59 protein-coding genes and 1 pseudogene (1 of these 60 cut by a window edge) are annotated in these 55,797 nt (G+C 63.6%); 51 read left to right on the forward strand and 9 right to left on the reverse strand.

The features are described from left to right. From GFK26_RS18960 to GFK26_RS19005, 10 genes are all read left to right on the forward strand, one after another. Window positions 1–708, forward strand: coding sequence for a DUF2848 domain-containing protein (locus GFK26_RS18960; RefSeq protein WP_228121692.1), 708 nt, complete (start codon window positions 1–3; stop codon window positions 706–708). A gap of 12 nt (window positions 709–720) precedes the next feature. Next, complete coding sequence (locus GFK26_RS18965) at window positions 721–1,113, forward strand: cupin domain-containing protein (protein WP_153283330.1); 393 nt, start codon at window positions 721–723, stop codon at window positions 1,111–1,113. A 10-nt stretch (window positions 1,114–1,123) separates the two neighbouring features. Next, window positions 1,124–2,053 (forward strand): ABC transporter substrate-binding protein, encoded by a 930-nt coding sequence (locus GFK26_RS18970; RefSeq protein WP_153283331.1) that lies wholly within the window; start codon window positions 1,124–1,126, stop codon window positions 2,051–2,053. Between the two features lie 14 nt (window positions 2,054–2,067). Further along, complete coding sequence (locus GFK26_RS18975) at window positions 2,068–2,598, forward strand: flavin reductase family protein (RefSeq protein WP_153283332.1); 531 nt, start codon at window positions 2,068–2,070, stop codon at window positions 2,596–2,598. A gap of 97 nt (window positions 2,599–2,695) precedes the next feature. Continuing rightward, window positions 2,696–2,959 carry a hypothetical protein gene (locus GFK26_RS18980; RefSeq protein ID WP_153283334.1) on the forward strand — a complete coding sequence of 88 codons (264 nt, stop codon included), beginning with the start codon at window positions 2,696–2,698 and terminating at the stop codon, window positions 2,957–2,959. A 135-nt stretch (window positions 2,960–3,094) separates the two neighbouring features. Next, window positions 3,095–4,396, forward strand: a complete 1,302-nt coding sequence (locus tag GFK26_RS18985) for an amidase (RefSeq protein ID WP_153283335.1) — start codon at window positions 3,095–3,097, stop codon at window positions 4,394–4,396. A gap of 32 nt (window positions 4,397–4,428) precedes the next feature. Beyond that, on the forward strand, window positions 4,429–5,358 hold the full coding sequence (gene dctP, locus GFK26_RS18990; RefSeq protein WP_153283336.1) for a TRAP transporter substrate-binding protein DctP: 930 nt from the start codon (window positions 4,429–4,431) through the stop codon (window positions 5,356–5,358). A 95-nt stretch (window positions 5,359–5,453) separates the two neighbouring features. Then, window positions 5,454–5,657 (forward strand): hypothetical protein, encoded by a 204-nt coding sequence (locus GFK26_RS18995; RefSeq protein ID WP_153283337.1) that lies wholly within the window; start codon window positions 5,454–5,456, stop codon window positions 5,655–5,657. Continuing rightward, complete coding sequence (locus GFK26_RS19000; RefSeq protein WP_153283338.1) at window positions 5,632–5,988, forward strand: MmcQ/YjbR family DNA-binding protein; 357 nt, start codon at window positions 5,632–5,634, stop codon at window positions 5,986–5,988. The genes GFK26_RS18995 and GFK26_RS19000 overlap by 26 nt, the downstream gene beginning before the upstream one ends. A gap of 84 nt (window positions 5,989–6,072) precedes the next feature. Continuing rightward, window positions 6,073–7,062, forward strand: a complete 990-nt coding sequence (locus GFK26_RS19005) for a zinc-binding dehydrogenase (protein ID WP_228121693.1) — start codon at window positions 6,073–6,075, stop codon at window positions 7,060–7,062. 99 nt (window positions 7,063–7,161) lie between these two features. Here the strand turns inward: GFK26_RS19005 and GFK26_RS19010 are convergent, their stop codons facing one another. Further along, window positions 7,162–8,055: a LysR family transcriptional regulator gene (locus tag GFK26_RS19010; protein WP_153283339.1), complete on the reverse strand. Its 894-nt coding sequence runs from the start codon at window positions 8,053–8,055 to the stop codon at window positions 7,162–7,164. 140 nt (window positions 8,056–8,195) lie between these two features. Here GFK26_RS19010 and GFK26_RS19015 point away from each other — a divergent pair, with 140 nt between their 5' ends. The 3 genes from GFK26_RS19015 (at window position 8,196) to GFK26_RS19025 (ending at window position 10,127) form a co-directional block, all read left to right on the forward strand. Further along, the gene (locus tag GFK26_RS19015) at window positions 8,196–8,948 is read left to right on the forward strand and encodes an SDR family oxidoreductase (protein WP_153283340.1); all 753 of its coding nucleotides are present in this window, start codon (window positions 8,196–8,198) and stop codon (window positions 8,946–8,948) included. A gap of 48 nt (window positions 8,949–8,996) precedes the next feature. After that, on the forward strand, window positions 8,997–9,305 hold the full coding sequence (locus tag GFK26_RS19020; RefSeq protein WP_228121694.1) for an isochorismatase family cysteine hydrolase: 309 nt from the start codon (window positions 8,997–8,999) through the stop codon (window positions 9,303–9,305). Window positions 9,306–9,443: 138 nt separating this feature from the next. After that, on the forward strand, window positions 9,444–10,127 hold the full coding sequence (locus tag GFK26_RS19025; protein WP_153283341.1) for a glutathione S-transferase family protein: 684 nt from the start codon (window positions 9,444–9,446) through the stop codon (window positions 10,125–10,127). Here the strand turns inward: GFK26_RS19025 and GFK26_RS34705 are convergent. Both GFK26_RS34705 and GFK26_RS19030 read right to left on the reverse strand, forming a co-directional pair. After that, on the reverse strand, window positions 10,067–10,282 hold the full coding sequence (locus tag GFK26_RS34705; protein ID WP_416222499.1) for a hypothetical protein: 216 nt from the start codon (window positions 10,280–10,282) through the stop codon (window positions 10,067–10,069). The two genes, GFK26_RS19025 and GFK26_RS34705, sit on opposite strands and share 61 nt — an antisense overlap. 164 nt (window positions 10,283–10,446) lie before the next feature. Further along, on the reverse strand, window positions 10,447–11,121 hold the full coding sequence (locus GFK26_RS19030) for a glutathione S-transferase family protein (protein ID WP_153283342.1): 675 nt from the start codon (window positions 11,119–11,121) through the stop codon (window positions 10,447–10,449). On the opposite strand from GFK26_RS19030, the pseudogene GFK26_RS34710 reads away from it, so the two are divergent. Beyond that, window positions 11,120–11,416 (forward strand): annotated as a pseudogene (locus tag GFK26_RS34710) (AraC family transcriptional regulator ligand-binding domain-containing protein); the annotation flags it as partial. The gene GFK26_RS19030 and the pseudogene GFK26_RS34710 overlap by 2 nt on opposite strands. A gap of 16 nt (window positions 11,417–11,432) precedes the next feature. Continuing rightward, on the forward strand, window positions 11,433–11,618 hold the full coding sequence (locus tag GFK26_RS34315) for a hypothetical protein (RefSeq protein WP_228121695.1): 186 nt from the start codon (window positions 11,433–11,435) through the stop codon (window positions 11,616–11,618). Window positions 11,619–11,711: 93 nt separating this feature from the next. Here the strand turns inward: GFK26_RS34315 and GFK26_RS19040 are convergent, their stop codons facing one another. Continuing rightward, complete coding sequence (locus GFK26_RS19040) at window positions 11,712–12,497, reverse strand: IclR family transcriptional regulator (protein WP_153283344.1); 786 nt, start codon at window positions 12,495–12,497, stop codon at window positions 11,712–11,714. A 186-nt stretch (window positions 12,498–12,683) separates the two neighbouring features. Here GFK26_RS19040 and GFK26_RS19045 point away from each other — a divergent pair, with 186 nt between their 5' ends. From GFK26_RS19045 to GFK26_RS34320, 18 genes are all read left to right on the forward strand, one after another. Then, on the forward strand, window positions 12,684–13,481 hold the full coding sequence (locus tag GFK26_RS19045; RefSeq protein ID WP_228121696.1) for a citryl-CoA lyase: 798 nt from the start codon (window positions 12,684–12,686) through the stop codon (window positions 13,479–13,481). A 75-nt stretch (window positions 13,482–13,556) separates the two neighbouring features. Further along, on the forward strand, window positions 13,557–14,735 hold the full coding sequence (locus tag GFK26_RS19050; protein WP_153283345.1) for a thiolase family protein: 1,179 nt from the start codon (window positions 13,557–13,559) through the stop codon (window positions 14,733–14,735). Window positions 14,736–14,787: 52 nt separating this feature from the next. Then, window positions 14,788–15,702 (forward strand): SDR family NAD(P)-dependent oxidoreductase, encoded by a 915-nt coding sequence (locus tag GFK26_RS19055; protein ID WP_153283346.1) that lies wholly within the window; start codon window positions 14,788–14,790, stop codon window positions 15,700–15,702. Window positions 15,703–15,732: 30 nt separating this feature from the next. Next, window positions 15,733–16,815 (forward strand): acyl-CoA dehydrogenase family protein, encoded by a 1,083-nt coding sequence (locus GFK26_RS19060; protein ID WP_153283347.1) that lies wholly within the window; start codon window positions 15,733–15,735, stop codon window positions 16,813–16,815. Continuing rightward, window positions 16,812–17,951 (forward strand): acyl-CoA dehydrogenase family protein, encoded by a 1,140-nt coding sequence (locus GFK26_RS19065; RefSeq protein ID WP_153283348.1) that lies wholly within the window; start codon window positions 16,812–16,814, stop codon window positions 17,949–17,951. The genes GFK26_RS19060 and GFK26_RS19065 overlap by 4 nt, the downstream gene beginning before the upstream one ends. A gap of 43 nt (window positions 17,952–17,994) precedes the next feature. Then, window positions 17,995–18,786, forward strand: coding sequence for an enoyl-CoA hydratase/isomerase family protein (locus GFK26_RS19070; protein WP_153283349.1), 792 nt, complete (start codon window positions 17,995–17,997; stop codon window positions 18,784–18,786). A gap of 100 nt (window positions 18,787–18,886) precedes the next feature. Then, a complete protein-coding gene (locus GFK26_RS19075; protein WP_153283350.1) occupies window positions 18,887–20,086 on the forward strand; it encodes a CaiB/BaiF CoA transferase family protein in 1,200 nt (399 codons plus the stop codon). A 27-nt stretch (window positions 20,087–20,113) separates the two neighbouring features. Further along, a complete protein-coding gene (locus GFK26_RS19080; RefSeq protein WP_153283351.1) occupies window positions 20,114–20,839 on the forward strand; it encodes a nitroreductase in 726 nt (241 codons plus the stop codon). Between the two features lie 95 nt (window positions 20,840–20,934). Further along, window positions 20,935–21,903: a Bug family tripartite tricarboxylate transporter substrate binding protein gene (locus GFK26_RS19085; RefSeq protein ID WP_153283352.1), complete on the forward strand. Its 969-nt coding sequence runs from the start codon at window positions 20,935–20,937 to the stop codon at window positions 21,901–21,903. 89 nt (window positions 21,904–21,992) lie between these two features. Beyond that, complete coding sequence (locus tag GFK26_RS19090) at window positions 21,993–23,051, forward strand: dipeptidase (RefSeq protein WP_228121697.1); 1,059 nt, start codon at window positions 21,993–21,995, stop codon at window positions 23,049–23,051. A gap of 25 nt (window positions 23,052–23,076) precedes the next feature. Further along, on the forward strand, window positions 23,077–23,643 hold the full coding sequence (locus GFK26_RS19095; protein ID WP_153283353.1) for a DUF2889 domain-containing protein: 567 nt from the start codon (window positions 23,077–23,079) through the stop codon (window positions 23,641–23,643). Between the two features lie 32 nt (window positions 23,644–23,675). Next, window positions 23,676–24,509: an enoyl-CoA hydratase/isomerase family protein gene (locus tag GFK26_RS19100; protein ID WP_153283354.1), complete on the forward strand. Its 834-nt coding sequence runs from the start codon at window positions 23,676–23,678 to the stop codon at window positions 24,507–24,509. 48 nt (window positions 24,510–24,557) lie between these two features. Further along, window positions 24,558–25,493 carry an NAD(P)H-dependent flavin oxidoreductase gene (locus GFK26_RS19105; RefSeq protein WP_153283355.1) on the forward strand — a complete coding sequence of 312 codons (936 nt, stop codon included), beginning with the start codon at window positions 24,558–24,560 and terminating at the stop codon, window positions 25,491–25,493. Between the two features lie 26 nt (window positions 25,494–25,519). Then, on the forward strand, window positions 25,520–26,206 hold the full coding sequence (locus GFK26_RS19110) for a nitroreductase (RefSeq protein ID WP_153283356.1): 687 nt from the start codon (window positions 25,520–25,522) through the stop codon (window positions 26,204–26,206). After that, complete coding sequence (locus GFK26_RS19115) at window positions 26,203–27,207, forward strand: aldo/keto reductase (protein ID WP_153283357.1); 1,005 nt, start codon at window positions 26,203–26,205, stop codon at window positions 27,205–27,207. The genes GFK26_RS19110 and GFK26_RS19115 overlap by 4 nt, the downstream gene beginning before the upstream one ends. 147 nt (window positions 27,208–27,354) lie before the next feature. Continuing rightward, window positions 27,355–28,785 carry a carboxylesterase family protein gene (locus tag GFK26_RS19120; protein WP_153283358.1) on the forward strand — a complete coding sequence of 477 codons (1,431 nt, stop codon included), beginning with the start codon at window positions 27,355–27,357 and terminating at the stop codon, window positions 28,783–28,785. 127 nt (window positions 28,786–28,912) lie between these two features. Further along, window positions 28,913–29,695, forward strand: coding sequence for an enoyl-CoA hydratase/isomerase family protein (locus GFK26_RS19125; RefSeq protein WP_153283359.1), 783 nt, complete (start codon window positions 28,913–28,915; stop codon window positions 29,693–29,695). Window positions 29,696–29,899: 204 nt separating this feature from the next. Further along, entirely contained in the window at window positions 29,900–30,067 is a 168-nt protein-coding gene (locus GFK26_RS34320; RefSeq protein ID WP_416222500.1) for a hypothetical protein, read from the forward strand. 395 nt (window positions 30,068–30,462) lie between these two features. On the opposite strand, the gene GFK26_RS19135 is transcribed toward GFK26_RS34320, so the two are convergent. The 5 genes from GFK26_RS19135 to GFK26_RS19155 are packed head-to-tail and all read right to left on the reverse strand — an operon-like array spanning window position 30,463 to window position 35,567. Then, the gene (locus GFK26_RS19135; protein WP_153283360.1) at window positions 30,463–31,962 is read right to left on the reverse strand and encodes a tripartite tricarboxylate transporter permease; all 1,500 of its coding nucleotides are present in this window, start codon (window positions 31,960–31,962) and stop codon (window positions 30,463–30,465) included. 9 nt (window positions 31,963–31,971) lie between these two features. Continuing rightward, window positions 31,972–32,481 (reverse strand): tripartite tricarboxylate transporter TctB family protein, encoded by a 510-nt coding sequence (locus tag GFK26_RS19140; RefSeq protein WP_153283361.1) that lies wholly within the window; start codon window positions 32,479–32,481, stop codon window positions 31,972–31,974. Continuing rightward, a complete protein-coding gene (locus GFK26_RS19145; protein ID WP_153283362.1) occupies window positions 32,478–33,458 on the reverse strand; it encodes a Bug family tripartite tricarboxylate transporter substrate binding protein in 981 nt (326 codons plus the stop codon). The genes GFK26_RS19140 and GFK26_RS19145 overlap by 4 nt, the downstream gene beginning before the upstream one ends. Before the next feature lie 28 nt (window positions 33,459–33,486). Further along, window positions 33,487–34,470, reverse strand: coding sequence for a Bug family tripartite tricarboxylate transporter substrate binding protein (locus GFK26_RS19150; protein WP_153283363.1), 984 nt, complete (start codon window positions 34,468–34,470; stop codon window positions 33,487–33,489). 44 nt (window positions 34,471–34,514) lie between these two features. After that, window positions 34,515–35,567: a lactonase family protein gene (locus GFK26_RS19155; RefSeq protein WP_153283364.1), complete on the reverse strand. Its 1,053-nt coding sequence runs from the start codon at window positions 35,565–35,567 to the stop codon at window positions 34,515–34,517. 81 nt (window positions 35,568–35,648) lie between these two features. Here GFK26_RS19155 and acnA point away from each other — a divergent pair, with 81 nt between their 5' ends. From acnA to GFK26_RS19245, 18 genes are all read left to right on the forward strand, one after another. After that, window positions 35,649–38,288 (forward strand): aconitate hydratase AcnA, encoded by a 2,640-nt coding sequence (acnA, locus tag GFK26_RS19160; RefSeq protein WP_153283365.1) that lies wholly within the window; start codon window positions 35,649–35,651, stop codon window positions 38,286–38,288. 31 nt (window positions 38,289–38,319) lie between these two features. Beyond that, a complete protein-coding gene (locus tag GFK26_RS19165; RefSeq protein ID WP_153286016.1) occupies window positions 38,320–39,216 on the forward strand; it encodes a GntR family transcriptional regulator in 897 nt (298 codons plus the stop codon). A 4-nt stretch (window positions 39,217–39,220) separates the two neighbouring features. Beyond that, window positions 39,221–39,964, forward strand: coding sequence for an ABC transporter substrate-binding protein (locus tag GFK26_RS19170; RefSeq protein ID WP_153283366.1), 744 nt, complete (start codon window positions 39,221–39,223; stop codon window positions 39,962–39,964). Between the two features lie 112 nt (window positions 39,965–40,076). Next, entirely contained in the window at window positions 40,077–40,802 is a 726-nt protein-coding gene (locus GFK26_RS19175; protein ID WP_194273908.1) for a Crp/Fnr family transcriptional regulator, read from the forward strand. A gap of 124 nt (window positions 40,803–40,926) precedes the next feature. Then, complete coding sequence (locus tag GFK26_RS19180) at window positions 40,927–42,591, forward strand: tannase/feruloyl esterase family alpha/beta hydrolase (protein ID WP_153283368.1); 1,665 nt, start codon at window positions 40,927–40,929, stop codon at window positions 42,589–42,591. A 219-nt stretch (window positions 42,592–42,810) separates the two neighbouring features. After that, window positions 42,811–43,698, forward strand: a complete 888-nt coding sequence (locus GFK26_RS19185) for a LysR family transcriptional regulator (RefSeq protein ID WP_153283369.1) — start codon at window positions 42,811–42,813, stop codon at window positions 43,696–43,698. 244 nt (window positions 43,699–43,942) lie between these two features. Beyond that, on the forward strand, window positions 43,943–45,943 hold the full coding sequence (locus GFK26_RS19190) for a conjugal transfer protein TraG (protein WP_153283370.1): 2,001 nt from the start codon (window positions 43,943–43,945) through the stop codon (window positions 45,941–45,943). Then, window positions 45,940–46,410: a CopG family transcriptional regulator gene (locus tag GFK26_RS19195; RefSeq protein WP_153283371.1), complete on the forward strand. Its 471-nt coding sequence runs from the start codon at window positions 45,940–45,942 to the stop codon at window positions 46,408–46,410. The genes GFK26_RS19190 and GFK26_RS19195 overlap by 4 nt, the downstream gene beginning before the upstream one ends. Then, a complete protein-coding gene (gene trbB / locus GFK26_RS19200) occupies window positions 46,394–47,449 on the forward strand; it encodes a P-type conjugative transfer ATPase TrbB (RefSeq protein ID WP_153283372.1) in 1,056 nt (351 codons plus the stop codon). Before GFK26_RS19195 ends, trbB begins: the two co-directional genes overlap by 17 nt. After that, window positions 47,446–47,778 carry a TrbC/VirB2 family protein gene (locus GFK26_RS19205; RefSeq protein WP_130422622.1) on the forward strand — a complete coding sequence of 111 codons (333 nt, stop codon included), beginning with the start codon at window positions 47,446–47,448 and terminating at the stop codon, window positions 47,776–47,778. The genes trbB and GFK26_RS19205 overlap by 4 nt, the downstream gene beginning before the upstream one ends. 139 nt (window positions 47,779–47,917) lie before the next feature. Then, a complete protein-coding gene (locus tag GFK26_RS19210) occupies window positions 47,918–48,190 on the forward strand; it encodes a VirB3 family type IV secretion system protein (protein ID WP_153283373.1) in 273 nt (90 codons plus the stop codon). Window positions 48,191–48,209: 19 nt separating this feature from the next. Continuing rightward, window positions 48,210–50,708 (forward strand): conjugal transfer protein TrbE, encoded by a 2,499-nt coding sequence (trbE, locus tag GFK26_RS19215; protein WP_153283374.1) that lies wholly within the window; start codon window positions 48,210–48,212, stop codon window positions 50,706–50,708. Then, on the forward strand, window positions 50,705–51,469 hold the full coding sequence (gene trbJ / locus GFK26_RS19220; RefSeq protein WP_153283375.1) for a P-type conjugative transfer protein TrbJ: 765 nt from the start codon (window positions 50,705–50,707) through the stop codon (window positions 51,467–51,469). The genes trbE and trbJ overlap by 4 nt, the downstream gene beginning before the upstream one ends. A 10-nt stretch (window positions 51,470–51,479) precedes the next feature. Beyond that, the gene (locus tag GFK26_RS19225; RefSeq protein ID WP_153283376.1) at window positions 51,480–51,788 is read left to right on the forward strand and encodes an EexN family lipoprotein; all 309 of its coding nucleotides are present in this window, start codon (window positions 51,480–51,482) and stop codon (window positions 51,786–51,788) included. A 4-nt stretch (window positions 51,789–51,792) separates the two neighbouring features. Then, a complete protein-coding gene (gene trbL / locus GFK26_RS19230) occupies window positions 51,793–53,166 on the forward strand; it encodes a P-type conjugative transfer protein TrbL (RefSeq protein WP_153283377.1) in 1,374 nt (457 codons plus the stop codon). A gap of 27 nt (window positions 53,167–53,193) precedes the next feature. Next, on the forward strand, window positions 53,194–53,907 hold the full coding sequence (gene trbF / locus GFK26_RS19235; RefSeq protein ID WP_153283378.1) for a conjugal transfer protein TrbF: 714 nt from the start codon (window positions 53,194–53,196) through the stop codon (window positions 53,905–53,907). Continuing rightward, window positions 53,904–54,944: a P-type conjugative transfer protein TrbG gene (gene trbG / locus GFK26_RS19240; RefSeq protein ID WP_153283379.1), complete on the forward strand. Its 1,041-nt coding sequence runs from the start codon at window positions 53,904–53,906 to the stop codon at window positions 54,942–54,944. Before trbF ends, trbG begins: the two co-directional genes overlap by 4 nt. Then, a protein-coding gene (locus GFK26_RS19245) for a TrbI/VirB10 family protein (RefSeq protein WP_153283380.1) crosses the window boundary here: on the forward strand, window positions 54,941–55,797 show its 5' portion. The gene runs 454 nt beyond the window's last position; the window shows 857 of its 1,311 coding nt (coding positions 1–857); it begins with the start codon at window positions 54,941–54,943; its stop codon lies off the right edge, out of view. Before trbG ends, GFK26_RS19245 begins: the two co-directional genes overlap by 4 nt.

The following is a 55,797-nucleotide window of genomic DNA, read 5'->3' on the forward strand; positions in this document are numbered from 1 at the left end:
ATGGAAATGAGCCCTGTTCGAACAACGCTGCATTTCGAGACGACCGACTCTCTGGGCGGACATACCTTCGAAGTGCCTGTCACTGATCTGGTGATTGCGGGCTGGACCGGCAGCGACGCTGCGGCCATCGAAGCCCACATCTTGGAATTGGAGGCGTTGGGTGTACGACGCCCGAAGAAGACGCCGATCTTTTACCGGGGTGCTGCCACGCTGCTGACCCAGCGCGAATCTATCGAGGTGGTGGGAAGCACCGCAAGCGGTGAGGTGGAACCCGTGATCTTCAGCACCGAGCGCGGCTTGTGGTTGGGCATAGGCTCCGACCACACCGATCGCGAAGTGGAGACCGTGGGCATCACCATCTCCAAGCAGATGTGCGCCAAGCCCGTATCAACAAAAGTCTGGGCCTTTGAGGAGGTGGCCGGCCACTGGAACGAACTCATCGTTCGTTCATGGATGACCAAGGGCGGTGAACGTCGCCTTTACCAAGAGGGGCCGCTCGCCAAGATTCGCCATCCCTCCGAACTTCTCAGACTCTATGGCGGCGATGGCTACGTTCCCGCGCCCGGGCTGGTCATGTTCTGTGGAACGCTGGCTGTGCACGGCAACTTGGAGCCCGCAGAGAAGTTCGAAATGGAGTTGGAAGACCCTGTGCTCCAGCGCCGCCTGAATCATTCCTATCGTGTGACTGAACTGCCCATCGAGGGCTAAAAGGAGAGCGCTATGCCGATGAACAAACCCCACCTTGAATTTCACCCATTGGACATGGTCAACGGATGGCAGAGCCCTCCCGGGTATCCGCCGGGCGCGGCCGTGCAAGAGAAGATTCTGGCCAGTGACATCGACGAAGTGAACAAGTCCGGCAGCCGGACGCGACTGCTTCGGTTCGAAGCGGGCGCCTTCTCCACCAAGCCTTTCGTTCATGACCACTGGGAAGAGGTCTATCTGGTGTCGGGAAACCTGACGGTGGGCAACGACGAGAACGGCGTGGGAGGTGAAGAGTTCGCCGCACCAACCTATGCATGCCGTCCGCCGGGTGTTTGGCACGGTCCGTTCAAGTCCGAGACTGGATGTCTCCTGTACGAGATTCACTATTACGACGAGAGCAAGAAGTAAGAGGCGCCCCATGACTTTGAAGATTGCCGTCCCCGACCTGATCTCGAACTCCTACTTTCCGGTCGAAGCTGCCGTGGAACTCGGCTTCTTCAAAGCCGCGGGCCTGGACGTTTCACTTGAGTTGATCTTCCCCGTTGATAAGGCCTACGCGGCGCTGAAAGAAGGGCGAGTCGATTTTGTGGGGGGATCGGCACATTCCGCCTTGGCCGCCTTCCCGCAGTGGAAAGGCGTGAAGCTGTTGGCCGCCCAGGCGCAAGGCATGTACTGGTTCCTTGTCATGCGGTCCGATCTGGTCCACCAAAAGGGCGACCTCAGCGTGGTCAAGGGCCGCAAGATTGGCGCGGCCCCATGGGTCGAAATGGGCCTGCGGCAGCTACTGACCGCGGGCGGCATCGATATCGAGGCTGACGGCGTTCAAATTGCGCCTGTGCCTGGAGTTCAGGCGGGTAACGTGAACTTTGGCGTGACAGCTGCGAAAGCGCTCGAAGACGGGAAGATCGACGGCTTCTGGGCCAACGGCATGGGCACCGAAGTGGCTGTCCGCAATGGCGTCGGTACCGTCGTCCTGGATGTGCGCCGGGGAGACGGCCCTGCGGGTTGCTTCGACTACACGTTCGCGTCGATTGCCGCTTCGGACAAATTCATCGAGAAGTCTCCCGATCTGGTAGCGGCCGCGGTGAGTGCCCTGGTCAGCACCCAGAAGGCACTGATCGAGAACCCGGGTATCGCGGCTAAGGTTGGCGAAAAGCTGTTTCCTCCCACGGAAGCGTCGCTGATTGCCACGCTAATTGAGCGGGACTTGCCGTATTACGACGCGTCGATCTCGACGCGAGCCGTGGATGGCATGAATGCCTTTGCCCGATCTCTGGGCATTCTCCACGAGCATCCCGTCTATTCCGACGTGGTTGCCGAGCAGTTCAAGCCGCTCTGGAACGCATAAGCAGGAGCTCTGCCATGTCCGTCGACCAGAAAGAATTTCGCAACGCGTTGGGCCAGTTCGCAACCGGCGTCGCCATCGTGACCGCGACGGTGGACGGCAACCGCTTGGGCGCCACCATCAGTTCGTTCAACTCCGTGTCGCTGGACCCGCCGCTTGTGCTGTTCAGCATGATCCGTGGTTCTCTCGGCATTGCCCAGTGGAAGGCCGCGAAATCCTATTGCATCGCCATTCTCGGTGAGTCGCAGCGGGATTTGTCCAACCGATTCGCAAAAGCGGGAACCGATAAATGGATCGGCATCGACCCTGCGTTTGCTGCCAACGGCGCGCCGATGCTCCCGGGTGCGAACGCCTATTTCGAATGCGAGCCCTGGAGCGTATGTGATGGAGGGGACCATGAGATCTTCATCTGTCGGGTCAGTGCATTTCGCGTGATCCCTCAAGCCGAGCCGTCGCTGATCTTTTGTGGTGGCAGGTACAGGCACCTGAGCGCCCTTGACGCCGCAACCAAGCCGCCTCCCGAAAACCTGTACTTGCACGGTTGGTGAGCGCGGCCGCTTCAGACTCGCACAAGGCACGGCTGACAACATTCGCCACGATCGCTCTGCCCCATCCTGGTACCCGGCACTGGAAGTTGTTGTAGTTATGAATACCGCACACATCAAAGCCCCGGAAGGAAGCGACCGCTTCCTAAATTTGGTCGACTTCAAATGGCTGATGGCTGGCATCGGCTGGTGGGTCAATCTGTCGCGCCTGCAGAGCGACAAGGCCTACCTCGACGAGTGCTTGCAACGCGCTATGACGAGTGACTCAGAGTTGCTACGGAAGCGCAGCGTCGAAATGCTTGGCTTGTCGGATGCCCCGTGCGACAAGGCTATGTCGTCCACATCTATCGGCTTGGCATTGTGATGGGCGCTGAATGGTCCCATCCATTCGGAGGTCTCATTCGTCGGTCCACGTAAGTCTGGTGCGGGTCAAACAGGAGCGGATAAGTACATCGCTGCTTGGCGCGCCACATTGGTACTCTTTTTCCTTAGGGACGTCATGGGAACATTCTCCAAGCTTGAAATCGTCGATGCAATGCTGTCGAGGATCGACGATCCGACGGGGCAAGGGTCCGTTGTGTTCACGCAGGTGTACCGCGAACAAGCGCGTGCATCCGCCGCCAGCGCGGACGCATTGAAAAAGGTGGGCATCGAGCAGCATCCTCTGGCGGGGGTGGCGATATCGGTCAAGGACCTGTTCGATGTGAAGGGTGCGCAGACGCTGGCCGGTTCGCGCGTGCTGAAAGATGCCCAGCCTGCAGCGCACGACGCGGCCGTTATTGCCCGACTGCGCCAATGCGGCGCCTCGATTATCGGCAAGACCAACATGAGCGAGTTCGCATTCAGCGGATTGGGCATCAATCCTCACTATGGAACGCCGGTGAGCGTATGGGACCGGCCAGCTCGCCGTATCCCCGGGGGGTCATCGTCCGGCGCAGCTGTCTCCGTCGCCGAAGGAATGGCCTGGGCTGCCATCGGCACAGACACCGGAGGATCGTGCCGCATTCCCGCCGCATTGAACGGCATCGTCGGAATGAAACCGACGGCCTCCACCGTCCCGCGGGATGGAGTGCTGCCCCTTTCGTTCAGCTACGATTCCATTGGGCCGCTCGCGTCGACAGTGGCAGACTGCGCACGGGTTTACTCGGTTATCAGCGCCTCCGCCGCAGCACTCGTCGAACGCGAATGCTCCACGCTCCGTTTGGGCGTCATTCGGAATTACGTCATGGAAGGGCTAGACGATTCCGTGGGGTACACATACGAAGCCGCTTTGAGAAAACTTGCGGCGGCCGGCGCTATCCTGCACGAACTGACGTTGCCGGTGCTGATCGACATCCCGGATGTCCTTCATGGCGGCGGGCTCGTCGCCGCGGAAGCCTTCCAGTGGCACCGTGAGCTCCTGTCCAGCCAAGAGCGAGAGTACGACCCTCGTGTCTCGGTCCGGATCCAGCGCGGAAAGAGCATTAGCGCTGCCGACTACATCTCATTGCTGGGCCTACGTGAACGGATGATTCAACGCTGGTCTGCGCAGATAGCGGCCTTCGACTCTGTCCTGATGCCGACGGTGCCCACAGTGGCGCCCACGTTGGAAGCACTTGAAGATGACGGCGAGTATGGGCGTGCCAATCTGTTGATGCTGCGCAACCCCACCATCGTGAACGTCTTGGACGGCTGCGCAGTGTCGCTGCCGTGTCACGAACGCGGTGCGGCCCCCGTAGGTCTGTCGATCGTGGGTGACCGCCAGCGCGATTGGCAGGTGCTGAGCATCGCGCATGCCATCGAGCAGGTGCTCTCCGCCTAGCGCCTCAACACGGATCGCCGAAGGAGAACGCCATGCAAAGCGCAATCCATTTGAATGCGGCCTCCGCATATCCTGAAGGCACCTTGCCAGGGATCGGGCTGTCCCGATTCGCCAAGGGGCTTCGCGAGCTTTCTTGCTCCAAGGCGACCGTCGAGTGTCGTCACGACCTGCCACTGCGGGCGACTGCGATACTGGATGCGGTGCGTCGTGGGGAATTTCAGATCGGCGAACTTTACTGTGGTGCGCTGAGCACGGTGGATCGACTATTCCAGATCGGCTCAATGCCGTTTCAATCGTCGACCCGTGCGTCCGCGATGCAGCTTCTGGCGGTGGCGCGACCGCACTACGAGCAAACGTTTGACACGCTGGGAGTCCGTCTGCTGTACGTTTCGCCTTGGCCTCCAACTGGACTGTGGACGCGGGAGCCGGTCCATTCAAAGGCGGAATTCAAAAGGTTGCGAATCAGCACGTACGACGACATGTCCGCTGACGTGGTACGTAGCGCGGGCGGACAGGCAGTGCAAATGCCAATCGGAGAAGCCCTCAGCCGTCTGCACGACGGGCAGTTGGACGGCGTGCTTTCGTCGGGTGACGGCGCGGCAGGTCGTCGCCTCGGCAAGTACCTCCGATGCTTCTATGACATCAAGTACGCAACACCTATCTCATATGCTGTCATGAACGCCGAGCTGTACCGCGGTCTCGCAGTCGACCAGCGACGGCTTGTTGATCAAGCGGCCCAGGCGGTCGAGCGTTCGCTCTGGTGCGACTTGGATGGGCGTATCCGTCAGAACCATAGCCACATGATGGCAGCCGGCGTCCAGGTGTTCTCGGAACTTGACGCGAAGTTGACGCAAGCTCTGTGGGAAGGCGGACACAAGGCGATCAATCAGTGGGAGCAGGGCGCGTGTGACCAGACTGCCTCGATCCTCGGAGAGTATTTCCCATCGCCTCAGGGTAGGTAGACTGCTCCCGTAGCAGTACCCTCTTTGTGGTGGGCGCGGTCACCGAACCGGCGAAATGCGTATCCTGTTCGGGGTAGCGCGCAAGGTAAGGCTTCGTGGACCTGCTGATTCTGGTGTTGAAGGGGCTGAGCCCGATCTTGCAGGCGCTGCGTGCGGCCGGCTTCTCGCGCGTCCGAAAGGGATCAGCTGATACGGATAAAGCAGATGAGCAAGACTTTGGCTGTCTGGTTCTCCTTTCCACGACGGTCGGATTTACACCTCTGGAGATCGATCATGATCAAACGTTCCGAAATCTTTGACTACGCCAAAAAGAAGTACGACGCCAAGCCCGATTACCCCTTCGAAAAGTACCGCAGTTATGCAGTCCTCCGCCATTCGGATGATGACAAATGGTTCGGGCTGGTGATGAACGTCCCTAGAGAAAAGTTGGGCCTGAAAGGCGAAGGCGAGGTCGATGTCCTTGACATCAAATGCCACCCGGCGAATGTCGATGACCTCAAGACCAAACCCGGCTTTCGGCCAGCCTATCACATGAACAAAGAACACTGGCTCACCGCCATTCTCGACGGCTCGGTATCGAAGGACGAGATCTTTTCCCTTCTCGATGAGAGCTACGACCTCACGAAATAGCTCGCTGACGCAGGGCCATCCGGGCAGCGTCGCCCTTTGGGGGCCGGCACGTCGGTCCACGTCCCATCCAGCCAGGAGCTCATCATGAAAACGATGCGAGCAATCGTCCTGTCCAAAGCCGGTCCACTCGAAAACCTCATTCTGGAGGAGCGTCCTGTCCCGGAAATCAAACCCGGCTGGGTGCGGATCCGGATCCGGGCCTTCGGGGTAAATGAATCCGAAGTCACCACCCGCAAGGGTCTGTCCTCCCCCGATGTAACCTTGCCGCGCATTCCCGGAATCGAGTGCGTCGGCGAGGTTGATGAAGCGCCCGCTGACAGCGATCTGAAGCCGAGACAAAAGGTCGCCACTATGATGGGCGGTATGGGGCGTTCGTTTGATGGCTCCTATGCCGAGTATGTAGTGGTGCCGGTCGGCCAGGTCATTCCGTTCGAAACGGGTCTGCCATGGGATGTCCTCGGCGCCTTGCCGGAAATGTTCCAGACTGCCTATGGATCGCTGACCACGGGGCTTGATCTGAAGGCGGGCCAAACGCTGCTGATCCGGGGCGGCACCTCCACGGTGGGATTGTCGGCCGCGACCATTGCAGAGGCCATGGGCGCCACCGTGATTGCCACGACACGCAATCCTGAACGGACCGAAATGCTACGCAAGGTCGGCGTCCGTCATGTGGTCGTCGATGGCGGGAACATCGCTGAGACCGTGCGTAAGATCGTTCCCGAGGGCGTCGATGCGGCACTAGAGCTTGTCGGCTGTGGCGTTCTGGCCGACACACTGAAGGCGGTCCGCGTTCATGGAACCACCTGCTTTACCGGGGCTCTGGGCGACCAATGGACGCTCCCCGAGTTTGACCCGTTCTCCCTCATTCCGTTCGGCGTCCGGCTGACGTGCTATGGCGGTGAGGCGACTGATCTTCCTGCCGACGTGTTCAACAGCCAGCTTGAAGCCATCGCTGCGGGACGGATGAAAGTTAGCGTCGCCAAAGTCTATCAAGGGCTGGAAGGCGTGCGCGATGCGCAATCTGATCTGGAGGCCGGTAACACACCAGGCAAGCATGTCGTCGTGCTCGACTAACAACAGCGTATCAGTTCATCTTTCCCCAGTGGTCCAGTCGATGGGGTTCAATCCCATCTGGGGTCAGAGATCGGTGGAGTCCAATACATTTGAGGCAACTCATTCGCGGACGTTGAGTGCTGGAACCTTTGAAAATGCTTCGGCGATGAAATCCATAAATACGACGGCCCGCTTCGGAAGAAGTCTGTTCGCCACATAAACGATTTGTATAGGCACGGGCGGCGTGGCATATGCCGTCAGCAGCAATTGCAAATTTCCGCTCTTCAGCCCTTCCTCGAACAGCCATTCCGGCCCGTACCCGACTCCTAGCCCCGCATTGACAGATTCGCGTGCGGCCTCAGGTGCGCTGACCCGAAGTCTGCCGGTTACCGGAACATCGGCATCCCGGAAACGCCAGGTGGCACCGGACGACAACAGGGTGTAGATCACGCAATCGTGCCCGCGCAGGTCCTCGGGAGTACTGGGGACCCCGCGTTGAGCCAGATATTTCTTACTGGCAACGCACACGCGCTCGAACAAACCAATGCGGCGCGCGCGCAGTGCGCTGTCTGCCAAATGTCCGATCCGAATCGCCAGTTCGGCCCCTTCATCGACCAGATTGACATATCGGTCATTGGTCTGGAGATCCAGCGTCAATCCTGGATAGCGCTCCAGGAACGCGGGCACATGCGGCAACACAAATGCATAGCTCAGCGCAGTCGGACAGGCAACGCGCAGCAATCCGGACGGATCAACGTTCTCCTTGAACGACGACTCTGATTCGTGCACGGCGTCAAGAATCCGCCGGACTTCCGCGTAGTAGCGCTCCCCTTCCGGCGTGAGGGCAAGCTTGCGCGTTGATCGATGCAGCAGCCGAGTTTGCAAATGATCTTCCAGTGCCGCCACGTACCGGCTGACGTTCGGCTGTCCCAAACCCAGGTCGCGACCCGCGGCGGAAAAGCTGCCCGTCTCCACGGCGCGAGCGAAGCAAGTCATCAACAGGAATCGATCCAAAGCGAACTCCTATTCATGCATATGAAGCATGAATAATATACAAAAATGCTATCTTATAAAGATTTTGACATGAGCGCATAGTTCTTCACACGGCAGGTCAGCCAACGTTGGTTGACCACGGATCACCTAAGGAGAATTTCATGTCCCGCTTGCAAGGCAAACGTACTCTCATCACCGGCGGCACCAGCGGCATTGGCCTTGAAACTGCCAAGCAGTTCCTCGCCGAAGGCGCGCGCGTCATCGTCACCGGCGTGAATCCGGATTCCCTCGCCAAGGCCCAGGCGGAGTTGGGTCGCGAAGTTCTGGTGCTGCGCGCCGATTCAGCCAGCGTGGCTGCGCAGAAGGAGTTGGCGCAAGCCGTCCAGGCTCACTATGGTCAGCTCGACATCGCCTTCCTCAACGCTGGCGTATCCGTTTGGATGCCGATCGAAGAGTGGACGGAAGAAATGTTCGATCGCTCGTTCGATATCAACGTCAAGGGGCCGTACTTCCTGATCCAGGCCTTGCTGCCTGTCTTCGCGAGCCCCGCATCGGTGGTGCTCAATACATCGATCAATGCGCACGTCGGCGCGCAGCGTTCGTCGGTTTATGCCGCGACCAAGGCTGCGTTTCTGAACATGTCGAAGACGCTTTCGAGCGAACTGCTCGGACGCGGCATTCGCGTCAACGCCGTCAGCCCCGGCCCGGTCGAAACGCCGCTGTACGACAAGCTCGGCATTCCCGATGCCTACCGCACGCAGGTCAACAAGGAGATCGCCGCAACCATTCCGTTTGGCCGTTTCGGCACGCCGGAAGAAGTCGCCAAGGCAGTGCTGTACCTGGCTTCGGACGAGTCCCGATGGACGGTCGGTTCCGAAATCATCGTCGATGGCGGCCGCACGCTCAACGGTTGATCGCAATCCACGCTCAAAAGGAACTCCTGCGAACACGCTTCCCACTTCGTGCAGACCAGCGAATCTCGCAAAAAGTGCGTTGATCCTCATCTCCTTCCTCGGCGAGCAGACGGAGTTCTTCCGGGGCTTCGAGCCACGGCCGGCGAGTATGTGATCACCGAGCGCACCGGGGGCAGCAGTGCCTTTGCCGCCACGACGCTGGACAGCTACTTGCGCAACAACAAGATCGAAGATATCTACCTGATGGGCTTTGCCTTGCGCCAGTGCGTGGAATCGACGCTACGCAATGCGTACGACCTTGGCTACCACACCAACGTCATCTACGACGCGTCTGCAGCTTTCACGCAGGAGCAGTAGACCTCGTTCCTGACGGATATCTTGCCCTTCTACGGCAATGCGGTTTCGACTCAAGATTTTTTGAAGTCATAAAACCAAACGACCTGCCACACGAGTGCCCCATCCGTGGGGGGCTTTATTTTTACAGGGTATCTTCCAATGTCACAAACACGGTTGACACTTATCAGTCATCCTCTATGCCCCTTCGTTCAGCGGGTTGCCATCGTGTTGCACGAAAAGGGGATTGCCTTCGAGCGGGTCAATGTCGATCTTCACGACAAACCGGACTGGTTCCTTGCCATTTCTCCAACGGGCAAGGTTCCGCTGCTCAAAGTTCTACACGCCGACGGATGTGAGTCCGTTCTATTCGAAAGCGTCGCAATCTGCGAATACTTCGAGGATCTGCAACCCAAGCCAGCATTGCATCCGCAGGATGCGCTGCTTCGTGCGCAACATCGCGCGTGGATTGAATTCACTTCCGTCGCGTTGTCGGATGCATGGGGCCTTCTGAACGCTACCGACCACGAGACAGCCCGAGCCAAAGCTGCTGCTTTCAGGAAGAAACTGGAACAGTTTGAGGCCGAAATGTCGGACGGCCCTTACTTCGCTGGAAAAAGCTTCAGTATGGTGGACGCTGTCATGGCCCCGATCTTTCGCTACTTCGACATCCTCGACTTCGACTTCGAGCCCACCCATCATGTATTTGACGGGCTGAGACGGGTAGCAAATTGGCGTCTCGCCTTGGCTCGGCGTTCGAGCATCCAGGCAGCCGTCACGCAAGACTATGCCACCTGGTTGCGCGAGCACTTGCGGGAAAAGGAAGCACTTTTGGCGACTGTATAGAGGGGTGCGCCGCTGATATCAAGGGGCGGATTGAGCCCTGGTCTGGATGTCGAATCGATCGCGTTCTTCAGATGTCGGGCAATTGCGTGGTTGTATTCGGCGAAAAAATCAAACAGACCGTGACACGCTGCGATCGCCTTGTCCAGGGCCCGCACCGATGGCGGCGGCGATGCCGGAGCGAAGCAGTGCGGCGCTTCCCGGAGCCAGCAACGCCTCTTGTCCGGCCTGAGTCAACCCAGCGCTCGGAAGGTGCCGCGCGCGAAAAGCCGTTGGCCTGAGGCCAGAAATTATGGGGCGGCGGTCGGCATGCTGTCCTGTCTCAGGAGGCCGCCAACGTATCAGGAGCAGGCACTGTGGAAATGCCTTGCTCCAAAGCAGCCTGATGTTGCACCGCCATGGCCCGGATGTAGCTTGGCCGCAGCTTCAGGCGATGCCAATAGGCCTGCACGGCAGGAGGAAAGTCGTTCGCAAGTCCCAGATGCTCTGCCAGGAGCATCGCATAACCAACCGAGATGTCCGCGGCCGTGAAACGATCAGCGCACAGGTATTCGTGCACTCCAAGGCGCGGCTCCAGCGTTCGAAGCCGTGCAAGAAACCACTTCGAATAGTCCCGCGCAACCTGCGGTTGTCGCCGCTCCTCGGGCTCGAACCGACCGTAGCGAAGGACCAGGGTCTGCGGGAAAGTCAACGTTGCTTCTCCGAAGTGAAGGAAGTTGAGATAGGCGCCGTACTCACCCTCCAAAGCTTTCACTTCGAGCGGTGTCGGAGCTGCGTGGGCACACAGGTACTGGCAGATCGCCGCCGATTCCGTCATGCGAGTTCCGCCGTCAACGAGCAGAGGAACCGTTCCGAGCGGATTGATGTCGAGATAGGTACGACTCACGACCCTGGGCGGAAACGGGAGCATCTTCAGTTCGTAAGGCAGCCCAAGTTCCTCAAGGGTCCATAGCGGCCGGAACGAACGCGCACTGATGCAGTGGTAAAGAGTGAGCATGTACCGAGGCTACCGAAAATGGGGATCGGATCTCGCCAACTCAGTTGCAAAATCTGCCAACCTGGCCAGATACTCCCTGAATGAAGAGTTCCCCGGCGGAGACACCCACAGCATTCATACGGGCCATGCTCCGGGCTTACGCGCGTCATGGCGAAACCCGGAACCTGCGTTGCAGCATGCGAACCTCCATCGCTCGCAAATTGAAGCCCCTGACGCACGCATATCAGCCCGACAGATGGAACGCTTCTCCGACCGGGCCATGCGGGAGCTCGACGACGAAGCGCTCGGCTGGTTTTCACGTCGTCTTCCCTTTGGAACAGCAGGCATGCTTTGCCGAGCGTGCCGTCAGTTCGAACAACCTCGAGCACGCCCCGCGACGCAGCCTCAGGTTCCTTCGATCAACTCTGGACGATTTTCGTGGCGAGTTGATCCGTACGGAAAGCGAAGCTCGCGTGATCCTGCACGACGGCGGTGCGCTGCGCCGGCTGATCGGCTAACCATCCGGCCGAATCTGACACGACGGGGTGTGGCAAAAATCTTGGACCGACTTGCGGCGTGCCCAAGACGTGCATCATCTGCTCCGTCATGGCTCAGAGAATGTCTAGCGAAGACTGGATGCGTGCAATGTGCTTCGCTATGGATGCGGCGGCAATCTGTTGGTCATGCCTGGACATCCGACTGTCGATCGAAGCCGTAGTGATCGCGCCCATGACAGTGCCGGTCGCATTGCGCATCGCCATTCCGATCCCGATGACACCTGGCACGCTGTAGTGTCCGATGATGGCGTGTCCGCGGCCTTGGGTTGCACGAACGAGCGCGCGCAGCGTCGACTCCGTCAGTGAACCATAGCTGCCCAGGCGTTTCGCGTTCGCCCGGATGCATTCGTTTCGCTCCGCTTCCGACAGCGTCGACAGGATGGACAGGCCTCCTGCGCCCGTTCCCAGTGGCTGCCTGCTACCGACGTTGACGGTGAGCACCTGAACGGGGTAGGAGCCAATCACACGGGCAAGACAGATTGACTCGAACCCTATTCGGCCAATGAGGAAGGCGCTGTTTCCGGTCTCGTCCGAAACACCTCTCAGCGCCGGTTCGCACACCGTTCTCAGGTCCGCACGGTCCGCGAAAGCGGCCGCCATCTGGCGGCAGTAATCACCCAGCACATAGCGCTTCGAGCCGGCGGGTCGCTTCAACAACCCCTGTCTCTCCAGAGCCTGGACTATGCGATGCATGGTAGGGCGTTCAAGCCCGCTAAGCGCCACAAGGTCGGCCACCGTCAGCCCGTGCGAACCGTTGGCAACCACGTGCTTCAACACACCGACTGTGCGATCGATGCTTTGCGTACCGCGTGATTCCGTTGAGTTCATCATTTTGATCATATTGTGGACACAAACTCACAATCAAGATCCGTATAAACCCTATGGATTCGCGTTTCGCTAGGTTACGACATCCACATTGTGGACATGCCTCTACTGAGATTTCTGGTTCGAAAACTACGATTCGTCCCACTGATTCGCCACCGACCGCGAATGCTTTCACCCCCCTCGTCCAGACTGGAGCACTGAATGACAACGACCCCTGATCGAAAGTATTGGCGAACCGCTATCGCTGACCCCACTCCACATGAAGGTACTCTGGTGAGGGGCTACGACGTCCTCACTGATCTCGTCGGCAAGATCGACTTCGGCGCCATGGTGTACCTGCTCTACAAGGGAGAGCTTCCCAAGGGGAACGAGGCGAAGATCATCAATGCGATGTTCATCTCGGTCGCCGACCATGGCATTTCTCCGTCCTCGACAGTCACCCGTTTTGTGCAGGCAGCCGGTGTACCGATCCAGTGTTCGGTCGCTGCCGGCGCCATGATGTTTGGCGACGTACATGGGGGTGCCGGCGAAGAGTTCGCACGCTACATCCAGGAGCTGGTGTCCGAGGCAGCCTCGAGCGGGCGCAGCTATGAGGACGTGGCGACAGAGTACGTCGGCAAGCACAAGCGGCTGGATGGCTTCGGGCATCCGCAGCATCCCGAAGGCGATCCGCGCGGGAAGAGGCTGTTCGCGCTTGCCGAGGAGTATGGGCTTGCAGGCGACCACATCCGGATGACGCGCGAGTTGGAAAAGGCGCTGATCAAGAAGAAAAACCGCCCCCTCCTGGCAAACATCGATGCTGCGGTCGGCGCAATCATCTCGGATCTGGGAATCGACTGGAGGCTGTCTCGCGCGTTCATCGTCATTCCGCGCACGGCGGGTTTGTTCGCCCACGCATTCGAAGAGTCGGTGCGCGAGCCCGGCTGGCGCCAGATCACGCTGGACCAGGTCGAGTACGACGGCCCCGCCCGCCGCACCAACGATAACCCTGCCATCTGACGGATCAATCGATTCAAAGCCGCCGCGATCTGGCTGCGGCGTCCTTTCTTAAATGCTCACGAATTGGAGAGACTGATGACCGCTCGCGTCGCAATCGCTGGAATTGGAATGACCTCATTTGGAAAATTTCTCGACCGCTCGGTCAGAAGTCTTTCCGAAGAGGCTGTACGGATCGCATTCGAAGACGCCGGCATCACGGCCGATCGTGTTGACCGGGTTTACTTCGGTAATGCGGCTGCCGGTCTCGTCACCGGGCAGGAAATGGTCCGCGCCCAAGCTGCGTTGAGATTCACCGGTCTGCTGGGCAAGCCGATGATCAACACCGAGAACGCATGCGCCACGGGCAGCACCGCGTTCCATCTGGCTTGGCAGTGCGTGCAAGCCGGGCAGGCCGACATCGTCCTGGTAGTCGGCGCTGAAAAGCTGACCCATGCCGACAAGGCGGTGTCCTTCGGTGCATTCGGGGCCGCGGTGGACATGGAAGAGAAGCTGCCCGACCACATTGGATCGGGCAGCGGCTCCATCTTCATGGACATCTACGCCGAAAGAACGCGCCGCTACATGGAAGCGACGGGTGTGACGGCGGCTGACATTGCCCAGATCGTGGTCAAGAGCCGGCATGCAGCGTCCCTCAATCCCTTTGCCCAGTTCCGCAAGCCGACGACGGTTGAAGAAGTGCTGGCGGCCCGCATGATCAGCAACCCGCTGACGCTCCCGATGTGCTCTTCGATCGGGGACGGCGCCGCCGCGATCGTCCTCGTCTCGAGCCGCGTCGCTGCGCAACTGACAGGCGCCAGGCCGGTATGGGTGGCCACGTCTACATTGGTTTCCGGCTCGGGAGATACGACAGGCCCCAACGCTTCGGCACGGGCATCCAAGACTGCCTATGAAGAGGCGTCCATCGATCCGCGCGACGTCCACGTCGTCGAGGTGCACGATGGGGCCGCGCCCAGCGAGCTGATCAATGCCGAGATCCTGCAGCTTTGCGCGCCGGGAGAAGCCGTCCACATGCTTCGAAGCGGTGCGACAGACCTTGGCGGAAAGGTCTCCATCAATCCAAGCGGCGGATTGATCAGCCGGGGCCACCCCATCGGGGCCACAGGCACGGCTCAGATTTTCGAGCTGGCGCAACAACTGCGCGGTGAGGCCGGTGAACGGCAGCGCCCGGCTGCCAAGGTTGGATTGGCACAGAACTCCGGCGGCCAGGTCGGCGGTGACTCGGCCGCGGCTGTGGTGACCATCCTCACCGCATGAACCGCACCAACTGACTTCGCGACACGATTGATCGATACATCTGGAGACTGACATGACACAGCGACTGCTGGGCAAAGTGATTGTGGTGACCGGCGCGGGCGCCGGCGTGGGCAAGGAGATCGCGCTGGAAGCGGCGCGCCAGGGTGCACGTGTGATCGTGAACGACCTGGGCGTGAGCATGGATGGCGGCGGCGGCAGTGCCGGGCCCGCACAGGAGACCGTCGACCAGATCCGCGCAGCCGGCGGCGAGGCCAGCGCCAACACCGACAGCGTGGCGGAGTGGAGCTCCGCCCATCGCATCGTTCAGCATGCGATTGACGTGTACGGCCGTGTTGACGGGCTGGTCAACAACGCGGGCAACCTGCGCGATGGCATCTTCCACAAGATGTCCGAAGAGGACTTCGACGCGGTGGTGAAGGTGCACCTGAAGGGCTGCTTCAACATGGCCCGTGCCGTCGCGCCGCACTTCAGGAGCCAGGAGTCCGGCGCCATCGTGCACATGACTTCAACGTCCGGGCTGATCGGCAACGGCGCGCAGGCCAACTACTCCGCCGCGAAGATGGGCATTGTCGGCCTGTCGAAATCGATTGCGCTCGACATGGAGCGGTTTCACGTGCGGTCCAACTGCATCGCACCCTTCGCATTCACCCGCATGGTGAGCTCGATCCCGACCGACACGCCGGAAGGGATGGCCCGCACGCTGGTCAACCAGCGCATGGAGGTTGCCAAGATTGCGCCGTTCACCTGCGCGCTGCTCACTGACGAAGCCCGTGACGTGACCGGCCAGATCTTCGGCGTTCGCAGCAACGAGATCTTCCTGTTCTCGCAGCCGCGGCCGATCCGTACCGCACACCGCAGCGAGGGCTGGACCGTCGATACCTGTCTTGAAGTGGCGCTGCCCATGATGAAACCCTCGTTCTTCCCGTTGGACAAGTCGCGCGACATCTTCACTTGGGATCCCGTCTGACGGGACAGAGACAACCACCAGGAGCAAGCGATGAGTGAAGAGACGCGTGACATGCTGCATGAGGCGGCCCTGCGGATATTTGCGGACAAGCCCAAAAATCTGTGGGCGGTTCTGCAAGAGTCCGGATTCGACAAGACCTTGCTGCCAGAGAGCAAGGGCGGCGCGGGCGTGAGCTGGGCGGATGCATCTAGACTTCTGATCCTCGCCGGTGAGCATGCCGCGGACGCTCTGCTGGCGGACGCAATGGTCGGGCACTGGCTTGTAGACCATGCCGGCGTCGACGGCGCAACCTTGCCGACGGTTGCGTCGTCGGCGCACTCCGAGCAGATTCGGCTGGGTCGCACGCGCGATGGCTGGCGCGTCGATGGCAAGCTCCCCCGTGTGCCATGGGGCGGCGCATGCACGCACGTCGCGTTCGTAGTCGGGTCTGGCACAGCCGCTCAACTGATTGTCCTGTCCCGGGATGCAGCCGGCATTTCCGTCACTTCAGGCCGCAATCTCGCGGGAGAACCGCGCGATACGCTGGTGCTCGAAAACGTTGTTCCGGCGGCGGTGGTCGCGGCCCCTCTCGACGCGCGTGAGCTGCTCTCCCTGTCAGCCATCCTGCGCAGTGCGCTCATGGCCGGAGCGATCGAACGGTCGCTTGCGCTTGCCGTTGAGTACGCCAATCTTCGCGTCCAGTTCGGGCGACCAATCGGAAAATTCCAGGCGGTGCAGCAGAACATTGCCTTTCTCGCTACGCAGGCGGCCGCCGCGCGTGCGGCAGCAGAAGCTGGCAGCGAAGCGATCGATGAATGGCTGGATGGGGTAGGCGAGCCCCTCTCGCGAAACATTGCCGCCGCCAGCGCGAAGATTCGAACGGGTGAAGCGGCGGGGCAAGCCTGTGCGATCGCGCACCAAGTGTTCGGAGCTATCGGCTTCACAGAGGAACACGAACTGCACCGATTCACCAAGCGTCTTTGGTCATGGCGAGACGAGTGCGGCAATGAGGCCTTCTGGTCTCGCGAGCTCGGCGAACGCATCCTCGCAGGAGACCCCGGACAGTCCCTCTGGCGCGCAGTGGTGCCGATGGCGAAGGCCATCAGTGGTGCAGCAGCAGGAGCAGCACGATGAACAAGCTTTCCTTTCCGCGCCCGAGGCAGTCCGAAATCGGCGAGCGGCTGCGCTCCGAAGTGCGCGAGTTCATCGACGGCTGGCACGGCAACCGGCACGGTGCCGCTGCTTTCAGCGGTTTTGATCCCGAGTTCAGCGAAGCACTTGGCAAGCGCGGCTGGATCGGCATGGGCTTTCCAAAGCGCTATGGCGGCGGCGGGTACGGACTGGCGGAGCGGCTCGTTGTTCTGGAAGAACTGCTCGCCGTTCGCGCACCGATCTTTGCGCATGCGGTGGCTGAGCGCCAGAGCGGGCCGCTGCTGCTGCGCTTCGGCAGCGAGCGGCAGCGCGAGGAAATCGTTCCCCGAATTGCCGCCGGGAAGTGTTATTTCTGCATCGGTCTGAGCGAGCCGGACTCGGGTTCGGATCTCGCATCGGTGCGCACGCGTGCCATCAAGGTAGACGGTGGCTGGCGTGTGAATGGGGCCAAGATCTGGACGTCGAGCGCGCACCGCACGCATTACATGGTCCTGCTGTGCCGTACGGCGCCCGCAAGCGAAGTGCGACAGGCCGGCTTGAGCCAGTTCCTGGTTGACATGAAGACACCCGGCGTCACATGCCGGTCCATCGTCAACATCGCCGGAGACGACGACTTCAACGAAGTCCACTTCCAGGACGTGTTCCTCTCTGACGATGCCCTCATTGGCGTCGAAGGCCAAGGCTGGCAGCAGGTCACGAGCGAGCTGACATTCGAGCGAAGCGGGCCTGACCGGTTCATGTCCCACATGGGTGCGGTCGAGGAATTCGTCACCGCGCTCAAGCAGCAGCCATCCGCGGAGGGCGCCCGCACAGTGGGGCGCCTGGTCGCTCACCTCTCGACGTTGAGGCGGATGTCGCGTTCGATCGCAGCCATGCTCACCGCCGAGCAGGATGCCGCGTTGCATGCGGCCCTGCTCAAGGACCTCGGCACCTGCTTCGAACAGGAGATTCCCGAGACGCTTCGATTGGTTCTGCCGACCGAGCCCGAGCCGGGCGCCTCTGACGGGTACAGCGCGGCGCTGGCCAACGTCATCCTGCACGCACCGTCCTGCACGATCCGCGGCGGCACCAAGGAAGTGCTGCGCGGCATCGTCGCCAAGTCCCTCGGACTGCGGTAGGAACTTAGTCAACCCTCAAATGAACTCGGAAAGGCAGCCACAAATGGAAACGACATCGAACACGCAAGAACTTCACCGCCGGCAGACCAACAGCGTACTGTGGCTCAAGCTGAATCGACCGCAGGCGTTGAACTCGCTGACCCTGTCGCTCGTCGACGCGCTGACGACATCCATCAAGGATGCCCAGCGCGACCCTGATGTCCGCGTCATCGTCTTGACAGGCGAGGGCAGGGCCTTCTGCGCCGGCGCTGATCTGAAGGATCCCGCCAGAAGCCGTCCCGAAAGCGGCGCTGAGTTTGTCCAAGCGATCGGGGCCTTGACGGAATTGATCGAGGCATCCGGTAAGCCGGTCATCGCCGCTATCAACGGAATTGCCGTTGCCGGCGGAATGGAGATCGTGCTCGCGTGCGATCTGGTCTTCGCTGCGGAGTCTGCCCGTCTCGGCGATGCGCACTCGAACTACGCACTGTTCCCAGGCGGCGGAGCCACGGCGCGCCTGCCGAGGAAGATCGGCCTCAACAACGCGAAGCTCGTCATGTTCACTGGTGACATACAGCCCGCTTCCGACTGGAAAGCGCTCGGACTGGTGAGCCAGGTGTTTGCCGATGACAGCTTCATCGACGACGTTTCGGCGTTTGCCGCAAAACTCGCGGCCAAGAGTCCGCTGGTGCTGGCTCGGATGAAGCAGGCGCTCAACGATGCGCTGGACCAGCCGGTGTCCATCGGGCTGCGCTACGAGCGCGCCCTGAGCAATCTGCACCACTTCTCGGCCGACCGTGTCGAAGGGCTTGCGGCCTTCAAGGAAAAGCGCCCTCCGCAGTTCACCGGCAAATAGTCCGTACAAAAAAGAGTCTGAGAAAAAACTGAGGCCATGGTTTGCTGATCGCGCCGATTCCGGTGACGCAGCTGATACGGACGATTGAAGGATCAAAAGTATGGAAACGAAAGACAAAGGGCCCTTGGCCGGCGTGCGTGTGATTGATATCGGCACGATGGTTGCTGGCCCGGTCGCCGCAACACTGTTTGCCGATTTGGGCGCGGACGTGATCAAGATCGAGCAACCGGGTGGTGGAGACGCACTGCGCCACATCGGGCCGATGGTGGAAGGTGAAAGCCTTTGGTGGAACGTCGAAGGGCGGAACAAGAAGTCCGTGACGCTCGACCTGCACCATCCCGAAGGCCAGCGGATTCTGAAGGAAATGCTGAAGCACGCCGATGTGCTCGTGGAGAACTTCCGCCCTGGCATCCTGGGCAAATGGAACCTCTCGTGGGAGCACCTGAAGCAGGTGAACCCGAGGCTTGTGATGCTGAGTGTGTCCGGCTATGGCCAGACCGGTCCGTATGCGAACCGCGCAGGCTACGACCGCATTGCCCTTGCGATGGGCGGCACGTTGAACGCCACGGGCTACCCAGACCGCGCGCCGGTGAAGCTGGGCACGGCGATGGCCGACTACTCGACGGCGGTGCTCGGCGCGTTCGGAACCATGGTGGCGCTCTACCACCGTGATATGAGCGGTGGCGAAGGTCAGCAAATCGATCTGTCGTTGTACGAAACGGTGTTCCGCTTCACCGACGTGATGGTTACGGCGTACGAGAAGATGGGACTGCCGCGCGAGCGGACGGGCAACCTTCACTTCGCCGCAGCACCGGGTGACCATTTCGAAACTTGCGATGGACGCTACATTGTCCTGACAGTGTCCAATGACCGAATGTACGGCCGCCTGTGCGAGGCCATTCCAGCCCTGGTCGGCGACGAGCGCTTTTCCAGCCACGCAAAGCGCACTGCATGCGTCGAGGTGGTCAACCAGATCGTCGCCGACTGGATCAAGTCGCTGCCGGTTCTGGAGGTGTGCCGGGTCCTGGAAGAAAAGGGCCTCGCTTACTCCTTGATCTACTCGATCAAGGACATCGTCGCAGACCCGCACTACGAAGCTCGGGGCTCCATCGCCACCATCGAGCATCCGCAGATTGGCGAGTTGAAGATGCCCGCTGTGCAGCCCCGCTTCAGTGGAACGCCGTCGCCGAAGATCAAGCCAGCGCCCGCTCTAGGCGCGCATACCGACGAGATCCTGCGCGAACTCTTGGGGCTTTCGATCGGGCAGATCGCCGAGCTGCGCCAGGCGGGCACGGTCTGAGAGGCTGAACATCATGAAGGCACTGCGATGACCCTATCCCAAGTCAAGACAGTCGTGCGGGATCCTGCGAGTGTGGTGTCGGCGATCGAGAGCCGATTTTCGTGCCGTGCGTTCTTGCGCGACAAGCCTGTCGAGCGCCAGCAAATCGAAGAGATTCTGCAGATCGCGAGGTGCGCGGCGTCCAGCACGAACACCCAGCCGTGGAAGGTGCATGTGCTGCAAGGTGATCGCCGCGATGCACTCGTAGCAAAGGTGTGCGCTGCGCACGATGCGACGCAGGCCGATCCGTCACTGGCCGCCGAATACGGGGAGGTGGCTGGCTATTACCCCGCGGAGTGGGTTTCGCCTTACATCGACCGGCGACGTCACAACGGCTGGGGCCTGTACGGTGCTCTCGGAATCGCAAAAGGCGAGAAAGACAAGATGCACGCGCAGGCACAGCGGAACTACCGCTTCTTCGATGCGCCGGTGGGTCTCATGTTCACCATGGACCGCGTCATGGGCCGCGGCTCGCTGATCGATTACGGCATGTTCCTGCAGACCTTGATGCTCGCTGCGCGTGCGCTCGGCCTGCACACGTGTCCCCAGGCGGCGTGGAACAACTACGCAAAGATCGTCATGCCGTTCATCGATGCGGACGCCAATGAAATGCTTGTTTGTGGCATGGCGATTGGCTATGCAGACGAGTTCGCGCCAGTGAATGCGTACAGGACGCCGCGAGAAGAAGTGGAGAGCTTCACGCGCTGGGTCTGATCGGCGCGCTTCCGACCACATTGTGGATATGCGGCTGGTGAAGGTCTCTTGGATTTTCTACATTGACTATTCAAATTTTTATAAGTGGAGACAACATGATTTCTCGTCGTCAACTTGCCAAGTTTGGCCTGGCCGCGCTCGCATTGCCCCCCTTTGCCACGGCGGCGCCCTTCACGTCACAAACGATCAAGGTGATCGTTCCGAATTCGCCTGGCCCTGGCACTGACGTGTTGGGACGCTTTTTCGCGTCCTACATGGCGAAGCATTGGAACTCAACAGTATTAGTTGAAAACAAGGCAGGCTCGGGTGGCCAGATCGCGACGGACTTCGCCGCCAAGGCTCCGCCGGACGGCACCGTGATCCTGATCACGACGAGTGCGCATTTCACCTACCCTTACCTCCATGCGAAATTGCCGTTTGATCCCGTGATCGACTTGGTTCCGGTGGCCCAGTTCGTCCAGGGCGGCTTTGCCGTTGTGGTGGCGACAAACTCACCGTTCAAGACTGTTCAGGATCTCATCAGCGAAGCTAAGCGTCAGCCGGGAACGATCAGCTATGCGTCGGCGGGTGTCGGCTCGCCCACCCACATGGCGGGCGCTCAGTTTGGGCACACGGCGGGTATCAATATCGTTCACATTCCCTATAAAGACGCCTCGCAGGTTATGACAGATGTGATCGGCGGGCAACTTCAAATGGGACTCACGGGCACCTCGACAGCAATGTCGATGATCCAAGCTGGAAAGCTACGTGCCTTGGCCGTCACCAGTGCGAAACGCGTCCCGGCACTCGCCAATGTGCCGACGTTGGATGAGTCGGGCCTGCGTGGCTACGATGTGACCTCGCCCATATTCGCACTCACGCGGGCTGGTACGCCAGCGGCCACAGTCTCGGAAATCTCGCGGATCATGCTTGAGGCCGCCAATACGCCTGAGTTCAAGGAAGTGGCCGACAGGCTGGGTTACGTGATGGATTTGCAAGACGCGGCCAAGATGCGCAGCAATATGCCGAGCGAATTTGCCAAATGGAAGCGGATGGTTGACATCTCTGGCGCGAAGCCGGGCTAAGTGCGACCGTCACTGTCTGAAGAGCTATGTGTTGCGGTCATTTCCATACGTTTGGCACCTCTTGCCGTCATTCGATCTGGAGCACGCCGATGGCGTCGGTTCAGGCGATCCTCAGCGGCGGTGTCGGGCCCAACGGCTCGACCGAAGCGGCCCAGGGCGCCGAGCTTGGCGCCAAAGCGCTGGATGTGCTGCACAAATCCATCTCGGTGGATGTCCATACGCACGGCGGACCGGAGGGCATCTACTCTCCGGCACCCCCCAACGGCATGCTTGCCGCCGGAATGCGGGCCGGCTCCCTCGCCGCGGTGTGCCTGTCGGAAATCCCGGATGAACCACTTCTTGGCAGGAATGCAGCCGGGGTCGCCTGCCTTACCCGCTTGCCGAGGCTAGGTGAGCTCTATAAGCACCATCTTGAACGCCTCGCCTGGGCCGACGAGATGGTGGCGCACCATGGTTTGCAGCGCGCGCTAACGGCAGCTGATCTTGAATCGGCCCACGCTGCAGGTCATCCGTCGATGATCGGAGGCGTCGAGGGCCTGGACTTCATGGAAGGAAAGCTTGAGCGGTTGGAAGAAGCCCACCAGCGCGGCATCCGCTCCGCTCAGCTTGTTCACTTCACCCCGAACGATATCGGTGACTTCCAGATGGGCGTGGTGACGCACGAAGGGTTGACCGAATTTGGCGCCGAGGTGATCCGTGACTGCCATCGGTTGGGAATGATCGTCGATGTGGCGCACGCCACCGAACGAACGGCCAAGGCTGCGGCAAAAGTCTCCACCAGACCGCTGCTGCTGTCGCATACAGCACTTGCCGGCTCGAAGGCGATGGCATCCAGCCGATTGGCCGCCCGCTGCGTCAGCCCGGATCATGCGCGAGCGATTGCAGAAACCGGCGGTGCCGTCGGGATCTGGGCCATCTTTGCTGACCTCGACAAATACGTCGAAGGACTGAAGGAAATGGCCGACGTCATCGGCGTGGACCACATCTGTGTGGGGACCGATCAACAGGTCGCCCCTGGTGCGCTGCAAGACTATGCGCAGTGGGTCAATCTGATCGCGGCGATGCTGCGCGGCGGGTTCACTTCCGAAGAGGCTGGGAAGATCTCAGGCGGCAATTACATGCGCATCTTCCGTGCTGCGGTGGGATGAATCACTCACAAGGCCGGAGACTTTCATGAGCACAGATGCAGTGACCCGTGAAGAGTTGCACCACCGCGAAGTAGACATGCGCTTTTACCGTCGCAATGACGGCCTGCTCGAAGTCGAAGGCCGCTTGGTTGACACCAAGACACACCCGTTTCGGCGCTTGCTGGCTGAGGAGGACGCCCCTCCAGGGCGTCACCTGCACGACATCACAGTTCGGCTTGTGATTGACGCCGACCTCCAGGTTCACGCTGCGGATGCCAGGATGTCGGCGACGCCTTTCAACATCTGCCCGGGAGCAGCAGCCGCGCTGCAGGCGCTTGTGGGTCTCAGCATCGGGGCGGGCTGGAACAAGCGCATACGCGAACTGCTTGGGGGCGTGGCGTCCTGCACGCACATTGTGGAACTCTTGGGCCCTATGGCCACTACCGTTCTGCAAGGCATCGCGCCGCTACGAGTCGTCTCGGCTGGCGATCCTGAAATCGACGCGCAGCGCCGATTTCGTGTGGACAGCTGCTACGCGTTCGCGGCAGAACGCGAGGTCGTGGTTCGCCTGTTGCCACACCTGCAGCGCGAGAAGCCAGGGACGTCGACCTGACCAAGCCAACGACCAAACTCAGAGGTACGTGCATGACTTATGAAGCAATCGAGTTCAACATCGAAGACGGCATTGCCTTTCTTCACTTGAACCGTCCGGAGGCCAGGAACGCACTCGACGATGTCATGCGCGTGGAGATCGCTAACGTCATCCGGCGCTTGCGCAAGGGGATCGACCACAAGGAGCTCGATGTCAGGGCACTGGTGATCGGCGGGCGCGGGGGCGCCTTCTGCGGCGGCGGCGACGTCAAGGGCATGGCCACGAAAAAGACCACCCAGATGATCCATAGCCGCATGACGGACATCCAGGATTGGTTTCGCGACCTCCTCAAGCTCGAGATGCCTGTCATTGCGGCGGTTGACGGGCCTGCTTTCGGGGCCGGATTCAGCATCGCGCTGGCGGCCGACTTCATCATCGCCACGCCCAAGTCAAGCTTTTGTGCAGCGTTCGGCCGGATGGGTCTTGTGCCGGACACGTCCATCCTCTTCATGCTGCCTCGCATCGTGGGATTGCAGCGCGCCAAGGAGTTGATCTTCTCGGCGCGGGTGTTGGGTGCCGATGAGGCCAAGGCGATGGGGATCGTCTACGACCTGGTGCCCGAAGGCGAAGCCATCGAGGCGGCCACCGAGCTCGCACGCAAGATGAAGCTGGCGTCCGTTGCCGCTGTGGGGCTCACCAAGCAGCTGCTCAATCAGACCTTCGAGTCGAGCCAGTCGGCGATGGCGCAGGCCGAGGCACTCGCTCAGGCCGTCGCCATCGGCACCGATTACCACGCTGATGCTGTTCAGCGTTTCGTCGGGAAGTCTCCCCTGTTGTTCACGGGTTTCAGCGAGCGGAACTGGCGCAAGCCGACGCAGCCGAAGTAGCCAAACCCCCCATGCACTCTCTTACCCGGCAAGAAAGCCACATCAGCCATGTTCAACCGCTCAAGCCTTTCGGTTCCTGTCATCTGCGCGCCCATGTTTCTTGTGACAGGGCCTAACCTGGTGCGAGAGGCTTGCATCGCGGGACTGGTGGGTGTTTTGCCGCGCCACAACGCGAGAACCCTCGAGCAATTCGAAGAATGGATGGAAGCGATCCAGAGCGCGCGGAAGGAAGCGCTGGCCCATTCCACCAAGGTGGGCCCGCTCGTGGTCAACGTTTCCGCAAAGCTGCCCACGGCTGAGCTCGAGGAGACTTTGACGCTCGCAGGCCGCTACGGCGTGGAGACTGTCATCAGCGTGGGCGGCGGGCCGCGCGAGGTCGTGCGCGTCGCGCACTCGAAGAGCATGGGCGTGCTGCACGATGTCATCAGTGTGGAGTTCGCGAAGAAGGCGATCGGGCAGGGCGTGGACGGCCTGATCGCCATTGGTCTGGGCGGAGGCGGCCATTCCGGGCTTCTGTCCCATCTGACCTTGATCGAAAAAATACGCACGATCTTCAAGGGGCCCCTGGTCATGGCGGGGGGCGTCTCGACGGGTGCCGGCGTGCGGGTCGCAGAGGTTCTGGGTGCCGACTATGCGTACATGGGAACGCGCTTCATCGCCACGAAGGAATCCGATGCGCCTGCCGATTACAAGCGGATGCTCGTCGAATCGACATCGGAAGACCTGGTCTACACGCCCAATGTCACTGGCGTGTCGGCGAACTGGTTGAAGCCGTCGCTGCAGCGGTGCGGAATCGACATCGAGACGCTCGCGATGCCCGGCGCCGGGCGCTTCGACCATCTGCCGACCGACATCCGGCCGTGGCGGGACATCTGGAGCGGCGGGCAAGGCATCGATCTCATCGAGGACCTCCCCGACGTGGCCACTCTGGTCGCGCGGCTCGTTCGCGAATATCAGGCTGCGTGCGGGCGCCGGGCAGAGTGACGATCAACCGAGGACTGGAGGGCAAGATGCAATTTGACGACGTCATCCTCGGCCGCCGGAGTATCCGAGGCTACAAATCTGATCCGGTCCCCAGAGCATTGATCGGGGAGATCATTGCATTGGCCATGCGGGCTCCATCGTCCAACAACACCCAGCCGTGGAATTTCTATGTCGTCACCGGCGAGCCGCTGGCCCGCATCCGCGCCGGCAATACGGAGAGGATGCTGGCCGGTGTGCCGCAATCCCGGGAGTTTCGAACCGGCCCGGATTTCGCAGGTTCCCACCGCGAGCGGAAGATTGGGGTCGCCAAGCAGCTGTTCTCCGCGATGGGCATCGCGCGAGACGACACGGAGAGGCGCCACGATTGGGTCATGCGCGGCTTCCGCCAGTTTGACGCGCCGGTCTGCGTCATCGTCACCTACGACCGCGTGCGCGACGGTAGCGACGATACCTTCTTCGACTGCGGGGCGGTGGCCACTGCGCTCGTCAACGCCGCCTGGTCGCGGGGCTTGGGTTGCGTGATCAACAGCCAGGGCATCATGCAATCGCCGGTGGTGCGCGAGCATGCCGGCATTGCCGACGACCAGGTGATCATGAAGAGCATTGCGCTCGGTTGGCCTGACGACACCTTCCCCGCCAACGCGGTGATCTCCGAGCGCAGGAGCGTGGCCGAGGCCACCATCTTTGTTGGCTTTGACGATCGCAACCCATGAGCAGTCGCAATCTGGTCCGTCTCGGCAACACCGGGCTGCGAGTCTCGCGCCTGTGCCTTGGCACAATGACGTTTGGATCCAATGCCGACGAAACAGAGTCGATGTCGATCCTCGATGCAGCCACTGATGCGGGCGTCAATTTCATCGACACCGCGAATCGATACCCGAGTGACGCGTCTGACGAGCGCAAAGGGTACACAGAGAAAATCATCGGCAAATGGCTGAGGGGCCGCCGCGAACGCTTCATCGTCACGACAAAGGCCGGGGGCCCGATGGGCCCACTGCCAGGGGATGCCGGGACGTCGCGCAAACATCTCCTGAGCGCCATCGACGCGTCGCTTGCTCGGCTCGGTACCGATTACGTGGACCTGTTCCAGTTGCACCGAGACGATCCCTCCACGCCGCTCGATGAGACGCTCGAGGCGCTCGAAACCATCGTGCGAAGTGGCCGCGCCCGATACGTCGGCGTATCCAATTGGGGCGCCTGGCGCATCGCTCGCGCACTTGGGCGCTCCGAAACTCTCCGGCTGGTGAAGCCCGTGACGGTTCAGCCTCGCTACAACTTGCTGTTCCGGCAGTTCGAGCGAGACCTGTTCCCCATGTGCGAGGCGGAGAACCTCGCGACGCTCTGCTACAACCCGCTGGCCGGTGGCTTGCTCACGGGCAAGTATCGCGGCGAGACAGAGCCCGGTGCGGAAACGCGCTTCGGCGCAGGAAACACCGCAGCCGCATACAGACAGCGGTACTGGCACGAGAGGGAGTTCCAAGCAGTGAGCCGCATCATGGAGCTGGCTCAACTTGCCGGCCTGGCGCCTGAACGGCTCGCAGTGGCATGGGTATTGGCACAACCTGGCGTCACTTGCACGGTGATCGGGGCGAGCCGTGCATCCCAGTTGCGGGAAGTGCTGCAGGCCGGAGAAACGAAACTGAACGCACCTGTATTGCAGGAGCTGGACGCGATCACGCGAGAGTTCCGGCTCGGCGACGCACCGCCAGTCTGAGTCATGGCACCTTCGCGCCAGATCAAGATCTTGAGCTCGCGCTTCGCCTGTGCGCATGCACCACTGGTCGAGGCTGCGCAACAACCCCTGCGAGGAAGACCACGCCTCCTCGCCCGACAGTACACCATCAACTGAAGGACAGAACACATGACCGACACTGATACCGCTGCCCAAGCGATCCGTTCTTGGCTGGGCATCCCCTACGCCACTGCAGATCGCTTTCGCCGGCCCACTTTGCTGCCATTCAATCCGGCCCTGCCCTACGACCAGAAGGGGCCGGCCCCGCTGCAGGCCGGCGACACCAGCTGGCTGGAAGCCGACAACGGATTCAGCGAGGACTGCCTGAACCTCAACGTCTGGGCACCCGAAGACGCGGGGGAGGAACCGCTCCCCGTGATCGTCTACATCTTCGGCGGCGGCTTCGAACTTGGCGCGAACACCCAGACCACCTCGAATGCCTCGGGTCTCGCCGCGACCGGCCGTGCCATCGGGGTATCCCTGAACTATCGGCTGGGTCCGTTCGGGTGGCTCTCGCTCTCCCAATACGGGGGCGTGTTCGCGGACGCCACCAACCTCGGCTTGCAAGACATCATCGCCGCGCTCAGATGGGTGCAGGAGAACATTGCCCGCTTCGGTGGCGATCCTCAGAACGTCACCGTCACCGGCCACAGCGCCGGCGCGTACTCCACGATCGGGCTCCTTGCTGCCCCGGCCGCCGACGGCCTCTACCGGCGCCTCGCTGCATTCTCCGGCGGCGCATCCCGGATCGTTCCGGCCTGGTGGGCCGAAGAACTCGCGATCACGTTTCTGACCGAACTCGGCATCGCGGACGATCCACAACAACTGTTCGCTCTGGATGCGAAGCTCCTTGCCGAGACACTCATCAAGGTCAGCCCGCGCGATATCGGCGATAGACATGGCATCGACAACACGACGATCGGCATCGTGAACGACCATGCTCAAACCGGGGCCGTTCTCGCCGACACCCCGCTGCGCGTCCTCGAAGCCGGACGTCTCCGCGACGTCGACATCCTCTTCAGCACCGCGACAAACGAGGCGGACTGGTGGGTTATCAACGCGACCGAGAAATTCGACCCGGGCAGCATCGACAACCTCGTCGACGAGCTCGTCAAGAAGTCGCGCATCCCCCGCAGCCGTGCCCGGCGCATCGTCGCGGCGTACGACGTCAACGGACGCACTCCGGTCGAGGTGCGCGGGGCGCTCTTCACCGACTACTTTTTCACCTTACCAGCCGCACGCGCGGCACTCGCCCACGCCGCAGCAGGCGGCAACGCCCACCTGCTGACCGTAGGTCCTGTCGAAGGAGCGCACGCGGTACACGGTACGGAGATGTACGGCATCGTCGGCCAGCAACGCCCACGACAAAGCAGCGAGCAAGCCATCCGGGACACCTTTGTTCGCGACGCGCTCCTAGACTTCGCTGCGGGCAACCATGACCGGCTTTGGAGCGCCGTGACTACGGAGCCAACCGCGCACGGCGTTGGCAACCCACCATACGATCCCTCCGCGCATGCAGCCGAGGTCTTGCGCACATTCAAGGGCATCGAGCGGACCTGACCTGCATATGCGGCATGAACGGATGTGAGAGGGCGACTCGAGAAATTTTCGCCCCGCCTTTACCCATTGCATCCGAGTTCGATAGCCTACGACACGCGCCACGCTTAGTAAAACTCGAAAGGCCTATGTGACCACTAATATCCCGCTTCAGCTCGAGCGCGACGGCGCGGTGGCCACGCTGCGCTTCAACCGTCCAGCCGCGCTCAACGCCATCGACGTGCCGATGGCCAACGCCTTCCTCGCCGCCGCGCGCGAGCTGGCGGCCGACAGAAGCGTTCGCGCCGTGCTGCTGAGCGGCGCGGGCAAGGGCTTCATGGCCGGCGGCGACCTCGGCGTGCTGAGTGCCGACCCGAAGCAGGGCGCGGCCGACCTCATCGGCCCGCTGCACGAGGCGCTGACCGTGCTCGACGCCATGGACGCGCCGCTCGTCGCGCAGGTGCACGGCGTGGCGGCCGGCGCGGGCCTGAGCCTGATGCTGCAGGCCGACTTCGTGCTCGCGGCCGAAGGCACGCGCTTCAACCTGGCCTACGTGAACATCGGCACCAGCTGCGACGTCGGCGCCTCGTGGGCGCTGCCGCGCCTCGTCGGCATGCGCCGCGCGATGGAGATCGCGATGTTCGGCGACACCTACGACACCGCCGCGGCCGAACGCATGGGCCTCATCAACCGCGCGGTGCCCGCGGCCGAACTCGAAGCCGAGGCCATGGCCCTCGCGCAGCGGCTGGCGAAGGGCCCGACCGTGGCACTGGGCAACCTGCGCCGGCTGATGCGCCGCTCGCTCGATCGCGACCTCGCCAGCCAGCTCGACGCCGAGTCGGTCGCGTTCCAGACCTGCGCGGCCACCGACGATTTCCGCATCGGCCTCGATGCCTTCTTCGGCAAGAAGCCCGCGGCCTTTACCGGCTGCTGATCCCTTAAGTTTGACGGCATGCTAGTGCCGAGCCTTTCTGGTGCCTCCAGTCAGGAGGTTTGCTCCGTACTTGAACTACCACCGGCATTCGACTATTGGAGATCGGACTCGTGGATACTTGGGCGCGCTGCCACGAGCTGAGAGCGTGAAACTGACGATCACAGTGCCAGTCGAACTGAAGCGCAACTCGAGGCCTACGTTGAGGTGTACAGCCGCTTGCATGGGCCAGTCGATGCGGTGGCGCTGGTTCCGCACATGCTCTCCGCGTTCATTGCGCGGGATCGGGGTTCAAGGCCTGCCCGCAGCAGCGAATCTCGACACCGTGCCTCGAGAGAGCGTCAGTTTCCTATCGTCGAGACCGTGGCACCTTGAACTGAATGCGAAGGATCACAGGTGTGGGAAGCGACCGTAGCTCTGTTCTGACGTGTAGAGGTTTTCTGAGATAGCGGCAGGCGAACGGTATTTGGCATTGAAGCGATTTCTGAGCAGAGTTCCCGTTCTTCTGACTTTTGTCAGCGCCGAACCGCCGTCGAGAGACAGGGTGCGCAACTCGAAGCCAAAACTGCGGGCAGTCGGTGCAGGCGTTCTATGAAATAAAGCTGCCGTCCTGGTCGCGCAACTCCGATTGCAATTGCAGCCAGTCGGTCAGTTAAGCCTCGACCGGATGCTCGCGCGCGGTGGACATTGCCACGGCCGCGTGCGGTCCGCAATCACGTGAGAACGGAATGCCACAGGCCCGTATGCCCTTGGAAGTGGCCGGCTTCATCTCAGGCGTCATCACCCTTGAACCGCTTCAGCCCCTTGAAAATCAGCGGAGCAACCAGCGCAAGCAGTGCCAGCGCCAGCAGCGTGGCCGAGCCCGCATGCTTGAAGAACACCAGCCCGTCGCCCAGGCTGATCTGCAGTGCGCGCCGGAATTGGCTCTCCGCCATCGGCCCGAGGATGAGCCCGACGATCATCGGCGCCACTGGGTAGTCCCAGCAGCGCATGAGATAGCCGCAGATGCCGAATGTCACGAGCATCACCAACTCGACGGTGGATGGATTCGCAGCCAGCGTGCCCATCACAGCAAACACGAGAATGCCCGCATAGAGCCATGGCTGCGGCACCTTCAGCAGGCGCACCCACAGGCCGACGAGCGGCAGGTTCAGCACCAGCAGCATCAGGTTGCCGATGAAGAAGCTCGCGATCAGCCCCCAGACGAGATCGGCGTTGGTCACGAAGAGCAGCGGGCCCGGCACCAGCCCGTATTGCTGAAAGCCCGCAAGCATCATCGCGGCAGTGGCCGAGGTTGGAAGGCCCAGTGCCAGCAGTGGGACCAGCGTGCCCGTGGCGGCCGCGTTGTTGGCAGCCTCGGGTCCCGCCACGCCTTCGATTGCACCCTTGCCGAACTCCTCGGGCTTTACCGCCAACTTGCGCTCGAGCGTGTACGACAGCAGCGTCGGCACTTCGGCGCCGCCCGCGGGCAACGCACCGATCGGGAAACCCAAGCCAATGCCGCGCAGCCACGGCTTCCATGAGCGCTGCCAGTCTTCCTTCGTCATCCAGAGCGAACCGCGCACGGCCTCGATCTTTTCCTGCACGCCGGTGAAGCGCGAGGCGATGTAAAGCGTCTCGCCCATCGCGAACAGGCCGACGGCCAGTGTCGTGATGGACACGCCGTCCAGAAGGGCAGGGACGCCGAACGCCAGGCGCGACTGACCCGTGAGCTTGTCGATGCCGACGAGGCCGAGCACCAAGCCCAGCGCAAGGCTCGTGATCCCGCGCAACACCGAGTCACCGAAGGTGGCCGACACTGTGACAAAGGCCAGCACCATGAGCGCGAAGTAGTCCCACGGACCGAACTGCACCGCGAAGTCGACGAGCCACGGCGCGAGCACCGAGATGCCGATCGTCGCAATCAGCCCCGCGACGAAAGAGCCGATGGCCGCCGTGGACAACGCCGGACCGCCGCGCCCGGCCTTCGCCATTCGGTGCCCCTCGATGGCAGTGGCAATCGAGGCCGCCTCGCCGGGCGTGTTGAGCAGGATCGCAGTCGTCGAGCTGCCGTACATGCCGCCGAAATAGATGCCGGCAAACATGATGATGGAGCCCGTGGGATCCAGCTTGAAGGTGATGGGCAGCAGCAAGGCGACCGTCAGCGACGGGCTGATGCCGGGCAGGATGCCGACAAGCGTGCCCAGCAGCACCCCGATGCCGGCGAAGAGCAGGTTGCCGGGCTGGATGGCCACCAGCAGGCCTTGGCCCAATAGCGTGAAAACTTCCATGTGGCCCCTTCAGCCGAGAAACAGGCGCTCGAGCGGCCCAGCCGGCAACGACAGGGACAAGGCCCTGGTGAAGAAGGCAAACACGATGGCTGCGAGCAGAAAACCGATGGCGGGCGACTTGATGCGAATGGCTTGGCCGAAAGCTCGCGCGGTCGAAACAAAGAGCCAGGTCGAGCCGATGACGAATCCGCCGCCGAACTGCAGGATCAGGATCATCCCGATAAGCCCGCCGAGCACCCAGCCCAGCGCCGCGCGGTTGGTGAGCACGGCGCCGAGTTCCGACGTCTTCTTGCCGTGCAGCGCAGCGCGCATGCGCAAAGCCTTGGTGACGTGCGCAAGCCCGAGCACGACCAGCAGCAGCGCAACGATGCGCATCGCGGCCGTCGGCCCGACGCCGACCGCCTGCGCAGGCGCGATCAGCGTCACGTCGTAGCCGATGACCGCGGCCAGCCCGAACAGCACGGCGCCGACCGTGGCCGTCGCGTGCCAGCCCGGACCGTTGGTTTCCGAATCGCTCATTTCACGAGGCCGATGGAGCTCAGCACTTCCTTCACGCGTTGCTGATCGGACTTGAGGAACGCGGCGAAGGCGTCGGCGTCCAGATAGGCGTCGTCCCAGCCGCGGGCCTTCGAAATCTTGGCCCATTCGGGCGACTTGAGCGCCTTGTTGACGGCTGCCACCAATGCGGCCTTCTGCGGTTCGCTGATCGCAGGACCTGCAACGACGCCGCGCCAGTTCACGAGTTCGACATCGATGCCTTGCTCCTTGAGCGTGGGCACGTCGACGCCTTCGATCCGCTTGGCCGTCGACACGCCGAGCGCGCGCAGCTTGCCGGCCTTGATCTGGCTCTCGAACTCGTTGTAGCCGGACACGCCCGCGGTCACGCGGCCGCCCAGCATTTCGGCCAGTGCTTCGCCGCCGCCTGAGAAGGGCACATAGTTCAGTTTTGCCGCGTCGCCGGCCTGCTTGGCGATGAGGCCGGCCAGAATGTGGTCCGCACCGCCGGCCGAGCCGCCGGCCCAGACGACCTTGGACGTGTCCGCCTTCACGGCCGCGGCAAGATCCTTCAGCGTTTTGTGCGGCGAGTTCGCAGGTACGACCACCACCAGCGGGTCGCCGGTCATGCGGGCGATCGGCGTGACGGCATCCAGGCCGACCGGCGCCTTGTTGGTGAGCACGGCGCCCACCATCGTGATGCCCATCACCATCAACTGGTTGCCATCGCCCTTTGCGTTGTTCACGAACTGAGCCAGGCCGACCGTGCCGCCCGCGCCCGGCACGTTGACGACCTGCACGTTCTTTGCCGCGCCCGTGGCGGTGAGCACCTGCTGCAGCGAGCGCGAGGCGCTGTCCCAGCCGCCGCCCGGGCCTGCGGGCGCAATGATCTTGAGGTCGAGGGACGCCTGCGCCACGGCGGGCGCTGCCGCAAGGCCGAACAGCATGGCCACGGAGGCGGCGAGTAGGGCGCGGCGATTCGATGTGGACGAGAGTTTCATGAAGGTCTCCTGTAGATTTGGTAAAGGGCTATTCCGCGACGATCCTTGCGCTGTCGACGATGCGCGCGTACTTGACCGATTCGGTCTTGATGAAGTCGCGGAACTGGGCTTGCGAGAGCGGCATGGGCTCGCCGCCTTGCTCGCGCAATCGCTTGATCAACTCGGGGTCGCGCAGGGCGGCGGTCACTGCCTCGTTGAGCTTTGCCTGCACGGCGGGCGGCGTTTTCGCAGGCGCGAAAAGACCGAACCAGTTGTCCAGGTCGTATGAGGCCGTGAGCGTGAACTCGGCGATTGCCGGAATGTCCGGCGCAAAGCCCGCGCGCCTGGCCGACGTCACCGCCAGTGCTTTGACCCGGCCGCCCTTGATGAAGGGGGTCGCCCCGGCCAGGCTCACGAAGGTGATGTCGACATTGCCCGACGCCACGTCGACCAGCTGGTTCGACGCGCCCTTGTACGGCACGTGCTGCATCTGGATGCCGGCCAGCGATTGGAGCAGTTCGCCGTTCAGATGCTGCGGGTTGCCGACGCCGCTCGTGGCATAGGTCACCTTGCCCGGGTTCTTCTTTGCGTACGCCACGAGCTCGGGCAGATCCTTTGCCGGGAACGATGGATTCGCGACCAGTACATTCGGCACCCGCGTGACGGCAGTGATCGGCGCCAGGTCTTTCTCAGGCGAATACTGCATCTTTGCCTTGTAGACCAGCGGATTGATGGCGGTCTCGCCGGCCGAACCCAGCAGCAGCGTGTAGCCGTCGGGCGCGGCCTTTGCCACGAAGGCTGCGCCGAGCATGCCGCTGGCGCCGGGCCTGTTGTCCACGACCACCGATTGTTTGAGCGACACGCGCAGCTTCTCTGCCAGCAGGCGCGCCATCGCGTCGACGCCGCCGCCGGCAGAGAAGGGAACCACGATGGTGACGGGCCGCGTGGGGTAGTCCTGCGCAAGCGCGGACAGCGGGAGGACGGCGAAGGCCGCGGTGGCGCACAGCAGCGCCCGGCGTTGAATCGAATGCATCTGGGTTCCTTGGTGTCGAAGAGGTGCTGCGCGCTGGTGGCGGTTCATGCGGAGAAGACCATGCAGACCGGGCTGCCTGATCTGGCCGACGCGCCAGTGGGCGCGAGCGTTCCGGCCACGGGATCGACGGCCAGCGTCACGATGGAGTCGCTGTCCTCGTTGAGCGCGAACATGAAGCGGCCGTCCGGCGTGAGCGTGAAGAACCGCGGCGTCCTGCCCTGGGTGGGCGCGGCTTCGATGAACGTCAACGCACCGGTGGCGGCATCGATGCGGAACACGGCGATGCTGTCGCAGCCGCGGTTGGAGGCATACAGGAAGCGTCCCTGCGCGTCGATCTGAAGTTCGGAAGCGCGGCTGTTGCCGGTGAAGCTCTGCGGCAGCGCCGACACGATCTGGAACGGCGTGAGCGCCCCGGTCTCGGGTGCGACGTGGTAGGCCGTCACCGTCGAGTCGAGTTCGTTGACCACGTAGGTGAACGGCGCATCGGGGTGGAACGACAGGTGGCGCGGCCCCGCCGTTTCGCGCGTTGCCGCAAACGGCACCAGTGCCGGCGTCAGTCGGCCTTCCTCGAAGCGGAAGCTGAACACCCGGTCCAGCCCCTTGTCCGGCACGAAGACGAAACGGCCGGTCGGGTCGAAGGGATTGAAGTGCGGCTTTGCCTGCTTCTGCTCCACCCGGTGCGGCCCCACCGGGCCTTCCAGCGTCAGGAGTTGCGTCAGTTCACCCAAGGCGCCATCGGCGTTCACGGGCAGCACTGCCAGGCTGGCGCCAATGTGGTTGGACACCAGCATGAAGCGGCCGGTCGGGTCCAGTGCCAGGTGCACCGGGTTCTTGCCCTGCGTGCTTTGGCGGTTGATGAAGCTCAGGAGGCCGGTGCTCCGGTCGACCCTGAAGGCGCTGACTTCGCTCTCGTCGCCATGCACGGTGTAGAGGAACTCGCCCGTGGCGTTCAGCGCAAGAAAGGAAGGGTTGACGAGGTCTCCAGCGATGTCGACCAGCTCCAGCGTTCCATGCGCGGCGTCGACCTTGAAGATGCTGATGCCGTCGCCCCGCGCATTGCGCTCCCGGGTGGTTCGGCTGCCGACGTAGGCGTACATGGAGGTTCTCTGGGAGGAAGAAGGAAGGCTGCGGGTTTGCACTGAATTGCATTTTATAAACAATAAATGCAAAATTGGCTCATGGAAAACACTGAGACGTCCTGCATGCGGCTTGTCGTGGCCGGGCAGGAGTACCTCGCCGTCGATCTGCCGGCGCTGTGCAAAGACAAGCGGAATCGCCTTCCTGTCGTCCTGCGGCTGTTGATGGAAAACGTCGCACGCAACATGCAAGGCGCCGAGAAGGAAGCCGCGCTGGCGGCGCTTCTTGCGTGGACCGACACGGGCAGCAGCGAGGCGGAGATCGCCTTTCAGCCGGGGCGCGTGCTCATGCACGACACCACGAGCACGCCTGCGCTGGTGGACCTTGCCGCCATGCGCAGCACGCTGGCCGAAGCCGGCGTGGACCCGTCCGTGCTGAACGCGAGCCTGCCGGTGGACGTGTCGGTGGACCACTCGCTGGCTGTCGAGGCCTTCGCGCGCAAGGACGCGCCCGAACTCAACATGGCCTTCGAGATCCGGCGCAATGCCGAGCGCTATTCCTTCCTGCGCTGGGCCTCGAAGGTGCTGCGGGGCGTGCGCATCCACCCGCCCGGCACAGGCATCATGCACACCATCAACCTGGAGCAGCTGGCGACCGTGGTCGCGGTGGAGGAGGGCGATGGCGCACGCTGGCTGGTGCCCGACATGATGATTGGCACCGACAGCCACACGCCCATGGTCAACGGCATCGGTGTGCTGGGCTGGGGCGTGGGCGGGCTGGAGGCGCAGACCGTGATGTTCGGCATGCCGACGATGCTGCGCATTCCCGACGTGGTTGGCGTGCGGCTCACCGGCGCCTTGCGCCCCGGCGTGCTGGCGACGGATCTGGCGCTGACCGTGACGCAGCGCCTGCGGGCCATCGGCGTGTCTGGCGAGTTCGTCGAGTTCTTCGGTCCCGGCGTTTCGATGCTCACTGCCGGCGAGCGCAGCGTGGTGGCCAACATGGCGCCGGAGTACGGTGCGACCACGGGCTTCTTTCCGGTCGATGGACACACGCTCGACTACCTGCGGCAAACGGGGCGGACCGCGGCCCACATCGAACGCGTCGAAACGTACAGCCGCGCGGCAGGCCTTTGGTTCGATCCCGCGGCGGAACCGACGTACACGCGAGCCATCCACATCGAGCTCGACGCGATCGACATGCACATCGCGGGTCCGCGCCGTCCGCAGGATCTGCTGGGCTTCGGTGACAGCGCATCGGCCCTGGCCTCGCTCGGCTTCCAGCCCAAGACCGCCGACGCGCAGATGCCGCGCTACCCGGTGGCCATCGCGGCCATCACGAGTTGCACCAACACCTCGGACCCGCGCCTGTTGATCGCGGCCGGCCTGGTCGCCCGCAAGGCCAGGGCACTCGGCCTGAAGGCGCCGGCCTGGGTCAAGACCTCGCTCGGCCCGGGGTCAGCCGCCGCGGCGGCCTACTTGGCGCGTGCCGGCCTCACCGAGGACCTGTCGGCCGTCGGCTTCAACATCGTCGGCTACGGCTGCACGACATGCATCGGCAACTCCGGTCCACTGCCGCAGGCCATTCAGAAGGCGGTGGCCAGGGGGGCGGTCCATCCTGTCGCCGTGCTCTCGGGCAACCGGAATTTTCCGGGGCGTGTGCATCCCGATCTCGACCTTGGCTTCCTGATGTCGCCGCCCCTCGTTATTGCCTTTGCGCTTGCAGGCGACGCGGAGCGCGACCTGCGCGTGGATCCAGTGCAGGTGACTGCCAGCGGCAAAAAAATCTACCTGCGAGATCTGTGGCCTTCGCGCGAGGAGATCGATGCCGCGCTGATGCAGTCGCAGGACCCATCGGACTATCCGCGTGCCTTTGCGATGGCCACCGCCAATCCGCTCTGGCATGAACTCGCCGCACCCGACGCCGAGCTGTACCCCTGGAACCCGGCATCGACCGCGCTGCGCCGCCCGCCGTTCGCCGACCTGTCGGAAGGCAGCATGCTTGGCCGCTACAGCGCGTTCCCACTGCTCGTGGTGGAGGACGACATCACGACCGACCACATCTCGCCGGCCAGCGCGATTCCCAAGGACAGCCTGGTCGCCGACTTCCTCGTGGCGAGCGGCGACGACCGCGACGACCTGAACGTCTTCGCCTCGCGCCGCGGCAACTGGGAGGTGATGGTGCGTGCCGCCTTCCACAGCAAGACGCTGAAGAACTTGCTGGCGCCCGGCGCCCCCGTGGCCCATACGCTGCACGTGCCCAGCGGCGAGGTGGTGCCGCTCTGGGAGGCCGCGCAGCGCTACCGGGCATCGGGCGACTCGGTCGTGCTGGTGGCTGGCGAGCGCTACGGCACGGGCTCGTCGCGCGACTGGGCCGCCAAGGGACAGCGTTTGCTGGGCATCCGCGCGGTGCTGGCCAACAGCTTCGAGCGCATCCACCGCTCGAACCTCATCGGCATGGGTGTGCTGCCGCTGCGCATGCCCGCGGGCATGACGCCGGCCACGCTCGACTTGCAGCCCGGCGACCGCATCGAGATCGACGCACAGCCGGAAGGCATCCATCCGCGCGGGGCGATCGGCGTCGCGCTGCATCGGCTCGACGGCCGTGCGGAGCATTTCAATGCCGTAGTGGCGGTCGAGACGCAACTGGAAGTCGATTTGCTCCGGGCCGGAGGCGTCATCCCGTCGACCCTGCGCAAGATGATGGAGAAGCATGGCACCGCCGCAGACAGGGCCATCTGAGCCCGCCGGATTCGCGGGAAAATCCGGCCCCATGCGGACCGATCAATCCATTCCCTCGCAGATCCTCGATCTGATCCAGGCCGACGCCATGCCGGCGGGCACCCATCTGCCCGCGCAGCTCCTGGCCGACCGCCTCCGGGTGTCGCGCTCGCCGGTCAACGAAGCCCTTTCGCTTCTTGCCGAAAAGGGCGTGCTCATGCGACAGCCGAACCGCGGCTACTTCCTGGTGAAGCCGATCGAGAACGAGGCGAGGGCGCTGGCAGGCAAGCTGGGCCTCGAAGAGTCCGACGTGGTGACGGATGTCTACTTCCGCATCGCCGACGACCGGCTGAGGGGGCTCCTTCCCGACGAGTTTTCTGAAGCGCTCCTCAAGCAACGCTACGGCCTGACACCGGTGCAGTTGAACGGCGTGCTCGGGCGCATCGCCAACGAAGGCTGGGCCGAGAAGAAGCCGGGCTACGGTTGGGTGTTCTCGTCGATGCTGACCACGGCCGACAGCCTGCTGCAGTCGTATCGCCTGCGCCTTGCGCTGGAACCTGCCGCTCTGCTGGAGCCGAACTACCACCTGCCGCCCCAGGTGATCGCGCGCTGCCGCGCGGCGGAAAAGCACCTGCTCGAAGGCGGCATCGAAACAGACACCGCCGATCATCTGCACGACCGTGGCGTGCGGTTCCATGAATCGCTGGTCGAGGGCTCGGGCAACGCGTTCTTCATCGACACCATTCGCCGCGTCAATCGCGTGCGCCGGCTGCTGTCGTACCGCTCGATGCAGGACCGCAGCCGATACAAGGAGCATTGCCAGCAGCATCTGCACCTGCTCGATCTGCTCGAGCGCGGCCGCAACGACGAGGCGTCGAAGGCCATGCACCAGCACCTTTCCAGCACGCTGCGCAATCTCGCCAAGATCAGCAGCATCCTCAAGACCTAGCTCCATGACCATCGATTCCGCCATCGTCCGGGCGTTCGCTCCCACCGGTGCATTGCGCGCTTCCATCAACCTGGGGAACCCGATCCTCGCCCATGCGGACAAGGCAACTGGCGCGCCCGCCGGCGTCTCGGTGGACCTGGCACGCGCCTTCGCCGAGCGCCTTGGCGTCGCGCTGGAACTGGTGGTCTTCGATGCTGCGGGAAAGTCGGTCGACGCGGTGGCCAACGAGCAGGCCGACATCGGCTTCTTTGCGATCGATCCTGTGCGCGGCGCGCAGATCGCGTTCACCGAAGCGTATGTGCTGATCGAGGGCAGCTATCTCGTTCGAGAGGATTCGCCCTTGCAGCACAACGACGAGGTCGACCGCTCAGGGACCATGGTGGCGGTTGGCAAGGGAAGCGCCTACGACCTCTACCTGACGCGCGAACTCAAGCATGCGCAAATCGTGCGGGCGCCGACTTCGCCCACCGTCGTGCAGACCTTCCTTGAACAGAACCTGGACGTGGCTGCTGGCGTGAAGCAGCAACTTGAAGCAGACAGCCGCACCCACGCAGGGCTTCGTCTGTTGTCAGGCCGCTTCATGGTGATCCGCCAAGCCGTGGGAACACCCAAGTCGCGGGGCATGAATGCTGCGAAGACACTGTGCAATTTCGTCGACGAGATGAAGACCACCGGCTTTGTCGCTCGTGCATTGGAGAAGCATGGCGTCCAAGGAGCATCGGTTGCGCTGGACAGGGCTTCCGACTAGAAAGCTCGCACGCTCTTCAGGAGGCATCCATCATGCATCCCAGATCCATTGCGGTGAATTCAGTACGTGGGCCGTCCCTTGGGCACTACTTACAGTCGTTTGGAAAACGAAGATGAAATTCGCAAAAACTGCTTCAGAGTGGCTCGAAGGCACGGCCTGGATAAGCAATTTAACACCGATAGCACGCGACAGAGTGCTCGCGGATTGCTACGAGCACGTCTATAAAAACAAAGAGTATGTCGTCAGATTGAAGGATCCAAGCCTGACGTGGATCGGCGTAATCGACGGCCTCCTGAAGGTTTCAAGCGTTACCAACGAAGGTAGGACGGTGATCTTCACTGCAGTGCCTGCAGGTTCGTGGGTCGGCGAAGGTTCGGTGATCAAAAGAGAGCCTCGCCGTTACGAGCTGATCGCCATTCGCGAAACACGGGTACTTCACATGCCGAGGTCCACTTTTATGTGGCTACTGGAGACAAGTTACGATTTCTGCCGCCACATTATTGATCACTTAAACGAGCGAACAGGCCAGTTCATTGCGATGATTGAGTCGAGCCGGATCTCTGATCCGACGGCAAAGGTGGCAGCAGCCATTTGCAATCTCTACAACCCGGTGCTCTACCCGATGAAGGGAGCGCTGTTGAACATTTCTCAAGCTGAGCTCGGCGAGATCGCCGGTTGTTCAAGGGCCACCATAAACACAGTTTTGCAGCGATTGAAGAGGGCAGGCTTGGTACACCCTGAATACGGTGGCATCTTGGTCCTGAATGTTGAAGAACTGCGCGACCTAGCCTTTCGTGAGCCTTCGAAAAAAGGAGGGGATGGATCTTGTTCCGGGTAAACACCACAACGGAATGTAGACCGGTAGACATTTGTGAACCGATGCTGTCATGAGAATCGAGGTCCGCTAGCTGGCGGCGGGCCCCGGGGGCCAGGATTAGTTCATATCTTATGCAGGAGACATCATGAAATTGACACGCATAGCGCTTTCCGCAGTTGGTGGGTCGATCGCATCGCTCTTAGTGGCTTGCGGCGGCGGCGGCGACCGCGGCCTTTACGCTCTAGTGTCGCCCTCCGCCACGCCTCCAGCGCAGCCGCCTGCTCCCGCCCCCTCGACAGCATCAGCCAAGTGTGATCAAAAAGGATTGCAGGAAGCTCTCGTTGGCGTTGAAGGAGATATCTCGATTGAGGGCGCCTCCATCTCCACGGCAGCTCCAGGGAGCACTGCTCTGCTACCCGAGTTTTGTCGAGTTGTAGGGGTAGCCAAGCCCACTGCCGACTCCCACATAAACTTCGAGGTTTGGGTTCCGACGTCCACGTGGAACCGCAAATACCTATCGAGCTCCGAGGGAGGCTTTGCGGGAGCTCTCACCTACGCGTCGATGGCTTCACACCTGAAGCGCGGCTACGCGACTGCAGGGACCGACACAGGTCACAGTGCGAGGGAGGCGTATTGGATGGTCGATCATCCTGAACGTGTCACCGACTATGGCTATCGCGGCAAACACCTCCAGACCGTCGCTGCGAAAGCAGTTGCGAAGGCGATCTACGGCCAGGCGCCAGACTACTCCTATTTTGCGGGTTGCTCCAACGGCGGCCGCCAGGGCCGCATGGAGTTGCAGCGCTATCCCGATGACTACGATGGCTACGTCATCGGTGCACCTGCCAACAACTGGACGGGACAGACAACGTACTGGATGTGGATGAATCAGGCCTTCGCCGACCCAGCAAGTGCTATCCCTGACGAGAAGCTGCCTGCCATCGACGCTGCCACGCAGGCGCAATGTGATGCACTCGACGGAGTGACGGATGGTGTGATTACCAACCCAAAGGCCTGCAAATTCGATGTAGATGCACTCGCCTGCGCGCCTGGGCAGGACGACAACTCCTGTCTTACCACACCTCAGGTTACTGCCTTGAAGAAGATCTACGAAGGTCCGCGCGACTCTTCCGGGAATCAACTCTTCCCGCCTGTCGAGCCAGGCGCAGAGGCAGCCAAGTATGGGTGGTCGCCGCTAGTCAACTTCGCCGGATTTGTTACGAACCCCGCTGGCGCGCGTTCTAGCTTGGGAACTCGCACTGTCGGTGGCATGCTCTACAACAAGAAAGACTACGACCCGCTGCAGTTCAATTTCGATACCGACCCGCTGATCCTGACCAACGCCCTAGGAGAGAAGCTGAACGCAGTCAATCCCGACTTGCGGGTTCAAAAGGCAAAAGGGATCAAGGTCCTCGAATACCACGGGTGGAACGATCCGGCGCTCTCTCCAGGCGAGACTATCAAGTACTACAACCAAGTGGTGTCGGTGATCGGTGGCCTTGCACAGACCCAGGAATTTTATCGACTCTACATGGTGCCAGGAATGGCGCATTGCGGTTCGGGGCCGGGTCCAAATTCGTTCGGGGCCGATCAGTACGATCCGTCGGCCACTCCGAAAGAGGACATGATTCAAGCTCTTGAACAGTGGGTGGAGAAAGGAGTCGCTCCCGGCTCCTTGATAGCTACGAAATTTTTGAATGACGACCCCGCCCAGGCTGTAGTCAGTCGACGGCCGCTGTGCGTGTTTCCACAGGAGCAAACCTACATAGGGGGAGATCCGAGCGTGCCTGAGAGCTTTGCCTGCCAGTAGCAGTGCTGGGCTAGTATTTTGTCGATCCAAGGCCTCGGATGAGCTGCAACGCGAGGCAGGCTTCCATCAAGGGGGAGGCTGTAGCCTGGTCTTGTTGCGTCGTCATGCTCACGTGATCTCCGAGTGCGGTCTCGGAATGGACGACGGCGGGTCTGGGAACGGCTCTGTGCTGGCCCATGCTCGCCTTCGTTCCCGGCGGACAAGCAGCGTCACCAGCGAATGATCGAACTTCGCCACCTTCGCTATTTTGTCGCCGCGGCGGAGGAACTGAACTTCCGTCGCGCTGCCGAGCGTGTCCACATTGACCAGACGCCACTTTCCAGAACCGTCCGCGACCTCGAGGACAAGCTGGGCGTTAGGCTCTTCATCCGGGCGCCTCGCAGGCTGCAACTGACCCCGGCCGGCGCGAAGTTGCTAGAACATGCGCGCCGGTTGCTTCTGAACTTGGAGCGAACCAAACGCGTTGTGCGTGCCACGGACGCTCGCTGCCGTGAGCCGCTTCGCCTCGGTGTGGACGAGAGCACGGCGCAACCGAAGCTGGCGGACTGTCTCTCGCGCTGGTGCGCCGTCGCTCCCGAGATTCCAGTCGACCTCACGGAGTTGCGTGCCGCGGAGCTACTTGGCGCGTTGCGGGCTGAGGAGGTGGATGCCGTCCTTTCCTTTGGGCTGGTGGAGGACGAGGACATTGCCCAGGTGCCTGCCTGGACGAGTCCCATCGTGGCGATCGTTCCGTTGGCACACGAACTCGCCAGGCGGGAAGCCGTGTCCCTCGACGAGCTCTATGCTTTTCCGGTCATCTACGTGGATGCGACCTGTCACCCTGGACTGTGCCGGCAGATGGGGGCCATACTGCAAGAGCGTTCGCTGTCGCCAACGATCGTTGGCCGGGCGTATACCCTTGCCGGCTGCCTGACACGCGTGGCTGCAGGGCTGGGCGTGGCGGTGGCCGATGCGGACCAGATGCAGGCGGTCCGCCGGCCCAACGTGGTGGTCCTCCCGTTGACGGAGAAGCTCCACTTCACCACCTATGTATTGCACAAGCGCCGATCCAGTGTCTCGGCCGAGGTGCTGAAGAGATTCCTTGCCCACGTCACCACTTCGTATTGATCGTTACCGTGGTGGACTTTGACGCGAACCATGTCGCGCCATCGGCGTTGGACAGCCAGGATTCTGACTGAGATGCTCTGACCGGGACGGTCTGGAGCTTCCGCCTTCTGGCGATCTGCCACCTACGCCAGCCTGCGCCGCGCCACGCCTCCATGGGTACCCCGCACGGTGGCTTGATTCCAGACTTGCGCCTGCGTGCCGCGGTGGCGCGCGAGTTGGAACGCAAGTGCTTTGGAGGTGGCTCATGCCGACGTCAGCGACCGGCATCCTGTTCGGACAGATCATTGCGGTGCTGGGCGTCGCGCTCGGCGGCCTGTGGACAGCGACGCAGTGGACGGCGCATGCGCTGGGCTACCAGCTGCGGCTCGGCGTGGCATGGTTCGACATCGCGGGCGTTCCGGTCTACCCGCCGTGGAAGCTGTTCGAGTGGTGGTACTTCTACGATGCCTATGCCCCGCGGATCTTCGAGCGTGCCGGGACGATGGCCGCGTCGAGCGGTATGGCTGCCACGACGGCGGCGATCGCGATGGCGGTGTGGCGTGCGCGCCTGGCGAGGCAGGTCACGACCTATGGCTCTGCCCGGTGGGCCGGCATTGAGGAAGTCGCCGAGGCTGGGTTGACGAAGCCCGCGGGCCTCTTCCTCGGCCGGCTCGGGCCGAGGGATGGACGCTACCTGCGCCATAACGGCCCCGAGCATGTGATGGCCTTCGCGCCCACACGTTCAGGCAAGGGGGTTGGCCTCGTGGTGCCCACGCTGCTCTCCTGGCCCGGCTCGGCCGTGATCCACGATATCAAGGGCGAGAACTGGAATCTCACGGCGGGCTGGCGCGCGCGCTTCTCGCACTGTCTGCTGTTCAACCCGACTGACGTGCGCTCGGCTGCCTACAACCCGCTGCTCGAAGTGCGCCGCGGCGCCCACGAGGTGCGCGACGTGCAGAACATCGCCGACATCCTGGTCGACCCCGAAGGCGCGCTCGAGCGACGCAACCACTGGGAGAAGACCAGCCATGCGCTGCTGGTCGGCGCGATCCTCCACGTGCTGTACGCCGGCGAAGACAAGACGCTGCGCGGCGTGGCCAACTTCCTGTCCGATCCGGCATGTTCCTTCGAGGTCACGCTGCACCGGATGATGACGACGCGGCACCTGGGCCAGGACATCCATCCTGTCGTTGCCTCGGCCGCACGCGAGGTGCTCAACAAGAGCGACAACGAGCGCTCCGGGGTGCTGTCCACTGCGATGAGCTTCCTTGGCTTGTACCGCGACCCGACGGTGGCCGAAGTCACGTCGCGCTGCGACTGGCGTATCGCCGACCTGATCTCGGCCGAACACCCGGTGTCGCTGTATCTCGTGGTGCCGCCCTCGGACATCAGCCGCACCAAGCCGCTGATCCGGCTGATCCTCAATCAGATCGGCCGGCGCCTGACCGAATCGCTGGACGGTTCGGATGGCATCGCGCGACTCCACAAGCTGCTGTTGATGCTCGATGAGTTTCCGGCACTGGGCCGGCTGGACTTTTTTGAGTCGGCGCTGGCGTTCATGGCCGGGTACGAGCTTCGCGCCTTCCTGATCGCGCAGTCTCTCAATCAGGTCGACAAGGCCTATGGCCCGAATCACTCGATCCTCGACAACTGCCATGTGCGCATCGCGTTCGCCACCAACGACGAGCGCACGGCCAAGCGCATCTCGGAAGCGCTGGGGACGGCCACCGAGCTGCGCGCGCAGCGCAACTACGCGGGACACCGGCTCGCGCCGTGGCTGGGCCATCTGATGGTCTCGCGCCAGGAGACGGCGCGGCCGCTGCTCACGCCGGGTGAGGTGATGCAGCTGCCGCCCGATGACGCCGTGGTGATGGTCTCGGGCCATCCGCCGATCAAGGCCAGGAAGCTGCGCTACTACCAGGACCGCAACTTCACGCGGCGCGTGCTGGCACCACCGGCGCTGGCTACGGGCTTTTACACCGATCGTCCCGCGACACGGCCCGACGACTGGAGCGGACTGGCGCCGCTGACCGCGTCCGAGGCTTTGTCATCAGCCGATGCGGGTGGCTCTGTCGACGAGGGCGGCCACCAACTCAAGCCCGAACTGGAGATCCTGCGCGACTCGCCGGTATCGCCGAACGACGACAGTCTGCTGGTGCTTGATGACGAGGACGATGTGCCCCTGCGTCCGCGCGACGTGGACCGTCAGCTCACGCGTACCGCGCGCCTCGCGGCGCTCGACCCCGATGACGGGATCGCGCTATGAGCCGGACCCGCCTGAATATCTTCATCGAGCCAGAGCACGCCAAACGGCTGGATCGGCTGGCGGTGCACAAGGGTGTGTCGAAGTCGGCCGTGATTGCGGCTGCGCTCGCTTCGTTCCTGTCGCCAGATAGCGGCGACCAGCGCGAGGCGGCGATTGCCAAGCGCCTGGACCGGCTCTCGCGCCAGTTCGAGCGGCTCGAGCGCGATCAGAACATCCTGATCGAAACGGTGGCGCTCTATGTCCGCTACTTCCTCACCGTCTCGATCCCGGTGCCCGAAGGCCAGCAGGAAGCCGCCCGCGCGCAGGGGCGGGCCCGCTTCGCCCAGTTCATCGAGCAACTCGGGCGGCACCTGCAGCGCGGGCGCAGCCTGGTGCGAGAGGTCCACGAGGAGATCGAGACGGAGGCAGCGCCAATGCATGCAGGGCAGGTTGAACCGGAGGAGGCCGCTGATGGTCCAGCCGTCTGATCATTCTTCCGGATCATCGCCAGGCGCCGCGGACAGCGCCGTGGCCCGGCGCATCCGCATGCTGCGGACGGCCATGGGGCCGGAGATCGCGGCGGCCCTCGCGGATCCCGAGGTCGTGGAGGTGCTGCTCAACCCCGATGGCTCGCTGTGGGTGGACCGGCTCGGCAGCGGCCGCGCGCCGACCGGCGTGGCGCTGCCGCCGCCCATGGCCGAACGCATCATCCGCCTCGTCGCCGCGCACGTGCGCGCCGAGGTGCATGCCGGCATGCCGATCCTCTCGGCCGAGCTGCCCGAGACCGGCGAGCGATTCCTGGGCGTGCTGCCGCCGGTGGTGCGCGCCCCGTCGTTTGCGATCCGCAAGCGGGCGTTGCGCATCATGAATCTTGTGCAGTACGTGGCCGATGGGATCTTGACCGAGGACCAGGCCGCGTTCCTGCGGCAGGCCGTGCGCGAGCGCCTGAACATCGTCGTGGCCGGCGGCACCAGCACGGGCAAGACGACCCTGGCGAACGCGCTGCTCGACGAGATCGCCGAGACGCGCGACCGGGTGCTGATCCTCGAGGACACGGTCGAACTGCAATGCCGGTCCGACGACCACGTGAGCCTACGCACCGAACCGGGCGTGACCACCATGGCCGATCTGGTGCGCGCCACCCTGCGGCTGCGGCCCGACCGCATCGTGGTCGGCGAGGTGCGCGGCGCCGAGGCGCTGGACCTGCTCAAGGCCTGGGGCACCGGGCACCCAGGTGGCATTGCCACCGTGCACGCCGGCTCCGCGCTCGGCGCGCTCACGCGGCTGGAGCAACTGGTGCAGGAAGTCTCGGTGACCGTGCCGCGCGCCCTGATCGCCGAAGCGGTCCACGTCATCGTCTTCATCGCCGGGCGCGGCCACGCCCGGCGGGTGCGCGAGATCGCGCGCGTCGTCGGTCACGACAGCGAGGGCTACCAGCTCGATACCTCAGCGGTGCCTGGTTTCCCGTTGCTCTCTTCATCTCGTCCTGCCCCTTCAACCCCGTCGTCTTCTGGAGAACCGTCATGACGATTTCACGCAGTTCCGCAAAACCGCTGCTGCACGCGGCCGTTGCGGCAGCGCTCTTGCTGGCTGTCGCGCTGCCCGCGAAGGCGGCCGGTTCCAACATGCCCTGGGAGGCGCCGCTGCAGTCGATCCTCGATTCCATCCAGGGGCCCGTGGCCAAGATCGTGGCAGTGATCATCATCATCGTGACCGGCCTGACGCTGGCCTTCGGCGACACCAGTGGCGGCTTTCGCCGACTGATCCAGATCGTGTTCGGCCTGTCGATCGCGTTTGCCGCCTCCAGCTTCTTCCTGACCTTCTTCAGCTTCTCGGGCGGGGCGGTACTGGGATGATTCACGCTCACCCCCAGTCTCCCCGCACTTCGTGTCGGTCCGCCAACCCCCGACCGGGGGCAACACCAGCGGCCCGGCAAAGCCGGTTCCGCGGTGTTCCGCGGACTGGCTGGCTGTCGCTTGTCCCGGAGCCGCTCCAATGAACACGCAAGCCGCTTCTTCGCCTGGCTTCGAGATTCCGCTGCACCGGTCCCTCACCGAGCCGATCCTGCTGGGCGGCGCGCCGCGCACCGTGGCGATCGCCAACGGCACGCTGGCCGCCGCGGTCGGTCTCGGACTTCAGCTCTGGCTGCCCGGCATCGCGCTCTGGATCGTCGGCCACGCGCTGGCCGTCTGGGGTGCGCGCCTGGACCCGCAGTTCATGCAGGTCTTCGCGCGGCACATCAAGCAGCGACCGCTGCTGGATGTGTGATGTGGAGAGGGGAGACGTCATGCTGAATCTCGCCGAATACCGCAAACGCCCGGCGCTGCTGGCCGACTGGCTGCCCTGGGCCGGGCTGGTCGCCCCTGGGGTCGTCCTCAACAAGGACGGATCGTTCCAGCGCACGGCGCGGTTTCGTGGGCCGGACCTGGACAGCGCCACGCAGGGCGAACTCGTCGCGACCTCCGCACGGCTGAACAACGCGCTGCGCCGGCTCGGCTCGGGCTGGGCGCTGTTTGTGGAGGCCGAGCGGCGCGAGGCGGCCGGCTATCCCGAGTCGTCGTTCCCCGAGGCGCTGTCCTGGCTGGTCGACGAGGAGCGCCGCGCGGCGTTCGAGGAGGACGCCAGCCACTTCGAGAGCCGCTATCACCTGACCTTGCTGTACCTGCCGCCCGAGGAGTCGAAGGCGCGCGCCGCGGGGCTGCTCTATGAGCGCGCTGGGACAGACGTCCAGGATGGATCGGGTGCGTCGGACGGGTCGGACTGGAAGGGGCGGCTGGAAGCCTTCGTTGCCGAGACCGAGCGTTTCCTCGGCCTGCTCGAAGGCGTGATGCCGGAGATCGAATGGCTCGACGATGCGCAGACCTTGACCCACCTGCACGGCTGCGTCTCCACGCGCCGGCATGCGGTCGCTGCGCCCGAGGTGCCGATGCACCTCGACGCGCTGCTGGCCGACGAGCCGCTGACGGGCGGCCTTGCGCCGATGCTCGGCCGCCTTCACTTGCGCGTGCTGTCGATTCGGGGCTTTCCGACCTCGACCTGGCCGGGGCTGCTGGACGACCTGAACCGCCTGGGCTTTGCCTATCGCTGGAGCACGCGCTTCCTGTGCCTGGACAAGGCCGAGGCCGAGAGGGAACTGGTGCGCTTGCGCCGACAGTGGTTCGCCAAGCGCAAGAACATCGTGGCGCTGCTGCGCGAGACCATCTTCCAGCAGGAGAGCGCGCTGGTCGACTCGGACGCCTCGAACAAGGCGGCGGATGCCGATGCGGCGCTCCAGGAACTCGGCAGCGACCAGGTGGCCTTCGGGTATGTGACCGCCACCGTGACGGTGCTCGACGCCGATGCGGCGGCGGCCGACGAGAAGTTGCGCGCAGTCGAGCGGACCATCCAGGGCCGGGGCTTCGTCACGATCCCCGAGACCCTCAACGCGGTCGAGGCCTGGCTGTCGTCGATCCCGGGCCATGCCTACGCGAACGTGCGTCAGCCCATCGTCTCGACCTTGAACCTCGCGCACATGATGCCGGTGTCGGCCGTGTGGGCGGGCCCCGAGCGCAACGCGCATCTCGATGGCCCGCCGCTGATCGTGACGCGCACCGACGGTGCCACGCCGTTCCGGCTGGTCACGCACATTGGCGACGTGGGGCACACGCTCGTGGTCGGGCCCACCGGCATGGGCAAGTCGGTGCTGCTCGCCACACTGGCGCTGCAGTTCCGCCGCTATCCCGGCTCGCGCATCCTGGCCTTCGACATGGGGCGCTCGTTGCGCGCCACGATCCTGGGGCTGGGCGGCGAGCACTACGACCTCGGTACGGATGGCGAGATCGCCTTCCAGCCGCTGGCGCGCATCGACCAGGATGGATACCGCACCTGGGCGGCGGAGTGGGTGGAAGGGCGGCTTCGACAGGAGGCCCTGGAGTTCGGGCCGGCCGAGCGGGAGATGGTGTGGTCGGCGCTGGCCAGCCTCGCCACCGCGCCGCCCGAGCAGCGCACGATGACGGGCCTGGCGGTGCTGCTGCAGTCGAATGCCCTGCGCCAGGCGCTGGCGCCCTATGTGCTGGGTGGTGCGCACGGTCGGCTGCTGGACGCGGACCGGGACCGGCTGGGGGCGTCCTCCATCCAGTGTTTCGAGACGGAGGAGCTGATGCACAGCAAGGCGGCGGTGCTGTCCGTGCTCGGCTATCTGTTCGCGCGCTTCGACGAGCGCTTCGACGGCGCGCCGACGCTGCTGATCCTTGACGAGGCCTGGCTGTTCCTCGACGACCCGGTGTTCGCCGCGCGCATCCGCCAGTGGCTCAAGACGCTGCGCAAGAAGAACGTCTCGGTGATCTTCGCAACGCAGAGCCTGGCCGACATCCAGAACTCCAGCATCGCGCCGGCCATTGTCGAGAGCTGCGCGAGCCGGATCTTCCTGCCGAACCCGCAGGCCACGGAGCCGCAGATCCGGGTGATCTACGAGGGCTTCGGGCTCAACCGCCGGCAGATCGAGATCGTCGCCACGGCGCAGCCCAAGCGCGACTACTACTACCAGTCGCGCCTGGGCAACCGGGTCTTCGAGCTCGGGCTCGGACCGGTGGCGCTGGCGTTTGCCGGCGCGGCTTCGCCCGAGGACCAGCGCGAGATCGACCGCGTGCAGGCCTTGGTCGAGGCGTCGCCGTTCGCGCGGATGCCTTCGGTCTTCGCGGCGGCCTGGCTACGCCATCGCGGTCTCGGCTGGGCCGCCGACCTCATTCCGTCGTTTCCATCTGCATTCCCACCTCTTTCCTCAACCCCGCAGGAGCCAATGCCATGAACCTCCCGTCTTCCTTCAAACCCCGGATCGCCGCGCTGGTCGCGGTCAGTGCGATCGCTTTCGGTGTCGCCCCGCCAGCGCATGCCATCTTCGGCGTCGGCGACACCGTGTTCGATGCGTCCAACTTCATCCAGAACATGCTGACGGCGGCCCGCGCGCTGGAGCAGATCAACAACCAGGTCGAGCAGCTGCAGAACGAGGCGCAGATGCTGCGCAACCAGGCGAGGAATCTCCAGGGCCTGGACTTCAGCGCACTGTCCGAACTCAAGTCGACGCTGGCGGCGACCAATCAGCTGATCCAGCAGGCGCAGGGGCTGGCCTTCAACGTCTCGCGCATGGAGGCCGAGTTCAAGCGGCTGTACCCCGAGTCGTTTTCGGTGGCGATGTCCGGCGCGCAGATGGCCGGCGATGCGCGGCAGCGCTGGCGCAATTCGCTGGAGGCCCTGCGTACCGCGACGCAGGTGCAGTCGCAGGCGATGCAGAACTTCGCCTCCGACGAACGCGCGCTCACCGATCTCGTGAACCGCAGCCAGTCGGCCACGGGCGCCCTGCAGGCGATGCAGGCGACGAACCAGCTGCTGGCGCTGCAGTCGCGCCAGGCGATCCAGGCGCAGCAGCTGCAGATCACGCAGGACCGCGCCGCGGCGCTGGAGCAGGCGCGGCAGGTGGCGGTGCAGGAGCGTGCGCGCGAGGTGCGCCGGCGCTTCATGGGCAGCGGCACGCCGTACACGCCCTACAGCGTGAATTTCTATGGCAGCTGAGGGGACGTCCATGAAGAACCTGCTCCTCATCACGACGGCCGTCGCCGTCCTGGTGCTCGCGGGATGCGGCAAGTCCGAGCCGACCCAGCCCGTGATCGAGTCCGTTGAGTCGCTGGTCGCGAATCCCGAGCGGCTGAAGGAACTGCGCGCGCAGTGCAAGGCCGACCATGTCCGGATGGGCGATGCGCAATGCCAGGCGGTGGCCGAGGCCACGCGCCAGCGCTTCATGAGCGGTGGCCCCTCGCCGTACGCGAACGATCCGGTCCCGCCGCCGGCCGCACCGGCTTCGCCGCCGGCCAGTGCGGACGCCAAGGACTGACGCGATGGACGATGTCGCGGTCATCGATCGCTTCCTCGACGTCTTCTCCCGCTACATCGATTCGGGCTTCGGGCTGTTGCATGGCGAGGTGGCGTTCCTCACGGCCACGCTGGTCGTGATCGACATGACGCTCGCCGGGCTGTTTTGGGCCATGAGTCATGCGAGTGGGCAGGGCGACGATGTGATCGCGCGGCTGATCCGCAAGGTGCTCTACGTGGGGGCGTTCGCTTTCATCATCGGCCACTTCAACCAGCTGGCCGGGGTTCTGTTCCGCTCGTTCGCGGGGCTCGGCCTGGTGGCGTCGGGCTCCGGCCTGACGCAGGCGCAGTTCCTGCAGCCCGGCCGGCTCGCGCAGGTCGGCATCGAGGCGGGCCGGCCGATCATGGAACAGATCGGCGAGATGACGGGCTTTCCCGAAACCTTTGCCCACCTGGACACCATCGCCGTGCTGTTCCTGGCCTGGCTGGTGCTGATCGCGAGCTTCTTCGTGCTCGCGGTGCAGCTCTTCGTCACCTTGATCGAGTTCAAGCTGACGACCTTGGCGGGCTTCGTGCTCGTGCCCTTCGCACTGTGGAACAAGACCGCATTCCTGGCCGAGAAGGTGCTGGGCAATGTGGTGTCCTCGGGCATCAAGGTGCTGGTGCTGGCCGTGATCGTGGGCATCGGCACTGGCCTGTTCGCAGAGTTCCGCACGCCGCCCGGGGCCGAGCCGTCCATCGACCATGCGCTGACGATCATGCTGGCGGCGCTCGCGATGCTGGGCCTGGGAATCTTCGGGCCGGGAATCGCGACCGGACTGGTGTCGGGCGCGCCGCAGCTCGGTGCCGGCGCGGCGGCGGGCACGGCCCTGGGTGCGGCGGGCCTGGCCGTCGCTGGTGGCGCGGCCGTAGCAAGCACGGGTTCCGCCGTGGCCGCGGGGGCGCGCATGGCACCCGGCGCAGCGCGTGCGGCCATCGGTGGCGGCGCGGCCACCGCGCGTTCGGCCAGCGGCCTGGCGAGCGGCGCGAAGTCGGCCTACCAAACGGGCGCCGCAGCATCCAGCGCTGGTGGCGTCCGCGCGGCCGGCGCCGGCCTTGCCCATCTCGCGAAAACCGGTGCCGGCGCCGTCGGCCAGCGCGTCGCGTCCGGTGCCAAGGCGGTCAAGGACCGCGTGGCGAACTTCGTGGCCGATGCCGCGGCGCCTGCGACGACGGGGAATGCGGCATCTGCCGGTGCGGGCGAGGCCGGCGGATCACCTCCCGAACCGGCATGGGCCCGGCAGATGCGTCGCAAGCAGCAGCTGAGCCATGCGGCCTCGACGACGGCGCACGTGCTGCGCTCGGGGGACCACGGCGGCAGCGGCTCGGGCCCGAGCCTGCGCGACGAGTCCAACGCCTGATTCGGTTTCTTTTGAGGAGAACCCTCCATGCGATTCAAGCGACCCCAGGTGCGGTACTCGGACACACCCGAGCCCGCCACCCCGTATCAAGCCGCGGCGCAGGTCTGGGACCAGCGCATCGGCAGCGCGCGCGTGCAGGCGAAGAACTGGCGCCTGATGGCCTTCGGCTGCCTCTCGCTGGCCCTGCTGATGGCCGGTGGCCTGGTCTGGCGCTCGGCGCAGTCCATCGTGACGCCCTACGTCGTCGAGGTCGACAACGCCGGCCAGGTACGGGCGGTCGGCGAGGCCGCCACGCCGTACAAGCCCAGCGATGCGCAGATCGCGCATCACCTGGCGCGCTTCATCACCGACGTGCGATCCCTTTCGATCGATCCGATCGTGGTGCGGCAGAACTGGCTCGAAGCCTACGAGTACACAACGGACCGCGGCGCCGCGACGCTGAACGACTACGCGCGCGCGAACGATCCGTTCTCGCGCATCGGGGAGAGCTCGGTGGCGGTGCAGATCAACAGCGTGGTGCGCGCCAGCGATTCGTCGTTCCAGGTGCGCTGGACGGAGCGGCGCTACGTCAACGGCGAAGCGGCGGGGCTGGAGCGCTGGACCGCGGTGCTCGCGATCGTGCTGCAGGCGCCGCGCACCGAGGAGCGGCTGCGCAGGAACCCGCTGGGCATCTACGTCAACGGCCTGTCGTGGAGCCGCGAGCTCGATGCGACGGACACAGTGAAAGGAACCAAGCCATGAAGACGGATTTCCGTAGAGGCGTATCTGCGCCGATCCTGATTGGGGCGGCTGTCCTTGCCGGCTGTGCCACGCATGGCAAGCCGGCGCCGGCGATCCCGCTGGACGAGCCGGTGGCGGTCGCCGCGCAGTCGGTGCCGGAGCCTGCCCCGCCCGTCGAGGTGGTCGAGGTGCCAAGGCCCTTGCCGCTGCCCGGCCAGATGAAGGCGCTGCCGAGCGAGCAGGAAGCGAAGCCAACAAAGGAACCCACCGACGAAAAAGTGCGGGTCTCGCGGGCCAACGAAGAGGCCCGCGTCGCGCCAACGCGCGAGGGCTATGTCAATGCGATCCAGGTCTGGCCGTATGCCGACGGCGCGCTGTATCAGATCTACACCAGCCCGGGCCGCGTGACCGTCGTCGCGCTGCAGGAGGGCGAGGAGCTGGTGGCGGTCTCGGCTGGCGACACGGTGCGCTGGATCGTGGGCGACACGGTCAGCGGCAGCGGTGCGAATCAGCGGGTCCATGTGCTCGTGAAACCCACGCGCGTGGACCTGAAGACCAACCTGGTCATCACGACGAACCGGCGTACCTATCTGCTGGAGCTGTCCTCGACGCCGCAGGCCTGGATGGCGTCGGTGTCCTGGGACTATCCGAAGGACCGGATGCTGGCGCTGCAGAAGCAGGCGAGGGAGGCGCAGGCCGCGGCGCCGGTGGATGCGGGCCTATCGGTGGAGCAGATCCGGTTCCGCTACGCGATCAGCGGCGATGCGCCGTCCTGGAAGCCGCTGCGCGCGTTCGACGACGGGCAGAAGGTCTACATCCAGTTCCCAGGCGGCATCGCGCAGGGCGAGCTGCCGCCGCTGTTCGTGATCGGGCCGCAGGGCAACGGGCAGCTCGTGAACTACCGCTTCCGCTCGCCGTATTACGTGGTGGACCGCCTCTTCGGCGCGGCGGAGCTGCGGTTGGGCGGCTCCAAGAACGGCAAGGCCGAGGTCGTGCGCATCGAGCGCTCGGATGGCGCGATCGGCAGCGTACAGGGTGCGCGGAGCGACGGGTCGTGAGTGCGGAGGACACGGTGCCCCCCTCGTCGTCCCAGGTCCCGCCCAAGGTTGCGCCGGAGTCGGTGGCCCTGCGCGCGCAGCCCCGGCCGGTCGTGCGGCTCAACCGCCGCATGCTGGCGGTCGGTGCCGGTACCCTGGCCGCGGCCGTGCTGGGCGGCACGATGTGGTCGCTGCAGTCGCAGAAGCGCGAGCGCAACCCGACCGCCGAGCTGTACAACGTAGACCGCGTGGCGCGGGCGGATGGGCTGGACCAATTGCCGAAGGACTATGCCGGGATGCCGGCGGCGCCGAAGCCGGCGCCACCCGTGCTGGGGCCGCCGCTGCCGGGAGATCTCGGGTCGGCCATGGCGAAGGCGCAGCAGCCGATGGAGGCGAGGGTGGGGCAGGGCGTTGATCCGGCACAGGCCGAGCGGTTGGCGGCCGAGGAGGCGGCGCGGTCGTCGGTGTTCTTCCGGCGCAGTGGCGATGGTGCCGCGAAACGAGGGGCTGTTGCCGAGAACGCCATGTCCGCAACTGCTACCGGTGCATCTGGACTGACGACGGGTCAGCAGCCGGTCAATCCCTTGGGCACGATGAACCCTGCCATGGATTCGCCAGTCGACCCTGTGATGGCGCAGAACCGACAGGACCGCAAGGAAGCGTTTCTGGCGAAGGCCGGTGACGCGGCCACGCACAATGCCGGGAGCCTGCAGTTGCCGGCTTCGCCGTACCAGGTGATGGCGGGCACCATCATCCCGGCGGCGCTGGTGACGGGCATCAACTCAGACCTGCCGGGGCAGGTGATCGCCACAGTGGCCGAGTCGGTTTACGACACGGCCACGGGGCGTCACCTGCTGATCCCGCAGGGCTCGCG

The organism is Variovorax paradoxus (genome assembly GCF_009498455.1).
In the GTDB taxonomy this organism is placed as follows: Bacteria; Pseudomonadota; Gammaproteobacteria; order Burkholderiales; family Burkholderiaceae_C; genus Variovorax; species Variovorax paradoxus_H.

Bases quoted from the DNA above. Each gene is read 5' to 3' on its own strand.
- GFK26_RS19165 (WP_153286016.1), top strand. From the start codon at position 38,320: ATGCGGACCGATCAATCCATTCCCTCGCAGATCCTCGATCTGATCCAG.
- GFK26_RS19105 (WP_153283355.1), top strand. From the start codon at position 24,558: ATGTTCAACCGCTCAAGCCTTTCGGTTCCTGTCATCTGCGCGCCCATG.
- GFK26_RS19140 (WP_153283361.1), bottom strand. From the start codon at position 32,481: ATGAGCGATTCGGAAACCAACGGTCCGGGCTGGCACGCGACGGCCACG.
- GFK26_RS18960 (WP_228121692.1), top strand. From the start codon at position 1: ATGGAAATGAGCCCTGTTCGAACAACGCTGCATTTCGAGACGACCGAC.
- GFK26_RS19025 (WP_153283341.1), top strand. From the start codon at position 9,444: ATGTCACAAACACGGTTGACACTTATCAGTCATCCTCTATGCCCCTTC.
- GFK26_RS19040 (WP_153283344.1), bottom strand. From the start codon at position 12,497: ATGATCAAAATGATGAACTCAACGGAATCACGCGGTACGCAAAGCATC.
- GFK26_RS19110 (WP_153283356.1), top strand. From the start codon at position 25,520: ATGCAATTTGACGACGTCATCCTCGGCCGCCGGAGTATCCGAGGCTAC.
- GFK26_RS19015 (WP_153283340.1), top strand. From the start codon at position 8,196: ATGTCCCGCTTGCAAGGCAAACGTACTCTCATCACCGGCGGCACCAGC.
- GFK26_RS19090 (WP_228121697.1), top strand. From the start codon at position 21,993: ATGGCGTCGGTTCAGGCGATCCTCAGCGGCGGTGTCGGGCCCAACGGC.
- GFK26_RS19195 (WP_153283371.1), top strand. From the start codon at position 45,940: ATGAGCCGGACCCGCCTGAATATCTTCATCGAGCCAGAGCACGCCAAA.
- GFK26_RS19080 (WP_153283351.1), top strand. From the start codon at position 20,114: ATGACCCTATCCCAAGTCAAGACAGTCGTGCGGGATCCTGCGAGTGTG.
- GFK26_RS19135 (WP_153283360.1), bottom strand. From the start codon at position 31,962: ATGGAAGTTTTCACGCTATTGGGCCAAGGCCTGCTGGTGGCCATCCAG.
- GFK26_RS19050 (WP_153283345.1), top strand. From the start codon at position 13,557: ATGACCGCTCGCGTCGCAATCGCTGGAATTGGAATGACCTCATTTGGA.
- GFK26_RS19045 (WP_228121696.1), top strand. From the start codon at position 12,684: ATGACAACGACCCCTGATCGAAAGTATTGGCGAACCGCTATCGCTGAC.
- GFK26_RS19070 (WP_153283349.1), top strand. From the start codon at position 17,995: ATGGAAACGACATCGAACACGCAAGAACTTCACCGCCGGCAGACCAAC.
- GFK26_RS19145 (WP_153283362.1), bottom strand. From the start codon at position 33,458: ATGAAACTCTCGTCCACATCGAATCGCCGCGCCCTACTCGCCGCCTCC.
- GFK26_RS19005 (WP_228121693.1), top strand. From the start codon at position 6,073: ATGAAAACGATGCGAGCAATCGTCCTGTCCAAAGCCGGTCCACTCGAA.
- GFK26_RS19085 (WP_153283352.1), top strand. From the start codon at position 20,935: ATGATTTCTCGTCGTCAACTTGCCAAGTTTGGCCTGGCCGCGCTCGCA.
- GFK26_RS19115 (WP_153283357.1), top strand. From the start codon at position 26,203: ATGAGCAGTCGCAATCTGGTCCGTCTCGGCAACACCGGGCTGCGAGTC.
- GFK26_RS19170 (WP_153283366.1), top strand. From the start codon at position 39,221: ATGACCATCGATTCCGCCATCGTCCGGGCGTTCGCTCCCACCGGTGCA.
- GFK26_RS19225 (WP_153283376.1), top strand. From the start codon at position 51,480: ATGAAGAACCTGCTCCTCATCACGACGGCCGTCGCCGTCCTGGTGCTC.
- GFK26_RS19210 (WP_153283373.1), top strand. From the start codon at position 47,918: ATGAACACGCAAGCCGCTTCTTCGCCTGGCTTCGAGATTCCGCTGCAC.
- GFK26_RS19065 (WP_153283348.1), top strand. From the start codon at position 16,812: ATGAACAAGCTTTCCTTTCCGCGCCCGAGGCAGTCCGAAATCGGCGAG.
- GFK26_RS19075 (WP_153283350.1), top strand. From the start codon at position 18,887: ATGGAAACGAAAGACAAAGGGCCCTTGGCCGGCGTGCGTGTGATTGAT.
- GFK26_RS18970 (WP_153283331.1), top strand. From the start codon at position 1,124: ATGACTTTGAAGATTGCCGTCCCCGACCTGATCTCGAACTCCTACTTT.
- GFK26_RS19030 (WP_153283342.1), bottom strand. From the start codon at position 11,121: ATGCTCACTCTTTACCACTGCATCAGTGCGCGTTCGTTCCGGCCGCTA.
- GFK26_RS18985 (WP_153283335.1), top strand. From the start codon at position 3,095: ATGGGAACATTCTCCAAGCTTGAAATCGTCGATGCAATGCTGTCGAGG.
- acnA (WP_153283365.1), top strand. From the start codon at position 35,649: ATGGAAAACACTGAGACGTCCTGCATGCGGCTTGTCGTGGCCGGGCAG.
- trbJ (WP_153283375.1), top strand. From the start codon at position 50,705: ATGAACCTCCCGTCTTCCTTCAAACCCCGGATCGCCGCGCTGGTCGCG.
- trbE (WP_153283374.1), top strand. From the start codon at position 48,210: ATGCTGAATCTCGCCGAATACCGCAAACGCCCGGCGCTGCTGGCCGAC.
- GFK26_RS19205 (WP_130422622.1), top strand. From the start codon at position 47,446: ATGACGATTTCACGCAGTTCCGCAAAACCGCTGCTGCACGCGGCCGTT.
- dctP (WP_153283336.1), top strand. From the start codon at position 4,429: ATGCAAAGCGCAATCCATTTGAATGCGGCCTCCGCATATCCTGAAGGC.
- GFK26_RS18965 (WP_153283330.1), top strand. From the start codon at position 721: ATGCCGATGAACAAACCCCACCTTGAATTTCACCCATTGGACATGGTC.
- GFK26_RS18975 (WP_153283332.1), top strand. From the start codon at position 2,068: ATGTCCGTCGACCAGAAAGAATTTCGCAACGCGTTGGGCCAGTTCGCA.
- trbG (WP_153283379.1), top strand. From the start codon at position 53,904: ATGAAGACGGATTTCCGTAGAGGCGTATCTGCGCCGATCCTGATTGGG.
- trbB (WP_153283372.1), top strand. From the start codon at position 46,394: ATGGTCCAGCCGTCTGATCATTCTTCCGGATCATCGCCAGGCGCCGCG.
- GFK26_RS19095 (WP_153283353.1), top strand. From the start codon at position 23,077: ATGAGCACAGATGCAGTGACCCGTGAAGAGTTGCACCACCGCGAAGTA.
- GFK26_RS19155 (WP_153283364.1), bottom strand. From the start codon at position 35,567: ATGTACGCCTACGTCGGCAGCCGAACCACCCGGGAGCGCAATGCGCGG.
- GFK26_RS19120 (WP_153283358.1), top strand. From the start codon at position 27,355: ATGACCGACACTGATACCGCTGCCCAAGCGATCCGTTCTTGGCTGGGC.
- trbL (WP_153283377.1), top strand. From the start codon at position 51,793: ATGGACGATGTCGCGGTCATCGATCGCTTCCTCGACGTCTTCTCCCGC.
- GFK26_RS19060 (WP_153283347.1), top strand. From the start codon at position 15,733: ATGAGTGAAGAGACGCGTGACATGCTGCATGAGGCGGCCCTGCGGATA.
- GFK26_RS19185 (WP_153283369.1), top strand. From the start codon at position 42,811: ATGATCGAACTTCGCCACCTTCGCTATTTTGTCGCCGCGGCGGAGGAA.
- GFK26_RS19055 (WP_153283346.1), top strand. From the start codon at position 14,788: ATGACACAGCGACTGCTGGGCAAAGTGATTGTGGTGACCGGCGCGGGC.
- GFK26_RS18980 (WP_153283334.1), top strand. From the start codon at position 2,696: ATGAATACCGCACACATCAAAGCCCCGGAAGGAAGCGACCGCTTCCTA.
- GFK26_RS19150 (WP_153283363.1), bottom strand. From the start codon at position 34,470: ATGCATTCGATTCAACGCCGGGCGCTGCTGTGCGCCACCGCGGCCTTC.
- GFK26_RS19000 (WP_153283338.1), top strand. From the start codon at position 5,632: ATGATCAAACGTTCCGAAATCTTTGACTACGCCAAAAAGAAGTACGAC.
- trbF (WP_153283378.1), top strand. From the start codon at position 53,194: ATGCGATTCAAGCGACCCCAGGTGCGGTACTCGGACACACCCGAGCCC.
- GFK26_RS19175 (WP_194273908.1), top strand. From the start codon at position 40,077: ATGAAATTCGCAAAAACTGCTTCAGAGTGGCTCGAAGGCACGGCCTGG.
- GFK26_RS19100 (WP_153283354.1), top strand. From the start codon at position 23,676: ATGACTTATGAAGCAATCGAGTTCAACATCGAAGACGGCATTGCCTTT.
- GFK26_RS19190 (WP_153283370.1), top strand. From the start codon at position 43,943: ATGCCGACGTCAGCGACCGGCATCCTGTTCGGACAGATCATTGCGGTG.
- GFK26_RS19180 (WP_153283368.1), top strand. From the start codon at position 40,927: ATGAAATTGACACGCATAGCGCTTTCCGCAGTTGGTGGGTCGATCGCA.